Annotated in this window: 53 protein-coding genes (1 of these 53 cut by a window edge); 28 read left to right on the forward strand and 25 right to left on the reverse strand. The window is 72.0% G+C overall.

Features of this window, described 5'->3' with window-relative positions; all coding sequences use genetic code 11:
• Positions 1-140 precede the first annotated feature (140 nt).
• Together ACFYVL_RS02975 and ACFYVL_RS02980 are read right to left on the reverse strand one after the other, a co-directional pair.
• Positions 141-464, reverse strand: coding sequence for a DUF4190 domain-containing protein (locus tag ACFYVL_RS02975; RefSeq protein WP_389240992.1), 324 nt, complete (start codon positions 462-464; stop codon positions 141-143).
• 31 nt (positions 465-495) lie between these two features.
• A complete protein-coding gene (locus tag ACFYVL_RS02980) occupies positions 496-642 on the reverse strand; it encodes a hypothetical protein (protein WP_389240993.1) in 147 nt (48 codons plus the stop codon).
• A 122-nt stretch (positions 643-764) separates the two neighbouring features.
• On the opposite strand from ACFYVL_RS02980, the gene ACFYVL_RS02985 reads away from it, so the two are divergent.
• The gene (locus ACFYVL_RS02985; protein WP_389240994.1) at positions 765-1412 is read left to right on the forward strand and encodes a TetR family transcriptional regulator; all 648 of its coding nucleotides are present in this window, start codon (positions 765-767) and stop codon (positions 1410-1412) included.
• A gap of 143 nt (positions 1413-1555) precedes the next feature.
• On the opposite strand, the gene ACFYVL_RS02990 is transcribed toward ACFYVL_RS02985, so the two are convergent.
• On the reverse strand, positions 1556-2599 hold the full coding sequence (locus ACFYVL_RS02990) for a CPBP family intramembrane glutamic endopeptidase (RefSeq protein WP_389240995.1): 1044 nt from the start codon (positions 2597-2599) through the stop codon (positions 1556-1558).
• 222 nt (positions 2600-2821) lie between these two features.
• Between ACFYVL_RS02990 and ACFYVL_RS02995 the strand changes: the two genes are divergently transcribed.
• The 6 genes from ACFYVL_RS02995 (at position 2822) to ACFYVL_RS03020 (ending at position 11207) form a co-directional block, all read left to right on the forward strand.
• Positions 2822-3538: a response regulator gene (locus ACFYVL_RS02995; RefSeq protein ID WP_389240996.1), complete on the forward strand. Its 717-nt coding sequence runs from the start codon at positions 2822-2824 to the stop codon at positions 3536-3538.
• Positions 3539-3993: 455 nt separating this feature from the next.
• On the forward strand, positions 3994-5286 hold the full coding sequence (locus ACFYVL_RS03000; protein WP_389240997.1) for a sensor histidine kinase: 1293 nt from the start codon (positions 3994-3996) through the stop codon (positions 5284-5286).
• An 834-nt stretch (positions 5287-6120) separates the two neighbouring features.
• Positions 6121-7128: an ABC transporter ATP-binding protein gene (locus ACFYVL_RS03005; RefSeq protein ID WP_389240998.1), complete on the forward strand. Its 1008-nt coding sequence runs from the start codon at positions 6121-6123 to the stop codon at positions 7126-7128.
• Positions 7129-7130: 2 nt separating this feature from the next.
• Complete coding sequence (locus tag ACFYVL_RS03010) at positions 7131-8891, forward strand: ABC transporter permease (protein ID WP_389240999.1); 1761 nt, start codon at positions 7131-7133, stop codon at positions 8889-8891.
• A gap of 100 nt (positions 8892-8991) precedes the next feature.
• Entirely contained in the window at positions 8992-10275 is a 1284-nt protein-coding gene (locus ACFYVL_RS03015) for an MFS transporter (protein WP_389241000.1), read from the forward strand.
• A gap of 98 nt (positions 10276-10373) precedes the next feature.
• Positions 10374-11207, forward strand: coding sequence for an aldo/keto reductase (locus ACFYVL_RS03020; protein ID WP_389241001.1), 834 nt, complete (start codon positions 10374-10376; stop codon positions 11205-11207).
• 68 nt (positions 11208-11275) lie between these two features.
• Here ACFYVL_RS03020 and ACFYVL_RS03025 read toward each other — a convergent pair whose 3' ends face one another.
• From ACFYVL_RS03025 to ACFYVL_RS03035, 3 genes are all read right to left on the reverse strand, one after another.
• A complete protein-coding gene (locus ACFYVL_RS03025; protein ID WP_389241002.1) occupies positions 11276-11797 on the reverse strand; it encodes an NUDIX domain-containing protein in 522 nt (173 codons plus the stop codon).
• A 96-nt stretch (positions 11798-11893) separates the two neighbouring features.
• A complete protein-coding gene (locus tag ACFYVL_RS03030; RefSeq protein WP_389241003.1) occupies positions 11894-13219 on the reverse strand; it encodes an amidohydrolase in 1326 nt (441 codons plus the stop codon).
• Positions 13220-13352: 133 nt separating this feature from the next.
• A complete protein-coding gene (locus tag ACFYVL_RS03035; protein ID WP_389241305.1) occupies positions 13353-14042 on the reverse strand; it encodes a GntR family transcriptional regulator in 690 nt (229 codons plus the stop codon).
• A gap of 398 nt (positions 14043-14440) precedes the next feature.
• On the opposite strand from ACFYVL_RS03035, the gene ACFYVL_RS03040 reads away from it, so the two are divergent.
• Positions 14441-15979 (forward strand): MFS transporter, encoded by a 1539-nt coding sequence (locus tag ACFYVL_RS03040; RefSeq protein ID WP_389241004.1) that lies wholly within the window; start codon positions 14441-14443, stop codon positions 15977-15979.
• Positions 15980-16000: 21 nt separating this feature from the next.
• On the opposite strand, the gene ACFYVL_RS03045 is transcribed toward ACFYVL_RS03040, so the two are convergent.
• Positions 16001-16657 (reverse strand): CGNR zinc finger domain-containing protein, encoded by a 657-nt coding sequence (locus tag ACFYVL_RS03045; RefSeq protein ID WP_389241005.1) that lies wholly within the window; start codon positions 16655-16657, stop codon positions 16001-16003.
• Between the two features lie 133 nt (positions 16658-16790).
• Between ACFYVL_RS03045 and ACFYVL_RS03050 the strand changes: the two genes are divergently transcribed.
• Positions 16791-17438 (forward strand): HPP family protein, encoded by a 648-nt coding sequence (locus tag ACFYVL_RS03050; RefSeq protein WP_389241006.1) that lies wholly within the window; start codon positions 16791-16793, stop codon positions 17436-17438.
• Positions 17439-17555: 117 nt separating this feature from the next.
• Here ACFYVL_RS03050 and ACFYVL_RS03055 read toward each other — a convergent pair whose 3' ends face one another.
• The 3 genes from ACFYVL_RS03055 to ACFYVL_RS03065 form a co-directional block, all read right to left on the reverse strand.
• Entirely contained in the window at positions 17556-18752 is a 1197-nt protein-coding gene (locus tag ACFYVL_RS03055) for a methyltransferase (RefSeq protein WP_389241306.1), read from the reverse strand.
• Between the two features lie 315 nt (positions 18753-19067).
• Positions 19068-19631: a DUF4291 domain-containing protein gene (locus ACFYVL_RS03060; protein ID WP_389241007.1), complete on the reverse strand. Its 564-nt coding sequence runs from the start codon at positions 19629-19631 to the stop codon at positions 19068-19070.
• Between the two features lie 109 nt (positions 19632-19740).
• Positions 19741-20283, reverse strand: a complete 543-nt coding sequence (locus tag ACFYVL_RS03065) for a kinase (protein WP_389241008.1) — start codon at positions 20281-20283, stop codon at positions 19741-19743.
• Between the two features lie 105 nt (positions 20284-20388).
• Here ACFYVL_RS03065 and ACFYVL_RS03070 point away from each other — a divergent pair, with 105 nt between their 5' ends.
• Entirely contained in the window at positions 20389-20949 is a 561-nt protein-coding gene (locus ACFYVL_RS03070; protein WP_389241009.1) for a DinB family protein, read from the forward strand.
• 45 nt (positions 20950-20994) lie between these two features.
• Here ACFYVL_RS03070 and ACFYVL_RS03075 read toward each other — a convergent pair whose 3' ends face one another.
• Entirely contained in the window at positions 20995-21636 is a 642-nt protein-coding gene (locus ACFYVL_RS03075) for a histidine phosphatase family protein (RefSeq protein ID WP_389241010.1), read from the reverse strand.
• A 466-nt stretch (positions 21637-22102) separates the two neighbouring features.
• Between ACFYVL_RS03075 and ACFYVL_RS03080 the strand changes: the two genes are divergently transcribed.
• Positions 22103-23785 carry an ATP-binding cassette domain-containing protein gene (locus ACFYVL_RS03080; protein WP_389241011.1) on the forward strand — a complete coding sequence of 561 codons (1683 nt, stop codon included), beginning with the start codon at positions 22103-22105 and terminating at the stop codon, positions 23783-23785.
• 58 nt (positions 23786-23843) lie between these two features.
• Here the strand turns inward: ACFYVL_RS03080 and ACFYVL_RS03085 are convergent, their stop codons facing one another.
• The gene (locus tag ACFYVL_RS03085) at positions 23844-25205 is read right to left on the reverse strand and encodes an aminotransferase class V-fold PLP-dependent enzyme (RefSeq protein ID WP_389241307.1); all 1362 of its coding nucleotides are present in this window, start codon (positions 25203-25205) and stop codon (positions 23844-23846) included.
• Between the two features lie 355 nt (positions 25206-25560).
• Here ACFYVL_RS03085 and ACFYVL_RS03090 point away from each other — a divergent pair, with 355 nt between their 5' ends.
• The 5 genes from ACFYVL_RS03090 (at position 25561) to ACFYVL_RS03110 (ending at position 30507) form a co-directional block, all read left to right on the forward strand.
• Positions 25561-26568: a CehA/McbA family metallohydrolase gene (locus tag ACFYVL_RS03090; protein ID WP_389241012.1), complete on the forward strand. Its 1008-nt coding sequence runs from the start codon at positions 25561-25563 to the stop codon at positions 26566-26568.
• A 106-nt stretch (positions 26569-26674) separates the two neighbouring features.
• The gene (locus ACFYVL_RS03095) at positions 26675-26998 is read left to right on the forward strand and encodes an ArsR/SmtB family transcription factor (RefSeq protein ID WP_389241013.1); all 324 of its coding nucleotides are present in this window, start codon (positions 26675-26677) and stop codon (positions 26996-26998) included.
• The gene (locus ACFYVL_RS03100; protein ID WP_389241014.1) at positions 26995-27381 is read left to right on the forward strand and encodes a VOC family protein; all 387 of its coding nucleotides are present in this window, start codon (positions 26995-26997) and stop codon (positions 27379-27381) included. The genes ACFYVL_RS03095 and ACFYVL_RS03100 overlap by 4 nt, the downstream gene beginning before the upstream one ends.
• A gap of 186 nt (positions 27382-27567) precedes the next feature.
• A complete protein-coding gene (helR, locus tag ACFYVL_RS03105) occupies positions 27568-29739 on the forward strand; it encodes an RNA polymerase recycling motor ATPase HelR (RefSeq protein ID WP_389241015.1) in 2172 nt (723 codons plus the stop codon).
• A gap of 165 nt (positions 29740-29904) precedes the next feature.
• The gene (locus tag ACFYVL_RS03110) at positions 29905-30507 is read left to right on the forward strand and encodes a DinB family protein (RefSeq protein ID WP_389241016.1); all 603 of its coding nucleotides are present in this window, start codon (positions 29905-29907) and stop codon (positions 30505-30507) included.
• Here ACFYVL_RS03110 and ACFYVL_RS03115 read toward each other — a convergent pair.
• Positions 30456-31319 (reverse strand): alpha/beta fold hydrolase, encoded by an 864-nt coding sequence (locus ACFYVL_RS03115; protein WP_389241017.1) that lies wholly within the window; start codon positions 31317-31319, stop codon positions 30456-30458. The two genes, ACFYVL_RS03110 and ACFYVL_RS03115, sit on opposite strands and share 52 nt — an antisense overlap.
• A 76-nt stretch (positions 31320-31395) precedes the next feature.
• Here ACFYVL_RS03115 and ACFYVL_RS03120 point away from each other — a divergent pair, with 76 nt between their 5' ends.
• Positions 31396-32055 carry a TetR/AcrR family transcriptional regulator gene (locus ACFYVL_RS03120; protein WP_389241018.1) on the forward strand — a complete coding sequence of 220 codons (660 nt, stop codon included), beginning with the start codon at positions 31396-31398 and terminating at the stop codon, positions 32053-32055.
• Positions 32056-32135: 80 nt separating this feature from the next.
• Here the strand turns inward: ACFYVL_RS03120 and ACFYVL_RS03125 are convergent, their stop codons facing one another.
• The 6 genes from ACFYVL_RS03125 to ACFYVL_RS03150 form a co-directional block, all read right to left on the reverse strand.
• Complete coding sequence (locus ACFYVL_RS03125; RefSeq protein ID WP_389241019.1) at positions 32136-32516, reverse strand: DUF6009 family protein; 381 nt, start codon at positions 32514-32516, stop codon at positions 32136-32138.
• A gap of 157 nt (positions 32517-32673) precedes the next feature.
• Positions 32674-34326, reverse strand: a complete 1653-nt coding sequence (locus tag ACFYVL_RS03130) for a phage/plasmid primase, P4 family (protein ID WP_389241020.1) — start codon at positions 34324-34326, stop codon at positions 32674-32676.
• Complete coding sequence (locus ACFYVL_RS03135) at positions 34323-35396, reverse strand: bifunctional DNA primase/polymerase (RefSeq protein ID WP_389241021.1); 1074 nt, start codon at positions 35394-35396, stop codon at positions 34323-34325. Before ACFYVL_RS03135 ends, ACFYVL_RS03130 begins: the two co-directional genes overlap by 4 nt.
• Positions 35397-36234: 838 nt before the next feature.
• Positions 36235-36993, reverse strand: a complete 759-nt coding sequence (locus ACFYVL_RS03140; protein ID WP_389241022.1) for a hypothetical protein — start codon at positions 36991-36993, stop codon at positions 36235-36237.
• Positions 36994-37031: 38 nt separating this feature from the next.
• Positions 37032-37823, reverse strand: a complete 792-nt coding sequence (locus ACFYVL_RS03145; RefSeq protein WP_389241023.1) for an ATP-grasp domain-containing protein — start codon at positions 37821-37823, stop codon at positions 37032-37034.
• 274 nt (positions 37824-38097) lie between these two features.
• A complete protein-coding gene (locus ACFYVL_RS03150) occupies positions 38098-38460 on the reverse strand; it encodes a MerR family transcriptional regulator (RefSeq protein WP_389241024.1) in 363 nt (120 codons plus the stop codon).
• A gap of 782 nt (positions 38461-39242) precedes the next feature.
• On the opposite strand from ACFYVL_RS03150, the gene ACFYVL_RS03155 reads away from it, so the two are divergent.
• On the forward strand, positions 39243-39746 hold the full coding sequence (locus tag ACFYVL_RS03155) for an ATP-binding protein (protein ID WP_389241025.1): 504 nt from the start codon (positions 39243-39245) through the stop codon (positions 39744-39746).
• 69 nt (positions 39747-39815) lie between these two features.
• Positions 39816-40304 (forward strand): protein phosphatase, encoded by a 489-nt coding sequence (locus tag ACFYVL_RS03160; RefSeq protein WP_389241026.1) that lies wholly within the window; start codon positions 39816-39818, stop codon positions 40302-40304.
• Positions 40305-40438: 134 nt separating this feature from the next.
• On the opposite strand, the gene ACFYVL_RS03165 is transcribed toward ACFYVL_RS03160, so the two are convergent.
• Positions 40439-41383, reverse strand: a complete 945-nt coding sequence (locus ACFYVL_RS03165; protein ID WP_389241027.1) for a LysR family transcriptional regulator ArgP — start codon at positions 41381-41383, stop codon at positions 40439-40441.
• Positions 41384-41452: 69 nt separating this feature from the next.
• Between ACFYVL_RS03165 and ACFYVL_RS03170 the strand changes: the two genes are divergently transcribed.
• The 5 genes from ACFYVL_RS03170 (at position 41453) to ACFYVL_RS03190 (ending at position 46455) form a co-directional block, all read left to right on the forward strand.
• Positions 41453-42088, forward strand: coding sequence for a LysE/ArgO family amino acid transporter (locus tag ACFYVL_RS03170; protein WP_389241028.1), 636 nt, complete (start codon positions 41453-41455; stop codon positions 42086-42088).
• Positions 42089-42253: 165 nt separating this feature from the next.
• On the forward strand, positions 42254-43408 hold the full coding sequence (locus ACFYVL_RS03175) for a ParA family protein (RefSeq protein WP_389241029.1): 1155 nt from the start codon (positions 42254-42256) through the stop codon (positions 43406-43408).
• Positions 43405-44793, forward strand: coding sequence for a ParB/RepB/Spo0J family partition protein (locus ACFYVL_RS03180; protein WP_389241030.1), 1389 nt, complete (start codon positions 43405-43407; stop codon positions 44791-44793). The genes ACFYVL_RS03175 and ACFYVL_RS03180 overlap by 4 nt, the downstream gene beginning before the upstream one ends.
• A 128-nt stretch (positions 44794-44921) precedes the next feature.
• A complete protein-coding gene (locus ACFYVL_RS03185) occupies positions 44922-45755 on the forward strand; it encodes an ATP-grasp domain-containing protein (RefSeq protein ID WP_389241031.1) in 834 nt (277 codons plus the stop codon).
• Positions 45756-45765: 10 nt separating this feature from the next.
• A complete protein-coding gene (locus tag ACFYVL_RS03190; protein ID WP_389241032.1) occupies positions 45766-46455 on the forward strand; it encodes a phosphotransferase in 690 nt (229 codons plus the stop codon).
• A gap of 463 nt (positions 46456-46918) precedes the next feature.
• Here the strand turns inward: ACFYVL_RS03190 and ACFYVL_RS03195 are convergent, their stop codons facing one another.
• Entirely contained in the window at positions 46919-47893 is a 975-nt protein-coding gene (locus ACFYVL_RS03195) for an SDR family NAD(P)-dependent oxidoreductase (RefSeq protein ID WP_389241033.1), read from the reverse strand.
• Positions 47894-47946: 53 nt separating this feature from the next.
• On the opposite strand from ACFYVL_RS03195, the gene ACFYVL_RS03200 reads away from it, so the two are divergent.
• Complete coding sequence (locus ACFYVL_RS03200; RefSeq protein WP_389241034.1) at positions 47947-48381, forward strand: MerR family transcriptional regulator; 435 nt, start codon at positions 47947-47949, stop codon at positions 48379-48381.
• A 297-nt stretch (positions 48382-48678) separates the two neighbouring features.
• Here the strand turns inward: ACFYVL_RS03200 and ACFYVL_RS03205 are convergent, their stop codons facing one another.
• Entirely contained in the window at positions 48679-49044 is a 366-nt protein-coding gene (locus tag ACFYVL_RS03205; protein WP_389241035.1) for a hypothetical protein, read from the reverse strand.
• Between the two features lie 95 nt (positions 49045-49139).
• Between ACFYVL_RS03205 and ACFYVL_RS03210 the strand changes: the two genes are divergently transcribed.
• Both ACFYVL_RS03210 and ACFYVL_RS03215 read left to right on the forward strand, forming a co-directional pair.
• Entirely contained in the window at positions 49140-51155 is a 2016-nt protein-coding gene (locus ACFYVL_RS03210) for a HEAT repeat domain-containing protein (protein ID WP_389241036.1), read from the forward strand.
• Between the two features lie 158 nt (positions 51156-51313).
• Positions 51314-52447 carry an SMI1/KNR4 family protein gene (locus ACFYVL_RS03215; RefSeq protein ID WP_389241037.1) on the forward strand — a complete coding sequence of 378 codons (1134 nt, stop codon included), beginning with the start codon at positions 51314-51316 and terminating at the stop codon, positions 52445-52447.
• Between the two features lie 53 nt (positions 52448-52500).
• On the opposite strand, the gene ACFYVL_RS03220 is transcribed toward ACFYVL_RS03215, so the two are convergent.
• Positions 52501-53883 carry a phenylacetate--CoA ligase family protein gene (locus tag ACFYVL_RS03220; protein ID WP_389241038.1) on the reverse strand — a complete coding sequence of 461 codons (1383 nt, stop codon included), beginning with the start codon at positions 53881-53883 and terminating at the stop codon, positions 52501-52503.
• Positions 53884-54027: 144 nt separating this feature from the next.
• Positions 54028-54624: a TetR/AcrR family transcriptional regulator gene (locus ACFYVL_RS03225; protein WP_389241039.1), complete on the reverse strand. Its 597-nt coding sequence runs from the start codon at positions 54622-54624 to the stop codon at positions 54028-54030.
• Between the two features lie 885 nt (positions 54625-55509).
• On the opposite strand from ACFYVL_RS03225, the gene ACFYVL_RS03230 reads away from it, so the two are divergent.
• Positions 55510-55704, forward strand: coding sequence for a hypothetical protein (locus ACFYVL_RS03230; protein WP_389241040.1), 195 nt, complete (start codon positions 55510-55512; stop codon positions 55702-55704).
• A 68-nt stretch (positions 55705-55772) separates the two neighbouring features.
• On the opposite strand, the gene ACFYVL_RS03235 is transcribed toward ACFYVL_RS03230, so the two are convergent.
• Positions 55773-56038: the 3' portion of a winged helix-turn-helix domain-containing protein gene (locus tag ACFYVL_RS03235; protein WP_389241041.1), read on the reverse strand. 355 nt of this gene lie beyond the right edge of the window; only the last 266 of its 621 coding nucleotides appear in the window; its start codon lies off the right edge, out of view; it ends in the stop codon at positions 55773-55775.

Here is a 56038-nt window from a genome sequence, read left to right on the forward strand (position 1 = left end):
CGGGGGGGCGGGCGCCCCCCGGGGGGGGCGGGGGGGGGGGGGGGGGGGGGGGGGGGGGGGGGGGGGGGGGGGCCCCCCCCCCCCCGGCCCTTTTCCGGCTCGGCCGCCGAAGTCCCTCCGGCCGGCCGCTCGCGCGTCCTTCAGCCGCCGAAGCTCCAGGAGACCGTGTTGCTCAGGTCGACGACGGTCAGGAGCACCACCAGGTCGGCGACGCCGAGGCCCAGTCCGAGCCAGGCGCGGAAGCGGCGGGTGGTGCCCCGGCGCAGGGCGAGCACGGCCAGCACGAGGGCCGCCGGTCCCAGCAGGATGTTCATCACGAGCAGTCCGACCAGGCCGAGTACGAACGCGGCCACGGCCATGCCGTCGGCGTCGCGCACCGCCGCGGAGCCGCGGCCGGCGGGGCGGTCGGGCCCGGTGGCCGTGTCGCGGGCGGTCTCTGTCGGGGTGGGTGCGGTGAGCTGCACGGTCGTTTCCTCTCTCTGCGGTGGCGGCGTCTCAGCGGTGGCGGCGTTCCCGTACGGCGAAGATCAGCAGCCAGCAGCCGATGAAGGCGGCGGCGATCAGCGTGACGTGGACGGGTACGTGGGCGACCGGGCCGAGCAGGACGCCCAGGAGCAGCAGTACGGCGACGAGTGCGATCACGGCTGAACACCTCGCGAGGGAGTGGGAGTTGAAGGTTTCGGTGAACACTTGTAGTTACAGTTGTCCACTGAACCACATCCCCATGCTTTCCTTCTTCGGAGAACGACTGTTTACTGGATGACATGAGTCACACCGCACCGGCCGCACCGCCCCCCGGGGTCCGGCAGGCCCAGAAGTTGAAGACCCGTCAGGCCCTGATGGACGCGGCCCTCGGCCTGCTGGAGCACCAGAGTCTGAGCAGCCTCGGCCTGCGGGAGGTGACCCGGTCGGTCGGGCTCGCCCCGACCGCGTTCTACCGGCACTTCAAGGACACCGCCGAACTGGGTGTCGCCCTGGTGGAGGCGTCGCTCGGCGGTCTGCACGAGGCGATCCGCGCGAGCCTGGCGGCGCCCGACGCGGACGACAGCGAGGCGCGGATCGCGCTGACCGTCGAGCTGATCGCGGACCTGGTGCGGTCCGCCCCCGCCCATGTGCGGTTCGTCGCGCGCGAACGGCACGGCGGGGTGCGGCCGGTGCGCGAGGCGATCGGCGGCCAACTGAAGCTGTTCGCGGAGGAGGTGGCCGACTCGCTCGGCGCCCTGCCGGACTCCGCGGGCTGGTCGCGCGAGGACCTGGAGATGCTGGCCGGGGTCTATGTGGACCACATGGTGATGACCGCGTCCGCGTTCCTGGAGGCGGGCCCCGACGCGGAGGCGACCGCCGAACTGGCCCGCCGGCAGCTGCGCCTGGTCAGTCTCGGCAGCCGCCACTGGCTCGACGCACGGCGCTGAGGGCTCGGCGCACGGCGCAGGGGCTGGGCGCTCGGCGCTGGGGTCTCGGCGCAGGGGTCTCGGCGCACGGCGCAGGGGTCTCGGCGCACGGCGCAGGGAGGGGCCCCGGGTGGCCACCGGGTGGTCCCCGGATGGCCCCCCGGTCAGGCCGCCTTCGGCAGCGGCGGCAGTACCGAAGGCCCCTTTGGTGTCGTGCGGTCGATGCCCCTGCGGGTGGCCGTCCGGGCGATCAGCAGGCAGTAGGCCGGGGCGAAGAGGAGTTCCAGGACGAGCGCCTGCCAGGGGGCGTCGGCCGCCGTGCCGGTGTCGGCCAGTTCGCCGAGTACGGCGGCGACGGTGTACGTGAGGGCGTTGTTCGCGGTGTGCAGCGCGATGCTCGCCTCCAGTCCCCCGGTACGGACGGTCAGCCAGCCCCACCACATCGCGGAGTAGAGGAGCAGCGCGAACCCGGTCTTCTCGCCCAGCCCGTGGGCCAGGGCGAACAGCAGGGAGGCGACCACGATCCCGGGCCACGGCGTGCGCACCCAGGCGCCGAAGGCCTGCACGAGCCAGCCGCGGAAGACGTACTCCTCGGCCGCGGCCTGGAACGGCACCAGCGCCCACAGCACCAGGATGCTGAGCAGCAGCATCGGCCAGTCGTCGAACCCGGCCGCCCGGGGAGTGTCCGCGGCGCCGTCCGGGTCGTCGGCCAGGTACGACCACAGCATCAGCAGGCCCAGTTGAAGCGCCATCAGCGGGAACGCGACCAGGGCGCACCGGCCGAGCCAGCCCGCGCGCAGCCGTCCGGTGACGGAGGAGACCGTGCCCGGCGGGCGGTGGCCGAACCAGCGGACGGCGAGGAGCACGGCCGGGATCGCGACGGCGATGGAGAGCAGACCGGCCGCCTGGTCCGCCAGCGGGTCGGTGAACAGCTGCTCGCTGTCCGGGTCCGCGGACCCGATGCCGAACCCGAGCGCGACCACTTCGGACACGACGACGGCGACCACGGTGGCGCAGCCCACGAAGAGCAGCACCATCAGGACCTCGACGATCCGGCCGACCGGGTTCTGCCTGCCGTTCCTGGCCTGCTCGTCGTAGCGCGAGCCGGGCGGGGCGGCGGTCGGACCGGCGGCGGGACCGGCCCCGGGCGGGGGCGCCCAGGCGTGCGGGGGCGGCGGGGGCGGCCAGCCGGGAGGTGCGTCGGACATACGGGGTGCCTTCTCGTGGACTCGCAGGGGTGCGCGGTTGCGGGGAGGCGGGGAGTGCGGGCGGACGGGACACCGGTCCGGCCACGTGCGCCGCGGGGCGGCGGCACTGCCGCGCGGGCCGTCCGTCGTCCACGGCGGCATCCCCGCAGCCGTGCCCAGGCTATCCGCCGCCGGCCGACCGCCGTGGACCGTCGCCAGCGGGGGCTGCGAGAATGGCCGACTGTGACGATTCGTGTGCTGCTCGCCGACGACCAGGAGATGGTGCGCCGCGGTATGCGGCGGATCCTGGAGGCCCAGACGGACATCGAGGTGGTCGGCGAGGCCGTCGACGGGGTGGACGCGCTGGCGGCGGCCCGCCGGCTGCGGCCGGACGTCGCGCTCGTGGACGTACGGATGCCGCGGATGGACGGTCTGGAGGTCACCCGCACCTTGCAGGCGACCTCGGCCGAACTGCCCGTGAAGGTAGTCGTCGTCACCACCTTCGACCTCGACGAGTACGTCTATCCGGCGCTGCGGTACGGCGCGGTGGGCTTCCTCCTCAAGCGCTCGGGGCCCGCCCTGCTGGTGGAGGCGGTGCGCGCGGCGGTGGCGGGCGACAGCCTGATCAGCCCGTCGGTCACGGTACGGCTGCTGAAGCACGTCACCGGCGAACGGCGCACGGCCCCGCCCGCCACCGGGGCGCCCCGGCTGCCGAGTCCGTCCGCCGAACTCCCGCCCATGGTCGAGAAGCTGACCAAGCGGGAGATCGAGATCGCGGCGAAGGTCGCCGAGGGGCTGACCAACGTGGACATCGCGGACGCGATGTTCATCACGCCGGGCACGGTCAAGACCCATGTCGCGAGCGTCCAGCGCAAACTCGGCGTCCGCAACCGGGTCGGCATCGCCGTCCGCGCCTGGGAAATGGGCTACGCGACCGGAGCACTGGGCGGCCCGGCATGAGACTTCCCGGCACGGGACGGCGGAGTGCGGGACGGGTGGGTGCGGGGCGGCGGGGTGCGGCGTCGCCCGGGAGCGGAGGGCCCGGGAGCGGGCAGCTCGCCGACGAGCGGCTCGATGGCGGACGGCTCGATGGCGGACGGCTCGGGAACGGGCGGCCCGGTACCGGACAGCTCGACAACGGGCAACTGGATGGCGAGCGGCTCGGAAACGGATGGCCCGAGGCGGGTTCGGCAGGGGCGGGGCCTGGTGCCGGGGAGCCCACAGCGGGGCCAACCGGCGCGCGGCAGAAGGCACTCGGGCAGTCGGCACTCGGGCAGGCCGCGCTCGGGCAGGCCGCCGCGGACACGGCCGATGTGGCGTCCGGCAGTGCCGCGTCAGGCGATGACGTATCTGGCGATGACGTATCTGGCGGTACCGCGTTCGGCAAGCGTGTGGGTGCCGGGGCGGGGCGCGCGGTGGTTGGGCGCGGGCGGTGGGGCTCGTGGCGGGCGTGGTGCTGCGGGCTGAGCGCCGTACTGCTGCTGGGGCCCGCGATCCTGGGCCCGCCCCTGGGGCTGCTGCTGGCATTCAGTGCGCTGGCGGCCGTGTTCGCGGTGCTGGTGCCCCTGCCGGTGGGCCGGATCACCCTGCCGGTGGCGGCGTTCGCGGTCGCCGCGCTGTCCGTCGTCGCCGATGTCGGGTACCGCGGGGTACCCGGGATCACGCTGCTGTGGATGCCCTTCGAGTTCGCCGCGCTGCTGGTCCTCACCGGGCGGCTGACCCGTGGGACGTACCGCGGGGCCGTGCCGTTCGGGGTGGCGGCGGCGGTGACGGCGCTGGTGGCGCTCGCGCTTCCGCTGCGTTTCGCCCTGCGCAACCCGCAGTCGGCGGACGGCGGCCCGCTGCTGCTGGTGCTGGTCGCGTTGGTGCCGGTGGCGGGCGCGGTACTGACCGGCGGCAGGCTGCGCGCGGGGGACGTACGCCGCCGCCGGGCCGTGCTGCGGGCCCGGCGGGAGCAGCGGCTGCACATGGCCCGCCTCCTGCACGACTTCGTCGCCCACGAACTGACCGGCATGCTCCTCGAAGTGCAGGCGGCGCAGGCCACGCCCTACGAGCCCGAGGAGCACCGCGAGTTCCTCGGCAGACTGGAGGAGTCGGGGCTGCGGGCGCTGGACCAGATGGACCGCGCCCTGCACACCCTGCGCGCCCCGGACCCGGCGGAGTCCGCCGCGCCGGGCGAGGTCCCGGGCAACGTGCCGGACGTCGTACCGGGTACGGAACCGAACGGCGTACCGGGCGAACGACCCGACGGCTCAAGGCCCCACTCCTCGGAGGCACTCCCGGGGCCGGCCGCGCCGCAGCTGCTCGTCCACGGCCTCGCGGACCTGCCGGACCTCGTGGCCCGCTTCTCGTCGTCCGGCCGCGTCCCCACCGCCCTCGACCTGGACGGGGAACTGGTCGGCGTACTGCGGCGGGAGACGGACGAGACGGCGTACGGCATGGTCCTGGAGGCCCTGACCAATGTGCGCAGACACGCGCCCGGCGCGACCTCGGTGACGGTGTCCGCGCGGCGGGACGGCAAGGCGCGGCTGCGGATGGTCGTCACCGACGACGGAGGCGGCCCCGGCGACACGCTGCTCGCCCAACGACGGGGCGGCGGAACGGGGCTCGTGGGGATGCGCGAACGGTTCGCCGTACTGGGCGGAGAACTGACGGCGGGACGGCCCGAAACAGGTGGCTGGCAGGTCACCGGCACCCTGCCGATCTGACACACACCCCGCCGCTGGACAACGCACCGCCGCACGACCGCGACCGGCCCGCCGCGCACGCTTCTGCCACACCGGCCCGCCGCGCACATCCCTTCCACACCCAGTGCGCCGAAGCACAATCGCCGCCGACCCACCACGCACGGCCCTGCCCCGCACGGCTCGCCGCGCGGGGCCCTGCCACACACGGTGCTCGGGGATCACAACCGCCGGCGACCCACCAGCACGGCCCTCCCCCGCACAGCCAGCCCCACAGGGCCCCGCCACACGCAGCCCACCTGAACGCGGACGCCACCAATCCGCCGCACAGTGCGCCGAAGCACAATCGCCGCCGACCCACCACGCACGGCCCTGCCCCGCACAGCGCACCTCGCGGAGCCCTGCCACACACGGTGCTCGGGGATCACAATCACCGGCGACCCACCAGCACGTCCCTCCCCCGCACAGCCAACCCCACAGGGCCCCGCCACACGCAGCCCACCTGAACGCGGACGCCACCAATCCGCCGCACCGCGCACCCGCGTGCAATAGCCCGGAACACGATCACCACCGAGCCCGCCTCGCGCGGTTCCGCCAAGCACCGTCCCGCCCCGCGCAGTCCGCCGAAGAGCGGTCGCCGTCGGACCGCCCGCACGGTCCGCCACCGTGCGGGCGCCGGTCCGCCGCACAGCCCACCCCCGCACGCTGCCCGCGCACACCGCCCAACGCAGCGCAGCGCACCGCACCGCACCGCCCCAACCGATCTCTGCCAAACGGCAGATGTGCCCCCGTCACGCAGACGGAAATCTGGAGGTCGTCACCCACCCATACCCACCGACCCGCACCGGAGGCCCCCTCGTGCTGGAACTCATCGACATCACCAAGGTCTACCGCGGCGGCAAACGCGCCGTGGACCGCGTGACGCTGCGCATGGAGAGCGGCATGCTCGGTCTTCTCGGGCCGAACGGCGCCGGCAAGTCCTCGCTGATGCGGATCGCCTCGACGATCACCCGTCCGACCGAGGGCCGGGTCCTCTTCGACGGTACGGACGTGGTGGCCAGGCCCGACGTGCTGCGGCGCGCGCTCGGCTATCTCCCGCAGGACTTCGGGGTCTACCCGAACCTCAGCGCGCGCGAGTTCCTCGCGTACCTGGCCGCCGCCAAAGGGCTCTCCGCCCGCTCGGCGCGCAACCGGATCGACGAACTCCTCGAACTGGTCAACCTGACGGAGGCGGCCGGGCGCCCCCTCGGCAAGTACTCCGGCGGCATGCTGCGGCGGGTGGGCATCGCGCAGGCGCTGCTCGCCGATCCGCGGGTGATCGTCGTGGACGAGCCGACCGCGGGCCTCGACCCCGAGGAGCGCGTCCGCTTCCGCAATCTGCTGAGCGAACTGGCCGCGGACCGGGTGGTGATGCTCTCCACCCACATCGTCTCCGACGTCGAGTCCGTCGCCACCGACATCGCCGTGGTGGCAGGGGGCAGGCTGCTGCACCGGGGCTCCCCCGAGCAGTTGATCGCCGCCGCCGAAGGCCGGGTCTGGGAGGTCGTCGCGGACCCGGCCGACCTGCCGGTGCTGCAACGGAGCCACGTGGTCAGCCGGTTGGTGCGGACGAGCAGCGGCGTCCGCGTACGGCTGCTGGCCGACCGGGCGCCGTACGCGGACGCCCGGCAGGTGGCGCCGGACCTGGAGGACGCCTACCTGGCGACCGTCCACCACGGCGGCGCCCCGCCGACACCGCACCACGCCTCCAGTCCCGCGACACCGCACCACGCCCCCTCCCCCGCGCCACCGAACCATCCGCCTCACCCGCATCCCCATCCACACCCCCACGCGCACCCGCGCCCCCACCGTGCGGAAGGGCGATAGCCGTGCGGAATCTCCTTGCCCTCGCCGTCGGTGACTTCCGGGACCGGGTGCGCCGTCCCGCCTACTTCGTGATCCTCCTCGCGGCCGTCGGCCTCGGCTGGCTCGCCACCCCTGCTGGGGAGGCGGGCTGGGTGGTGGTGCAGGTGGGCGAGTACCGGGGCCGGTACAACAGCGCCTACACCGGCACGATCGTCGCGCTCGCCGGGGCCGTCTGGCTCTCCCTCGGCGGCTTCTACGTCGTCCGCAACGCCCTCTCCCGGGACGAGAGCACGGGGGTCGGCCGGCTCCTCGCCTCGACCCCGCTGTCCGCCCCCCGCTATCTCGCGTCGAAGTTCCTCAGCAGCGTCCTGGTCCTGGCCTCGATGCTCGGGGTGCTGGTGGTGACCGCCATGGTCATGCAGCTCGCCCGGGGCGAGGTGACGGCCGTCGACCCCGTCGCGCTGCTGACGCCGTTCGTGCTGGTCGCGCTGCCGCTGATGGTGTTCACCGCGGCCGCCGCCCTCCTCTTCGAAGCGATTCCGGTGCTGCGGGCGGGGTTCGGCAACGTCGTCTGGTTCTTCGTCTGGTCGGTGCTGGCGATCGGCGGGCAGTCGCCGGACGCCCCGCTCGGCGGCATCGGTGTGCACCCGGTGGTGCGGTCGCTCGGTACGGCGCTGGAGGCGCAGGGCATCGACCCGTCCCGGGTGGGCGAGTTCAGCCTGGGGCTGACCCTCATCGACGAGCCGCTGAAGACCTTCGCCTGGGACGGCTTCGCGCCGAGCGGCGGCTACCTGCTGACCCGGCTCGCCCTCGTACTGCTCGCAGTGCTGCTGGCGCTGCTGCCGCTCGCGTGGTTCCCGCGCTTCGATACGGCGCGGGGGCACGCCGCACGGGGACACGCCGCACGGGCTGCCGCGACCACACGGGGGCGCACCACACGGGCAGCCGCGACCGCACAGAGTGCCGCGACCGTACCCCCGGCCGTCGCGAGCGGCCCGCAGCCGCCCGCCGGGATCTTCCCCGGCGCGGTCGGCGAGGCGGTTCCCAGCGCGGTCGGCGAGACGGTTCCCAGCGCGGTCGGCGAGACGGTTCCCAGCGCGGTCGGAGAGGCGGTTCCCGCCGCGCACCCCGCGGTCTTCGGCGGCGCGCCCCGCTCCCCCGTCGAGCGGCGGAACCCGGCGCTGCGGCTGTTCGCCGGCGAGGTGCGGATCCTGGTCCAGGGGGTCGCCCTCTGGTGGTGGGCCGGTGCGGTCCTGCTGGCGGTGGTCTCCCAGCTGGTCACCCCGGCCACCGCGGTCGCCCGCGTGCTGCTCCCGATGGCCTGGCTGTGGCCGGTGCTGATCTGGTCCCGGCTGGGCACGCAGCGGTACGAGACCGGGGTCGACGCCCTGCTCGGCGCCTGCCCCTCGGCGCACCGGCGGATCCTCGCCGAGTGGGGTGCGGGGTTCCTGCTCACCGCGGTGGCCGGTGCCGGGCCAGCGCTGCGGATGGCGACCGGCGGGGACACGGCGGGGCTGCTGCACTGGTTCCTCGGAGCGCTGTTCGTTCCGTCGCTCGCGCTGGCCCTCGGCTCGCTGAGCCGTACGCACCGGCTGTTCCAGGCCGTGTACCTGCCCCTGTGGTACGCGGCGGTCAACGGCATCGCGCCCCTCGACTTCATGGGCGCCCTGCGCGGTCCGGACGGTCTGCCCGTGGGCATGGCGCCGGGGGTGGTGCTCGGCGCGGCGGTGGTCATGCTCGGCGTCGTCCTCACCACGAGCGGAATGCGCCGCGCGGCGAGGTAATAGGCCCACGCCCTTATGCCGCGCTTGCATTAGCCCGCGCATGCAATTATTGTTTTCGCTCGTAAGGCGCTACCGCAATGCATCCCGGAAGGGTGTCCCCATGCCCCTCGCACTCCTCGCCCTCGCCATCGGGGCCTTCGGAATCGGCACCACCGAGTTCGTGATCATGGGACTGCTCCCCGAAGTCGCCGCCGACTTCGGTGTCTCGGTCCCCACCGCAGGATTCCTGGTCACCGGGTACGCCCTCGGGGTCATGTTCGGCGCACCGCTGATGACCGTCCTGGGCACCAGGATCTCCCGCAAGAACATGCTGATGCTCCTGATGGGGCTGTTCATCGCGGGCAACGTCGTCTCGGCCCTCGCCCCCACCTTCTCGGTGATGGTGGTCGGCCGGGTGGTCGCCTCGCTCGCCCACGGCGCGTTCTTCGGCATCGGCTCGGTGGTCGCCGCCGAACTGGTCGCACCCGAGAAGAAGGCCGGCGCCATCTCGATGATGTTCACCGGACTGACCGTCGCCAACGTCGTCGGCGTACCGCTGGGCACCTTCGTCGGGCAGAGCGCGGGCTGGCGGGTCACCTTCTTCATCGTGGCGGCGCTCGGCGTCGTCGGCCTGGCGGGCATCGCCAAGCTGGTGCCCGACGTGCCCAAGGCCGAGGGCGTACGGCTGCGGCACGAAGTGGCCGCCTTCACGAACGTGCAGGTCCTGCTGGCCATGGCGATGACCGTGCTCGGCTTCGGCGGAGTCTTCGCCGCCATCACCTACATCGCCCCGATGATGACCGAGGTCACCGGCTACGCGCCGTCCTCCGTCACCTGGCTCCTGGTCCTGTTCGGCCTGGGCATGGTCGCCGGAAACCTGACCGGCGGAAAGTTCGCCGACCGCAAGCTCATGCCGATGCTCTTCACGGCGCTCGGCGGGCTGGCGGTGGTCCTGGCCCTGTTCACCGTCGGCGCGCAGAACAAGGTCACGGCAGCCGTCGCGGTCTTCCTCGTCGGAGCCCTCGGCTTCGCCACCGTCCCGCCGCTCCAGAAGCGGGTGCTGGACTACGCCCACGGGGCGCCCACCCTGGCCTCCGCGGTCAACATCGGCGCCTTCAACCTGGGCAACGCACTGGCCGCCTGGCTCGGCGGACTCGTCATCGCCGCCGGGTTCGGCTACACCTCGCCGAACTGGGTGGGCGCGGCCCTGGCCGCCGCGGCACTCGCCCTCGCCCTGGTCTCCGGATTCCTGGAGCGCCGGGAGCCCGCCCGCGCCGCGGAAACCGCCTCCCCGGTGATCGCCGCTTCGACCGGCAGTACGACGACCGGCGGTACGACGCCGCAGACCGGCGGCACCGGGCCGGACCGGACACCGGCCGCCCAGCCCCTGGCCGCCCGGCACTGACCGCCCGGCACTGACCGCCGCGGACGGCGCCCTCACCCCCGTAACCCCTCCGAACCCCTCCCCCTCCAGCCCTCGTGGCACTAAGGAAAAGCGCAACCATGACTTCCCTCCCCCAGGTCCCCACCGTCACCCTGAACAACGGCGTCACGATGCCTCAGCTCGGCTTCGGCGTCTTCCAGGTGCCGGACGACGAGACCACCGCCGCCGTCGCCGCCGCCCTCCGCGCCGGGTACCGCAGCATCGACACCGCCGCGATCTACGGCAACGAGCGGGGCGTCGGCCGGGCCGTCGCCGACTCGGGCATCGCCCGCGACGAGCTGTTCGTCACCACCAAGCTCTGGAACGCCGACCAGGGGTACGACACCACGCTGACCGCCTTCGACGCCTCGCTCGACAAGCTGGGCCTCGACCACGTCGACCTGTACCTGATCCACTGGCCCACCCCGGCCCGCGACCTGTACACCGACACCTGGCGCGCCCTGGAGAAGCTGCTCGCGGACGGCCGCACCCGCGCCATCGGCGTCTCCAACTTCCAGCCCGCCCACCTGGAGCGGCTGATCGACGCGTCCTCGGTCGTCCCGGCCGTCAACCAGGTGGAGCTGCACCCGGGCCTCCAGCAGCGGGAACTGCGCGAGTTCCACGCCCGGCACGGCATCGTCACCGAGGCCTGGAGCCCGCTGGCACAGGGCGCGGTGCTCAAGGACGAGGCGATCACCTCGGTGGCGGCGGCACACGGCAAGAGCCCGGCCCAGGTCGTGCTGCGCTGGCACCTGCAGACCGGCAACGTCGTCATCCCCAAGTCGGTCACCGAGTCCCGCATCCGCGAGAACCTCGACGTCTTCGACTTCGCCCTGAGCGAGCGGGAGATCGACGCCATCGGCGCCCTGGACCGAGGCATGCGCACCGGCCCGGACCCCGACACCCTCAACTGATCCGCCCCGGTCGGGGGCGGAGCCACCGCGGCCCCGCCCCGGCCGTCGTTCCGCGCGGGCGCCCCGGCCTACGGGCCGGCCGCCCCGCGCAGTCGCCCGCCCAGTCGCTCGGCCAGTCGCTCGACGAAGACGCGCTGGCCCGTAACGAGCAGTTCGGCGGCCCGCTCCGGCGTGCACCAGCAGAACCGGTCCATCTCCGGGAACTCCTGGTGCACGCCGGATCCGCGCGGCCACTCCATGACGAAGGTGCCCGGCACCGCGTCCGCCGGGTCGAGGTCCGCCTCCAGCGCCCACACGGTGACCGTCTTGCCGCTGTTCTGCCGGGCCTCGCCGAGCGGCAGCCACGTCCCGTCGGGGACGGGCAGCCCGAGTTCCTCCTCGAACTCGCGGCGGGCCGCCGCCGCGGGCTCCTCCTTTGGGCCGTACTCCCCCTTGGGGACCGACCAGGCGGCGGCCTCCTTCCGCGCCCAGAACGGGCCGCCCATGTGCCCGATGAGCACCTCGAAGTCCGCCGTGCCCGCCGGACCCCCGGCCCCGGCACCCGTGATCCGGAAGAGGAGCAGTCCGGCACTGCGCTTTCCCGTCGCCATGCGGTCAAGTCTGCGCCCCGCGGCACGGCCGCGCCCCGCCTCTCCCGTACGAGGAGGCGGGGCGCAGCCGTGCGGAGTCCCCCTGAGGGGGCGGGATCAGACCAGTTCGCCCGCGCGGGCGACGACGCGTCCCGCGTGCACGACCATGTCGCGCTGCGGCATGTCCACCACGACCTGCGGGGTGCACTCGGCGCGCAGGAGCATGAAGTCGGCCGGGTCGCCGGGCTTGAAGGAGGACCGGTCCAGGCCCATCACGTCGGCGCCGCCGTGCGAGCCGACCGTGAAGCAGTCGTCGAGCTCCGCGTCGAGGCGCACGTCGGTGATCCAGCCGAGGATGTGCGTGCGGTGCAGCATGTCGGCGTTGCCGAACGGGCTCCAGGAGTCGCGCACGCCGTCGGAGCCGAGGCCGACGCGGACGCCGTGCTCACGCAGCTTGGCGATCGGCAGGACGAGGGACTCGTTGGGCGCCACCGTGGTCAGCGCGATGTCCAGTGCGCCGAGGTCGGCGGCCATCGTCTCCAGGTCGCCCGCCGACATCTTCGGCAGGCAGAAGACGTGGCTGACGGTGACCTTGCCCTGCAGGGACAGGGCCCGGGTGCGCTCGATGATGCCGCGCAGGACCTTGACGCCCTTCTCGTCACGGTCGTGCAGGTGGATGTCGACGCCCACGCCGTAGCGGTCGGCCAGCCGGAAGACGAGGTCGAGCTGCTCGTCGAGGGCGTGGTCGAAGCTGATCGGGTCGATGCCGCCGATCATGTCGACGAGACCGCTGCGCGCGGCGTCCTCCAGGAGCTTGGCGGTGCCCGGGGTGCGGATCACACCGTGCTGCGGGAAGCCGACGATCTGCACGTCCAGCGCGTGCGCCAGCCGCTCGCGCGCCTCGGCGACGCCTTCGAGGCCCTTCAGGCCGTAGGCCGGGGCGACGTCGGCGTGGGCGCGCATGGCTCGGGTGCCGCGGGTGACGGCGTGCGCCATCAGCCCGTACGCCCGCTCCCCTACCGAGCGGCGCTCGCTGCGGAACACCTCGACGTCCTGGGCGCAGTAGTCCGCGATCCCGCCGGCCGGCTTGCGCGACAGCCAGTCGCCGCCCCAGGTGGTCTTGTCCGGGTGGATGTGCGCGTCGACGAGGGAGGGCAGCGCGATGCGCCCGCCGCCGTCGATGATCCGGGCGTTCCTGGGGGCGGGGCGGTCGCTGATCCGGCCGTCGATCACCGTCAGGTCGACGGACTTCTTCGCACCGTAGGGGCGTACGTCGCGGAAGACCGCGGTGGCGCCGCGGCGGCGCTCGTCGCCGCCCCGGCCGGCCGGGTCGTCCGCCGCTGCCGCGCGGGCGGTCGCCGCCGTACCGAGGGCGGCGCCGGTGCCCGCGAGGGACGCGGCACCCGCGAGAACACCACGCCGGGAGAGGGGAGGGGGAACCATGGGGGGACTCCTTACGGTCTGCGGACGGCTTGCGGTCCTGGGGGAGACTCCCGCTTTTGTATACCAACCACTGAGTGCGGACAAGATTCCGCCCGCACTTCACCGTATCTTCGCGCCCCGCGGGGCCACCCGGCTACTTCTTGGTATACAAATCATCGCCGAAGAGCGAGTGCAGGGCCACCGCGCGGCTGTCGCGCACGTGCAGGAAGGTCGCGGCTGCCGCCGCCTCCTCGTCGCCTGCCGCGATGTGGCGCAGCATCTCGGCGTGCTGGGCCCGCATGTGCGCGGGCTCCTCCCGCATCCCGAAGAGCAGCTGGAGCTGCCAGCTCAGCTGCTCCATGGTCCGTACGAGCAGCGGATTGCCGGCCAGCGCCACGACCTCCTCGTGGAACGCGGTGTGCGCGGCCACCTCGCGCTCCCCCTGCCCCACCGCCGCCGCCTGCTCGGCGCGGGCCAGCAGGGCGCGCAGCGCCTCGACGCCCCGCGGTTCGCCCGCCACGGACGCCACCCGGCGCGCCGCCAGCCGGGACGCCTGGACGGCGAGCGGCTCCCAGACCTCGTACAGGTACCGCACGTCGGCCCGCTCCAGACTGCGCACCCGGACCCCGCTGTGCGGCAGCAGTTCCAGGAGCCCCTCGGAGACCAGGGCGCGCAGCGCCTCGCGCACCGGCACCCGGGACATCCGCAGTTCCTCGGCGACCTCGCGCTCCACCAGGCGCGAGCCCATCGGGTAGCGCCGGTCGACGATCCGTTGCCGGACCGCCTCGCGCGCCCGCGCGCTCAGCGACTGCCGCGAGCCCCCGGCCGCCGACCGTCCCCGCACGCCCTCGTCCGTACCCGCGTCCGCCGCGCCGTCCGCCACCGGGATCCGCCTCCGCTCACCTCACCGCAGGCCGTCGTACGGGCCGCGCCCCGGCGAGAATACGCGCCCGGCCCGGCCCCGAGCCGCTGCCCGGGGACCCGTGCGCCCCGGTCCCGCCCCAGCCCCGAGCCGTGCCCGGGGGACGTCGGCACGCCTCGCGCACGCAATGAACAGGTCAAGGATCCCGTTGGTACGGCGTTCCTCGGAATAGTCGCCCCGGGAAACAGGTTCGGCCTACACGCAACCCGACCGAAGCACTACCGACGCACCACCGCGAGAAGCTGAACTACGCACAGCCGCACCGAAGTCCATCACGCACCGCCACCGTTCCCGAGACCCGCCCCCGGAGGCCCTCCGCAATGTCCCAGTCGACGACCAGCTCCACACGCCGAACAGGCGGCGTCGTCCCTGTCCTCGCCTTCACCGGCATCGTCGTCGCTGTCATGCAGACCCTGCTCGTGCCCGTCATCAAGGACCTGCCCGAGCTGCTCAACACCTCGCCGTCCAACGCCACTTGGGTGATGACGGCGACCCTGCTGGCCGGAGCCGTGGCCACCCCGATCATGGGCCGGCTCGGCGATCTCGGGGGCAAGCGGCGGATGCTGCTGACCAGCCTCGCGATCATGGTGGTGGGCTCGTTGGTCTGCGCCTTCACCGACCAGCTCCTCGTGATGATCGCGGGCCGGGTGCTGCAGGGCTTCGCGATGGGCGCCATTCCGCTCGGCATCGGCCTGATGCGCGACATGCTGCCCGCCGAGAAGCTCGGCTCCGCCATGGCCCTGATGTCCTCCTCCATAGGCGTCGGCGGCGGCCTCGCCCTGCCGCTGGCCGCGCTCGTCGCCCAGCACGCCGACTGGCACACCCTGTTCTTCGGCGCGGCCGGCCTCGGCGTCCTCGCCATCGCCCTGACGCTGGCCGTCGTACCGGAGTCGCCGCTGCGCGCCCCGGGCAGGTTCGACGTCGCGGGCGCCCTCGGCCTCACCCTCGGGCTGGTCCTGCTCCTGCTGCCCGTCACCAAGGGCAGCGACTGGGGCTGGGGCAGCGGCACCACGCTGGGACTGTTCGGCGCGGCGCTCGTCGTGCTGGCCGGCTGGGGCGTGATGGAACTGCGCGTCAAGGCCCCGCTGGTGGACCTGCGCACCACCGCCCGGCGCGAGGTGCTGCTCACCAACCTCGCGTCCATCATGGTCGGGGTCGCCTTCTACGCGATCTCGCTGGTCCTCCCCCAGCTGCTCCAGCTGCCCTCCGCCACCGGCTACGGTCTCGGCCAGTCGATGGTCGTCGCGGGGCTGTGCGTCGCACCGCTGGGCCTGACGATGATGTTCACCGCGCCCGTCTACGCCCGTCTCTCGGCACGGTTCGGCCCGAAGGTCACCCTGATCCTCGGCATGCTGATCATCGCGATCGGTTACGGCGCCGGGCTCGGGCTCATGAGCGCCGCCTGGCAGACGATCGTGATCTCGGTGGTCGTGGGCGCCGGCATAGGCCTGGCGTACTCGTCGCTGCCCGCGCTCATCATCGGCGCGGTCGACCCGTCCGAGACGGGTGCGGCCAACGGTCTGAACACCCTGATGCGCTCGATCGGCACCTCGGTGTCCTCGGCGGTCATCGGGATGGTGCTGGCCAACTCCGCGCAGCACGTGGGCGGCGTCGCGATTCCCACGATGGAGGGCTTCCGCACCGCCTTCCTCATCGCGACCGCAGCGGTCGCGGTGGGCGTACTGCTCGCCCTGGGCCTGCCGAAGCGCCGGACGGCCACCGCCGCGCAGCACGTACAGCTGCGGGCCAGCAGCGAGGAGGACGCGCGTCTGGCGCGGGCCGCCGCCGCCACGCGGCACGGCGCGGAGCCCTCCGTACCGCAGGAGGCGGCGCGCGCGGAGCGGGCGGCACGGGGCTGACCCCGGCCGCGGGGGGCGGGGTCAGTCCCCGCCCCTCGCGCGCCTGCTGTGCCGGGCCACCCGGGCCCGGTTGCCGCAGGCCGTCGTGCACCACTCGCGCCGTGCCGGGTTCTTCAGGAAGTACAGGACGCAGCCGGGCGCGGGGCAGGCGCGCACCTTGCCGGCGTCCGGGCCGCTGAACAGCCCGACGCCCCGCGCGGCCACCTCGCCGAGTGCCACCAGCAGCGGATCGGGCTCCGGCCAGCGCGGTACGGCCGTGAAGCCGGAGCCCGGGAGAAGCTCCTCCCACCGCGAGGCGAGCCGGGCCGCCGCGTTGACCACCTGGACGTCACTGGTCTCGGGCGGACGCGGCCGGGTCGCGGTCGCGGCACCGGCGAGACCGCGCAGCGCGTGCCGCAGTTCCAGGAAACGCGCGAGGTGGGCCTCGCCCGCGGGCACCGGGTCGTCGAGGAACCCGCCGAGCCCCTCGCTGAACGCGTCGCGGTGCAGGGCCAGCCACCGGTCCAGGTCACCGGCCCCGCCGAGGGCGTCGACGACACGGCCGCGCACACCGCCCCGGATGAAGGTGGTGTTGACGAGTTCGAGGGGCAGCGGCTCGCCGCGCAGCGGGAGTCGGTCCACCTCGGAGGTGACCGGCGGCGACGGTCGGGACGGCTGGTGTTCGGCGCGGGGGCCCATGCATGCATCTTGCCCGTTGGACCGGGGGTCGTGGAAGCTAATGCCTGTCTATATATTGAACCGTTAGCTCTCCCGCAGGAGCTTCAGCACCGGCCCCCGCCCCGACCGGTGGGACACCACGGAAGGAACCTTCGTGCCCGACACCTCCACCCTGCCGAGTTCCGCCCCCGTGGTGTCGCCACCGGACCGTGCCGTTCCCGACCGTGCCGCCACCGACCAGGCAGAGCAGGCAGAGCAGGCAGACCAGGACAACTCCGCGCCGCAGCGGACCCGTTGGCAGCGCTGCGCGGCCGTACTCGCCGGAAAGGCGCCGTCCCGCGCTCCGATACCCGCCGTTGCCGCCATGACCGCCTACGGGGTCGCGGTCATGCTCCTGCTCGTCTGCATCGGCGTACTGCTGCACGAGCCGCTGCTCATCCCCTCGCTGGCCGCCAGCGCCGCCCTCGTCTTCGGCGCCCCCGGCCTGCCGCTGGCCCAGCCCCGCAGCGTCGTCGGCGGCCAGCTGATCTCGACCACGATCGGTCTGGCCGCGGTCGCGGTGGGCGGCAGTTCGCTGTGGACGGCGGCGGTCGCGGGCGGTCTCACCATCGGCGCGATGGCGTGGGCCCGCACCCCGCACTCCCCCGCGACGGCCAGCGCCGTCATCGTGGTCCTCACCGACCCGGCCCCGCTGACCTTCCTCGCCCTGCTGACCCTGGGCACGCTGGTGATCGTGGCGGCGGGCGCACTCCTGGGCCGCGTCGACCGCGTGAGCCACAGTTACCCCGCCTACTGGTGGTAGACCGGCCCCGCCACCTTTCCTGACCCCGGCGCCCGGGACTTCCCTGACCCCGGCGCCCCGGACCTTCCTGACCCCGGCGCCCCGGCCCCGTGAAGAGGGCGCCGTCGGCACGCCCCATCAGGCCTCCGGGACCAGCCGCCAGAGCGACGTGGTCTCGGCGCCGCGGGCCGCGTGGAACGGGTCGGTGGCGTCCGCGGCGCGCGGGTGCCGCGGCACGGTGCCGGTGCGCTCCACGACGCGCAGCCCCGACTCCGCGATCGCGGTGAGCAGTTGCCCGCGCGTCCTCAGCCCGAGCAGTTCCGCCAGGTCCGACAGTACGAGCCAGCCCTCGCCGCCCGGCCGCAGGTGGGCGGTCAGTCCGGCGAGGAACCCGTGCAGCATGGCGCCGCCCGGGTCGTAGACACCCTGCTCGACGGCGCCCGCCGGACGGCCGGGCAGCCAGGGCGGATTGCACACGACGAGGTCCGCCCGGCCCTCGGGGAACAGGCACGGCCCCGTCACCTCGACGCACCCGTCCAGGGCCAGCCGCCGGACGTTGTCCTGTGCGCAGGCCAGGGCGCGCACGCTGCTGTCGGTGGCCACGACACGGCGGACGCCCCGCCTGGCCAGCACCGCCGCCAGCACCCCCGTACCCGTCCCCAGGTCGAACGCCGTACCTCCGGCCGGACCCCCCTGGACGGCCGCCCGGGGCAGCGGGGCATCCGCGACCAGGCCGACGTACTCGCCCCGCACGGGTGCGAACACCCCGTAGTGGGGGTGCACCCGGTCGCCGAGCGCCGGTACCTCCACACCTCGGGCACGCCACTGGTGCGCGCCGATCACCCCCAGCAGTTCCCTGAGAGAGACCACCACGGGACCCTCCTGCCGACCGTACGCCTCGCGGCACGCCCGCCGTACGTCGGGGGCCCGGCGCAGTGCCAGGGTGTAGTCCTCCTCCAGCAGCACCAGCAACTTGCCGAGAACGAGCGCCCGGTGGCCGCTCGCCCGCCGGTGCAGCCGGTAGGCCTCGCCCGGAGCGAGCCCGGAAGCCTCGGCGGCGGCCCCTGCGGAGGCCCGGGTTCCTGGTTTCGGGGCGGCTCCGGGCGCGGTGCGGTCGACGCGCCGGCCCATGGCCGTGAGCAGCTGCCGGGCGTTGTGGAAGTCGCCCCGCCAGAGCAGACCCGTCCCCTCGCAGGCCAGACGGTGGGCGTCGGCGGCCTTCGTACGGTCGTCGGCGACGACGACGCGGCGGGGCAACGGGCTGCCGTTCTCGGAATGCCAGCGGGCGGAACGGGTGATGCGGTCGTCCTGCGTCCAGTGGATCGTGGACACCATGTACTCCTCGTGATCGAACGTGCGGGACACGACGAGCACTTCGACGAGGAGCGGAGCGGGAGGGGAGGGCAGACCGGGCCGCCGCCCGGCCGCTGCGGGCGGCGGGGCGGACGGGTACGGCGGGGTGGCCGGTCGGCGGCTACCGCTCTCGCGTCGAAGCGCGGGAGCGGACGTCCCAGACAACCATGCCGAGCATGTCGATCAGCCCTTTCGGAACTTCCGGAATCCGGAGGCGAGGAAGCAGACTCGCACAGCCCCGGCCGGGCCGCCAAGTGCGTTTACGGATGCGGCCGTTGACGGGAGCCGCACGCCCCCTCAGCCGGCCCCCAGCCGGGCCGCCGGCTCGCGCGGCAGCGGATAGATCCGCTCCGCGGGCAGCAGCCGCCTGGCCTTCGCCGCCTGTCCGGCCTGCACCAGCGCCGCCGCCCTGCGGATCCGCGGCGTGAGGTCGGTGAGCCCGACGGTCCACTCGTCGGTGAAGGTACGGATCAGGCCGCGCCCGATGCCGACCTGAATGCTGTAGTGGTTCAGCGCGGCCCCGCGCGGCGACCGTTCCGGGTCCCACTGCACATGTACGGGCGCCTGCGCCACCTCCGCCGGGTCGGACGTGGTGAGCACCGCCAGGGACAGGGCCTCCTCCCAGCCCTCCCGCGTCATCCGCACCGCCAGTACGCGCTCCTGGCCCGGCTTGCGGGCCCAGTTGCTGCGGTGCATCAGCCACATCAGGGACGGCTTGATCCACGTCATCCGGTGGAACGAGAACGGCGCGACGAAGCGGCCCGCCCGCAGTGCCGCGTCGGCGATGGCCGGCGGGTACGCCTGGTACACCACGACGGTGCGGGCGTCGAAGTCGGCGCGGATCTCGTACGGGGCTGCCATGCGCCGCACCCTGCCACCGCGCCCGCACGGCCCGCGAGCCGTTTTCCCCGACGCCGGGCACCGGCCGCGCGTCCCCCGGAAGCCCCCGCGCATCCCATTCCCCCGCACCTCACTCCCCCGCGGAGCGCACCCCGCCCACCGCGCCGAGCCCGGACTCGTACAGGACCCGGTCGACCGTCTCCCGCAGGGAGCTGGCGGCCGGAACCACCGTCTCGGCGCCACCGGGCAGCAGGTCGCGGGGCCGGTACCACTCGCGCAGCACCTCGACGCCCACCTCGTCGGCGATCGGCTTGGTGGCGTGCCGGGCGACGGTCTCCTCGAACGGCACGTCCAGGTAGTACCAGTGGCTGCGGGCACGGTAGTCGGCGTGCAGCCCGGCGAGCATCCCGCCGTAGCGGTCGGCGTACAGGATGCCTTCGAGGACCGTGTGGAAGCCGTGTTCCAGGGCGTACCGGACGGTGAGGTCGATGAGGCCGATGTTCGCGCCGCCGGGTCTGTCGTGCTCGCGGAGCACCACCCGGCGCAGGTTGTCCTGGCCGACCAGGGCGATGCCCCGCCCGTACCGTTCGCGCAGCCCGGCGGCGACGGAACTCTTGCCGGAGGCGCTGTTGCCGCGCAGCACCACGAGCCGGGTCGGGGGAGCGGTTGTCACCCGAGGAGGCTATCGGGACCGGCGGCCGAGCAGGTGCGCCCGGCCGCCTCCGGGCCACCGCAAACTCCTTTGCCGACCCCTCGCCCGCTGTGCCAGGGTCGCCCGGTGACTTCTCCCCGATGCGACGTGCCGCGCTGGCAGTTCGAGCTGACCTGGTCGTTGTTCGAGTACCACTTGGAGCGTCTGGAGCCCGCCGACCTCCTGTGGGAGCCGGCCGCCCTGTGCTGGAACGTCCGCCGGGACGCTACGGGCGGCTGGGTCCCCGACTGGGCGGACGCTGAGCCCGATCCGGTGCCGGTCCCCACGGCCGGCTGGGTGAGCTGGCACCTGGGATGGTGGCTGAGCGTGGCCACCGACCACGTGCACGGCCGGACGCCCCGCGCCCGCGAGGAGATCGTCTGGCCGGGGACGCGGGACGGGGCGGTGGCCGACTGGCTGCGCGGCCTGCGTACGGACTGGCTGGCCGGACTGGACCGGCTCACCGACGCCGACCTCGACCGCACGGCGGCCTTCCCGTGGAACGACGACCCCGGGCGCACCGTCGCGCACACGGTCGCCTGGGTGAACGCGGAACTCATGAAGAACGTCGCGGAGATCGGCCAACTGCGCCTGCTGCGCGCGGCATCACCCGGCGGACCCGGCACGGAGGACCCGGCAGCTCCCTGAGCGCGGCCGGCGCCGAAGCCTCGGGCCCCGGAGCCCTGCGAGGTCCTAGAGCTCTTCGAGGTCTTCGAGGTGGCGGGTGTCGCCGAGACGTACGACCTGGCGGTTGTGGAAGAAGTCGTCCTCGTGCAGCGTGGTGATGCTGCCGGACGGCGCCCGGAAGCTGACGTAGTCCGCCGACTCGACCGGCATCCTGATCCACGCGGCCACCACGAACGTCAGGGACCCGCCGTGCGTCACCACGATCTGGTGCCAGCACGGGCGCCGCAGGATGTCGTCCGTGGCCGCGTAGAGACGCCGCGCCCACTCCGCCTTGGTCTCGCCGCCCGGCACCCCCTCGTCGTGCTCCATCCGCTCCCCTACGGCGGGCGGCGGCACGAACCGCCGGTCCAGCCACTCCTGCGGCCGTCCCCCCGCCTCGCCGTACGACTTCTCCCGCAGCCTGCGGTCCAGCACCGGCTCCGTGCCGAACAGCCCGGCCACCTCCTGCGCCGTGCGCCGGGTGCGCTCGAGGTCGGAGGAGAACAGCTCCACCTCCTCGCCCCGCGGAATCGCCGCCCGCAGCGCGCGGGCGACGGCCGCCGCCGCACGGACACCGGCGGGCGTCAGGTGCGAGTCGTGCCAGCCGCCGACGACCCCTTCGACGTGATGCGTCGCCTCGGGGTGGGTGACGACGTGGAGCGTGCGCATGGGTGCCTGCCTTTCCGGCCGGGTACGGAGGTACGGGATCGGACGTTACGCGGCCGGGCCCGCGCCCGGCGGGGTCACGTACGGCAGGGCCCGCGCCCGGCGGGGTCGCGTGCGGCCGGTCCCCCCTCCTCACCGTCTCGGTGGACGCCGTCAACCGCGCCCACGAAAGCCACCCCCATGGGACGGCGATCTCGAAGACCCGACCACCGCCGCCCTTCCGTCGGCGGCCCACCCCCGCGGAGCCCGCCGGTGAGCACTGGGCACTGCTCGGCCCGCACGGTGCGGGCAGGAGCACCCCCTGCTACTTCGCAGGTGCTGCCGCGTGCGGGGCGGGCGACGGCGGGCGGGCCCGCGGACAACTGCACGTCTTGCGGCGAGAGTTCGGCGATTTCGGGCATGGTAGAACAAAGCCGCCACACCCGAGGGAGTCCCGGACCTCCGGGAGCTCCGCGAGAAGGAGTCGCCAGTGACCACCACCTCAGCGGGCCTGCGGATCGACGCCGTCCGGATCTCCCAGGACGTAGCGGGCGCGGGACGCGTCCTGCGGGACATCTCGCTGGACCTGCCGCCCGGCCGGGTCACGATGATCGCGGGGAGCAGCGGCGCGGGCAAGACCGTACTGCTGCACACCCTCGCCGGGCTGCACCTCCCCTCCGCGGGAGACGTGCTGCACGACGGTTCGCGGCCGGGCCCCCCGGGCCGCGAGTTCGGCTTCGTGCCGCAGGAGGACATCGTCCACCAGGAGCTGCCGCTCGCCCGCACCCTCGGCTACACGGCCGGCCTGCGGATGGCCCCGGGCACCCCGGCGGCCGAGCTGACCGCCGCGGTGCACCGGGTCCTGGCGGAGCTGGGCCTCGCCCACCGGGCCGACACCCCGGTACGGGCGCTCAGCGGCGGCGAGCGCAAACGCGCGTGCATCGCGGCCGAGCTGCTCACCCGGCCCCGGGTGCTGTTCCTGGACGAGCCGACCTCCGGCCTAGACCCGGTCACCGGAGCCGAACTTCTCTCCACACTGCGGGAGTTGGCCGCCTCCGGCACCACGGTCGTGCTCACCACCCACACGCTCGCCGACCTCGCGCGCGCCGACCGGGTCGTCTTCCTGTCCCCCGACGGGGAGGTCGCCTACGCGGGCCCGCCGCAGGACCTGTGCCCCGCGTTCGGGGTGTCGGGCCCCGAGGAGGTGTACGGGGCGGTGGCGTCCGGCGCACGGGCGACGCCCGCCCCCGGACCCGGCGGCCCGGCACCCGGCGGGGCCGCCCCGGACCCCGCCCCCACGGCAGGCCCGCCCGCACCGGGGGTCGGCGCGGTCCGCCAGTGGGCGCTGCTCACCCGGCGCGGCACCGCGCTGCTGCTGCACAACCGGCTGTCGGTGGCGGTCCTGGCCGGTTCACCGCTGATGATCATCGCGATGTTCGCGGTCCTCTTCCGCGCGGGCGCCTTCACCCCCGCGACGGCGGACCCCGGATCCACCGCGATGATCATGTTCTGGATCGCCTTCGGCGCCTTCTTCTTCGGGCTGACCTACGGACTGCTCCAGATCTGCACCGAGTTGCCGGTACTGCGCCGCGAATGGCTGGCGGGCCTGCGGATCGGCCCGTACGTGGCGTCCAAGCTGACCACCGTGCTGCCGGTGCTGGCGGTCGCCGACGCGGCGCTGCTCGCCGTGCTGCGGGCGCTGGACCGGCTGCCGGCGGCGAGCTGGGGAACGTACCTCTCGCTCTTCGTCACGAGTGTGCTGGCCTCGGCGGCGGCGCTGGCGCTCGGGCTGCTGGCGTCGGCGGCGGTGACGGACCCGGGGCAGGCCACGCTGATGCTGCCGCTGCTGTGCTTCCCGCAGGTGCTGTTCTCGGGCGCGTTCGTCCCGGTGCCGCGCATGACGGTGGCGGGGGAGGCGCTCAGCCTGGCGATGACCAACAGGTGGGCGTTCGAGGCGCTGGGCAGCGGCATCGGCCTGGAGACCCTGTGGCGCACCGGCGGCTCGCCGCTCGGCCCGCCGCTGCTCCAGTCGTACGGCGACTCCTTCGCGCACCCGGCGAGCCGGGGGTGGCTGCTGCTCGCCGGGTTCGCGGTGGTGTTCCTGGCGCTGACGTGGTGGGTGCTGGTGCGCAAGTGCCGCCAGGGAATGGCGCGGGGGCGCGCCGGGAAGTGACCCCGGGCGCCCCCGCGCGCGTGTCCCCCGCTCCTCCGCGCCCGGCTGCCGCGCCCGGTCAGCAGCCCTCGCGCGGTGCCAGCCCGCTCGTGTCGGGGGTCCGGTCGCGGTAGGTCTCGGTGACGAAGGACAGGAAGACGTCGAGGTCCCGGGGCTGGGTGGCGATGCCCAGCGACAGCCGGATCGCCCCGGCCGACGGCAGCCCGAGGAGGTGCAGGTACTCCTCCAGCGAGGCGAGCCGGGCGCGGGCGGCGGAGCGCAGCCGGCGCTGCGGCAGCCGCAGGGCCGCCTCGCCCGCCCCGGGGTTGCAGAAGCAGCCCGTGCGCAGGGATATCCCGCGCCGGGCGCTGTCGTGGGCGACCCGGCGCTCGTCGACGATGTCGCCCGCCGCGTCGAGGACGTTGAGCGCGACGGTCGCGCCCCGCGGCGCCCCCGGCCGGTCGGGCCCGGGACCGTACACCCTGATCAGGGGTGAGCCGTCGCTGTGCCGCAGCTCGCCGAGGGCGCCCAGGAGCCGGGTGGTGAGGGCGGTGACGTGGCGGTGGACGCGGTCGAGGCCGAGCGAGTCGATCCAGGCGAGGCCCGCCGTCACGTCGGGCAGCGCGAGGAAGTTGACGGTGCCGTCCTCGAAGGCGGCCACGCCGTCGCTCAGCACGTGCCACTGCGCCCCCGCGCTGACCGCGTGCACGGTGCCGCCGGAGAACCACGGCCTGCGCAGCCGGGCCAGGGCCTCGCGGCGCACGACGAGGCTGCCGACGCCGGTCGGGTGGCCGAAGACCTTGTACCAGCTGACCACCGTGAAGTCGGGGTGGACCCGGCCTAGGTCCAGCGGATTGGTCGGTACGAAGGCGGCGGCGTCGAGCAGGACGTCGTACCCCCGCTCCCTGATCCGGCCGATCCACTCCAGCGGGTGCTGCACGCCGGTGAAGTTGCTCTGCGCCGGGTACGCGAAGAGCCCGCGGCCGGAGGCGGGCAGCGTGGCGCGCAGCCGTCGGACGTCGATCCGCAGGTCCGGCCCGGCCAGCGGCACGTACGCCGTCCTGGCGCCCTTCGCGCGGGCGTACTCGCGCAGCCCGTTCACCGAGTTGTGGTTGTCGAGCGACATCACCAGCCTGCTGCCCGGGGCGAACGGGTACGCCTCGCCAATCAGCCGCAGCGCCCCGGTGGCGTTCGGGGTGAAGACGACGGCGTACTCGTCGGGGTCGGCGTGGAAGTGGCGCAGCACGGCTGCCCTGGCCTCCTCGACGAGGTCGCCGGAGGCGCGCGAGGTGGGGTTCTCGGAGTGCGGGTTGCCGAAGCAGCCCTCGGTGATGCGGTCCGCCGAGGCGCGGACCAGCGAGCGCGGCGGGAGCCCGGCACCGGTGTGGTCGAGGTAGCTGTGCCCGCCCTCGGCGAGGTAGCCGAACTCGGTGGCGCGCAGATCGGCGAAATCGGCCGCGCGGGCGTCCGGGGAGCCGGGGGACTGGCCGGCGGCGGAGCCGGGCCGCGGTGCGTCGGCGAATCGGGGGGACTGGGTGAATGGGGCGGACTGGGCGTCGACGGTAGGGGGCGGCTGCCCGGTCGAGCGTGCGGTGCTGTCCACTGCTCCTCCTTCGCGCGGGCCGTGCGCGGCCCCTTCCATCATGGGGCGGTTCGGTGATCCGGGGGCGGTCGAACGGGAACTGCCGCCGGAACATCCGCCGGGCACTCGCCGAACCTCGCCCCGGCCCGGAACGCCCGCCGGGCACTCGCCGAACCTCGCCCCGGCCCGCCCGCGCCGGAACTACGCTGCCCGGATGACCTCCGCCGAGGAATCCTTAGCGCCCCACGGCCCCGCGCCGGGCGACCGGGGGCGCGCCTGGTACCGGGGCGACTGCCATGTGCACTCGACGGCGTCGAGCGGCGGCGAGCTGTCGCCGCGGCAGCTGGCGGCGGACGCCCGCGCGGCCGGACTGGACTTCCTCGCCGTCACCGAGCACAACACCGCCGGGACCCACGGCGCCTGGGCCGCGCACACCGCCGAGGGCCCGCTCGTCGTCCTGGGCCAGGAGGCCACCACCCGCACCGGTCACTGGCTGGCCCTGGGCATTCCCCCGGGCCACGTCGTCGACTGGGAGTACGGGGTCCGGGACGGCGTGATCGGCCGCCACCTGGACGAGGTCCACCGTGCGGGCGGACTCTGCGTGGCGGCCCACCCGCACGCCCCGTACCCCTCGGGCACCTTCATGTACCCGTTCGAGGGCTTCGACCTGGTGGAGGTGTGGAACGGGCCGTGGCGGTCGGACGTCCCCTGGCAGGCGGACAACGAGGCGGCGCTGGCGGAGTGGGGGCGCGGCCCGGCCGCGGACCTCCGGCGCGGGCGGTGGCGCCCGGCGATCGGCAGCAGCGACACCCATCTGCCCGGTCAGCTCGCCCTCCCGCACACCGTGGTGCTGGCCGACGGGCTGCGCACCGGTGCGCTGCTGGCCGCACTCCGCGCGGGCCGCAGCTGGATCGCCGGGTCGACCGGCACCGGGCTGTCCCTCACCGCCGCCGCGGGCCACCGCACCGCGGGGATCGGCGACCGGCTGGCGACCGGCGGCGCCACCGTGACGGTACGGGCCGAGGTGCGCGGCGTGCCCTCGGGCGTCCTGAGCCTGCACACCGAGCGGGGCCGGGCGCACACCGTGCCGCTGCCCGGGTCGGGGACGGGCACCGTGGAGTGGGAGACCGGCGCGGCGGACGCGGGGTTCGTCCGTGCGGAGGTCCGCGCCTCCGACGGCGGCATGGCGGCCCTCAGCAACCCGATCGTCCTGTCCGCCTGAGCCGTCCGCCTGCGCTGTCCCCGCGAGCCGCCCCGGCGCACCCTCCGCGCGGACACGCGCCCCCTCGACTTGATAGGCAAGTCGCCACTTGCCTATGGTGGTGAGCATGGCGGAGGACATATTCAAGGCGCTGGCCGACCCCACCCGTCGGCACATCCTCGACGAGCTGGTGGAACGGGACGGCCAGACCCTCTTCGAGATCTGCACCCGGCTGGTCACCAGACACGGCCTGGGACTGTCCCGCCAGGCGGTCAGCCAGCACCTGGCCGTACTGGAGGCCGCGGACCTGGTCCGCACCCGGCGCCGGGGCCGCTACAAGTTCCACGACCTGAACACCGGCCCCCTCGAAGCCGTCGCCACCCGCTGGCTCAGGCCGGCACAGCGCACCGCCCCCGCACCCGCACCCGAAAAGACGGAGGAAACCCCATGAGGATCCACATGACCAGCGTCTTCGTCGACGACCAGGCCAAGGCGCTGAGCTTCTACACGGACGTCCTGGGATTCGTGAAGAAGGACGACGTCCCCGTCGGCGAGGACCGGTGGCTGACCGTGGTCTCCCCGGAGGCCCCCGACGGAACGGCACTGCTTCTGGAACCCGCCGGGCACCCCGCGGTGGCGACCTACAAGAACGCGCTGGCCGAGGACGGCATCCCGGCCGCCTCCTTCGCCGTGGACGACGTTCCCGCGGAATGCGAGCGGCTGCGCGCGCTCGGCGTGGAATTCACCCAGGAACCGGTGGAGACGGCCGAGTACGCCACCGCCGTACTGGACGACACCTGCGGCAACCTGATCCAGATCATCCACATGAAATAGCCGTCGGCGCAGGCCGGAGCAGGGGCGGCAAGGGCAAAAAAGAAAGGCAAGGGGAGAAACCTTTCCCTTGCCACTCTTAACTTATAGCGCACAGGGGGGCTTGCGGCAAGGCCCCGGTGATACCGCACAATCTCGTTCCTGAGCCAGAAATTGCGGAATGAGGAGATTCACCAGGTGCGTCAGCCTTTGTCGGATTCGAATGCAGTGATCACCCGGGCCTTCGACCTGCCCGGCCACTCCCCCAAGGCCGACCCGGCGCTGATCGCCGCCGACGAGAAGCACTTCGCGGACCTCGCGGAGAGCCTGGAGAAGTCGGTCGCCGAGCTGTCCGACCGCCTGGACACCCTGCGCAGGGCACCCGGCGGCGCGGGCCGCGAGGCGATGGACCGGGACACCGAGATCCACCGCCTGACCTCCCGGCTGCGCACCCTGAGCCGCTTCGGGATGGACCTGTGCCTCGGCCGGATCGTCGCCGACGACGGCTCGGGGCCGGTGTACGTCGGGCGGCTCGGCCTCACCGACGACGAGGGCCGGCGGCTGCTGATCGACTGGCGCTCCCCGGCCGCCGAACCGTTCTTCGCCGCCACGCACGCCCACCCGATGGGCCTGGCGAGCCGCCGCAGGTACCGCTGGACCCGGGGCCGGATCGGCGACTACTGGGACGAGGTGTTCACCGAGGACGGCTTCGAGGGGAACGCCGCGCTCGACGACCAGTCCGCGTTCATCGCCAGCCTCGGCGGCGACCGCTCCGACCGGATGCGCGACGTCCTCGGCACCATCCAGGCCGACCAGGACGCCATCATCCGCGCCGGTTCGCGCGGCGCCCTCGTCGTCGACGGCGGACCCGGCACCGGCAAGACGGTCGTCGCGCTGCACCGCTCCGCCCACCTGCTGTACTCCGACCCCCGGCTCGGCCACCGCCGCGGCGGCGTACTGTTCGTCGGCCCGCACCGCCCCTACCTGGCGTACGTCTCCGACGTACTGCCCAGCCTCGGCGAGGAAGGCGTGCAGACCTGCGTCCTGCGGGACCTGGTCGCCGAGGGCGCCACCGCGACGGCGGAGAGCGACCCGGAGGTGGCACGGCTCAAGTCGTCCGCGGACATGGTGCGGGCGATCGAGAAGGCCGTCGCGCTCTACGAGGAACCGCCCACCGCGGGCATGACCGTGTCGACCCACTGGGACGAGGTCCCGCTCACCGCCGCCGACTGGGCGCAGGCCTTCGACGCACCGGAGCCCGGCACCCCGCACAACGAGGCCCGCGAACAGATCTGGGCGGAACTCGCCACGATCCTCCTCGACAAGCACGACCAGCGGGACGAGGACCAGGAGATCCCGCCGGAGCTGTTCCTGCGCTCGCTGCGGACGGACAAGGAACTGGTCACCACCCTGAACCGGGCATGGCCGCTGCTGGAGGCCGCCGACCTCGTCGGTGACCTGTGGTCGGTGCCCGCCTACCTGCGCATGTGCGCCCCCTGGCTCACCAAGGACGAGGTGCGCACGCTCCAGCGCAAGCACGCCCCGCACGCCTGGACGGTGTCCGACCTGCCGCTGCTCGACGCGGCCCGGCAGCGCCTGGGCGACCCGGAGACGGCCGTGCGCAGGCGCCGGCAGGAGGCGGCGCTCGCGGCGGAACGCGCACGCATGGCCGACGTCATCGACAACATCCTCGCCGCCGACGACGACGGCGAGGGCGCGGTGACCATGCTGCACGGCCGCGACCTGCGGGACAGCCTGGTCGACGAGTCGGCGGTGGCCACCGCCGACCCCGACCTGCTGGCCGGGCCGTTCGCGCACATCGTGGTCGACGAGGCCCAGGAGCTGACGGACGCGGAGTGGCAGATGCTGCTGCTGCGCTGCCCGTCCCGGAGCTTCACCGTCGTCGGGGACCGCGCCCAGGCCAGGCACGGGTTCACCGAGTCGTGGCAGGAGCGGCTGGAGCGGGTGGGCCTGGACCGGATCACCATGGCCGCGCTGAGCGTCAACTACCGGACGCCGCAGGAGATCATGACGGAGGCCGAGCCGGTGGTCCGGGCCGCACTGCCCGACGCCAACGTGCCGACCTCCGTCCGCAGCAGCGGCATCCCCGTCGTCCACGGCTCGCGCGCGGACCTCCACGCGGTCCTCGACGGCTGGCTCGCCGAGCACCCCGAGGGGATCGCGTGCGTCATCGGCGACCCCACGTTCCGGGCGACGCCCCGCGTCCGCTCGCTGACCCCCCAGCTGTCGAAGGGCCTGGAGTTCGACCTGGTCGTACTCGTCGACCCGGAGGACTTCGGCACGGGCGTCGAGGGCGCGGTCGACCGCTACGTCGCGATGACCCGGGCGACCCAGCGGCTCGTCGTCCTCACCGGTTCCTGAACCGGACCGGCCGCCGGAACCAGGACCGGGGACCGGCGGCCGTACAGGGGGCTCCCAGGAGGAGAAACGGGATCCCCCCTCCCCCCTTATAGGACACAAACTGTCCTAAACGCTCCGTAGTGTGCTTCTTGTCCGAAGGAACGGAAACACCGGAAGGCGGAGACCATGACCTCCCAGGAGATGGCCCCCCAGGACCTGCCCACGACACCGGCCGCGACCGGTGAACGCGCCGACTGGCTGGAGACGCTGGCCAAGCACCGGCACTTCCTGCGCTTCACCACCCGTGACCTCACCGACGAGCAGGCCGCTCTGCGCACCACCGCGAGCGCCCTGTGCCTGGGCGGGCTGATCAAGCACGTCACGGCGGTCGAGCGGGGCTGGGCGGCGTTCATCCGCCACGGCGCGGCGGCGATGGAACAGTCCTGGGGCACCGAAGAGGCCGGTCAGGACGACCGGGACGAGCAGACCGGAAAGGGCGGGCAGAGCGACCGGGGCGCGTGGGACGACGGGTTCCGGATGCTGCCCGGCGAGACGCTGGCCGGGGTGCTGGCCGACTACGAGAAGGCCGCCGCGGATACGGACGAACTGGTCGCCACCCTGGCCGACCTGGGCGCCGCGCAGCCGTTGCCCACGGCACCGTGGTTCGAGCCCGGCGCCCAGTGGTCGGCCCGCCGGGTGCTGATGCACATCGTCACCGAGACCGCCCAGCACTCCGGTCACGCCGACATCATCCGCGAGTCGCTGGACGGCGCGCAGAGCATGGCCTGACCGGAAGAGGCCCGGCCCGCCACGCCCGGCTGGTGGGGCACGGCCGATGCCGTGAGGCCCGCCCCGGACACCTCACCGGTCCGCTCCGCGACCACCGCCGCGTCCAGGACCGCCCGCGCGAGCAGCGGCGGATCACCCAGCGGGGAGAGGTGTCCGTGGCCCGGCCAGACGGTCAGCCTGCCGTCGCGGCAGGCGGCCAGGAAGGTCCGTTCGTCGCTGCGCAGGAGGTCGCGGGAGCCGTTGGCCAGCCAGACCGGGCCGGGGTAGGCGACGAGCGCGGCGGGCGCGTCCAGACCGGCGAGGGCGTCCATGACGTCGGCCCAGACCTCGCTGGAGAGACCGCCCGCGCCCATCGCCGCCGCCGCGGGCGCGGGGAGCGTGCGACGGAAGGCCCGGCGGCTGAGCCGGTCGGCCGCCTCCGGGTACCGGGCGGCCAGTGCGGCCTGCCGCCGGTAGAGCGCCCCGACCGCCCCGCGCACCAGCGCCGTACAGCCGATGGCCAGGACTCCGGCGGTCCGCTCCGGGTGCCGGGCGGCGGTGGCGACGGCGACATACCCGCCGAGGGAGAGCCCGGCCAGCAGGGCCCGCCCGCCGAGTTCGTCGACGGCTCCCGCGGCGGCGTCCACGGCGCCCTCCAGGGTGAACCGCTCACCGCGCCGTGCGCCGTGTCCCGGCAGGTCGGGGGCGCCGACCGGCCGGTGTGCGCCGACGATGTCCATGACCGGCTCCCACATGGTGCGGCTGACGCGGGTGCCGTGCAGGAAGACGACGGGCAGGGGCGAGGAGGGCACGGAGTCCCGAGGCTGTGTCATGCCGGGACCGTAACACCAAATGCAACGCAACGTTGTGTTTCTTTTTGGGCTCGTACGGGGGCTACCCTTGCCCACCATGAGCGACGAAACCTCCCCCGGAGAACGCGCCTCCGCCCCGGCCGCGGAGACCTCCGCCACCCGCCGGATCTCCGGCCCCCGCAAGTCCCGCGAGATCTTCGAGGCCACGCTCGCCCTCCTCCAGGACAAGGGGTACGAGGGCCTCACCGTCGAGGGTGTCGCGGAACTCTCCGGCGTCAACAAGACGACCCTCTACCGCTGGTGGCCGTCCAAGGGGGCCCTGCTCGGGGCGGCACTGCTGCACGGCGCGCCGCTCGCCCTGGACTTCCCCGACACCGGCACCCTCCAAGGCGACCTGGAGGCACTGCTGGACGGGATCGTCACGCTGCTCACCGCGCCGCCCGCCTCGGCCATCGCCGTCGCGTCGTTCGGCGCGGCCACCCACTCCCCGGAACTCGCGGTGCACACACGCGAGTTCTTCGCCGACCGGCTGGCCGGCGAACAGCCGATCTTCACCCGCGCGGTGGACCGCGGGGAACTGCCCCCGGACGCCGACCCGATGCTCTTGGTCGACCTGCTGGCGGGCGCGGCCTGGCTGCGGGTCGTCTTCCGCCAGCAGCCGGTGGAGGACGACTTCACCGCCCGCGCCGTCCGCACGGTCCTGCGGGGCGCCGCGGACACCGCGCCCGTACGGCGCGGTCAGCCGGACGGGACCTGACCGGGCGGGGCGCGGCGCACGGAATCAGGGTCGCGGACAGCGGGGCGGGCGCGGCCCGCCCCCTTCGGCTCGTGGGCCGTTCAGGGCATCGCTATGGCGGCGGCCGAGCCCAGCTGGGAGCGCGGGGTCTTCTCGCCGACCTTCTGCGGGTCGATGGTGCGCGGGTCGACCGCCTCGCCGGGGGCGCCCTCGGCGTAGTAGCCGGACGGGGCGGTGTCGCGGTCGTGCGGCAGCAGGAAGAAGACGCGGCGCTTGTGCAGGCCGCTGTCCGGGTCGGCCTCGGCGTGCTCGTCGAGCTCGGTGTAGCCGACCAGACGGCCGTCCCTGGCGTAGCGGGGCTTGCCCCGGCGGCGCGGGGTCTTGTCCAGGGCCTGACGCACGTAGTCGAGGTCGTCAGGGCTCTCCAGCCACACCACCGCATTCTCGTGGGCGAGATCGCTCTCGTTCAGTAGCGAGCTCATGGCTGAAGCCCCTCCTCGTTGTTTCCGGCCACGCTCAGGCCTTGGAATTCTGCCCTCTGGCCGGGTCCTGTTGTCGGGCCCCGTCGGTGCGCCTGCCCGGAGGCTTGGTACCCATCGTAAGGCTGCCCCGTGTTGCGGCACAGTGCACGCATGGGCGTCATGTGATTGCCGGACCGTTCGAAGCGACCAGAACTGCCGGATCGTCCTCGTCGGAGAGCAGGCCCAGACCCGGGTAGTACTTCTTTCCGCTCGACTTCATCATGTCGTTCGGCGACGCGAGACCGAGCTCCTGACGGATGCGGCTGGCGAAGGAACGCGAGGTCGCGGGCCTGATTCCCTCGCTGGCGTTGCACCAGGTGCCGTACGCGGCGTACAGCACGCCCTGCTCGACGCGGAGGTCGGAGGGGCGGTCGTGGGCGTTCGCGGAGGGCGGGCTCTTGACACAGCATTCCTTGAGGAAGCGGCCGATGTGGTCCTCCGTGGATTCGTACGCTTCGGTGGCCATTCGTACGGAATCCGGACCGGTGAGCGGATCCCGAGTCTCCAGATAGTTCATCGCGCCTTCGATGAGCCAGTGGAGGATTCCGGGGCCTTCGTCCCGTACGAGCTCGAAGGCCAGGTTGTCGATCTTGTGCTTGTTCGGGACCACCCGTTCGAAGGGGATCAGGCGGATGCGGCGCCAGAAGGCGTGCCCGCCGGTGCCGACCTCGGGGCGGTGGTTGCCCAGCAGCCAGAGCTTGTGGGTGGGCGCGAACGAGAAGTAGTCCTGGCGCATCCGGCGGGCCTTGATCCGGTCGCCGCCGGTCAGCAGCTTGACCCGGGACTCGTCGAACTTGTCGTTGGGCTTGAGCTCGGAGCACACCATGATGCGCCGGCCGTGCAGTTCGGTCAGCTCGGTGGAGTGCTCGGAGAACTTGCCCTTCTCCATCAGGAAGCCCGGCGGGGCCGCGTCGGCGTAGTCGCCCAGGATCTGGATCATCACGTCCAGCAGAACGGATTTTCCGTTGGCGCCCGCGCCGAAGAGGAACGGCAGGACCTGCGCGCCGACGTCGCCGGTGATCGAGTAGCCCAGCAGCAGGTGCAGGAACCCGATCGTCTCCAGGCCCTTCTCGTCGTCCCCGAAGGTGTCCCGCAGGAACTTGTGCCAGCGCGGCGTCGGCATGTTCTCGGGCGCCACGCTGGTGGCCCGGGAGTGCCGGTCGGTGATCGGGCTGGGCTTGCGCATGTCGCCGGTGTGCAGGTCGACGACGCCCTCGGGGGTGCACAGCGCGTACGCGTCGCCGTCCAGCACGTCCGGGTCCAGGGTCAGCGCCGGGGACGCCTTGGCCTGGGTGAGCAGCGCCTTCATGCCGGGGGTCGACATGGTGCGCTTGCGGTGGGCGTACAGCTCGCGGTCGCTGAAGAAGCCGCGCGGGTCCTGCGCGGGCATCTGCTCGGCCATGTCGCCGGCGGCCCACAGGGCGGCCTTCTCGCCGCCGGTGCGCTTCCACCGGTACTGGTCCCAGGAGTACCAGCCCAGTCCCTCCACGTGGCGGAACTGGTCCCCGTAGAGCTGCGCGAACAGCTTGGCGTTGCCCCGGTCGGTGAGCATGCTCGGGAGCATGCCGAGGTCGTCGTTGTAGGGCTCGTGCACGGCCGGCGCACCGGGCGCGGCCGTCTGGGCGGACGGCTGTCCGGGCCCGGTGACCTGCTGGGCGGGAAGTGCCGTGCCGGTGCCCGCAGTGTCCGGATCCGGTTCGGGGACCGGGAATTCGAGCATCTGCTGAGCGGCGGCAGTGGCGTCGAAGCTCGTGCTCTCGGCGCTGCTCATGGGCGTCCTTGGGGGTGAAGCGGTCGGGTGGCACCTGCGGCAAGGGCGGATTCGATGATCGTGGTGCTGCGCTGCGACTGGTGCGGACGGGCCGCCTGCGCGGACTGTGCCAGGAGTTCGCGCACGAACGAGTCGGCGAGGTGGCCGCCGGCCACCAGACCTCCCGCGGTGTACGCGGCCCTGTTGAGTTTCTCGGTGAAGCTCGCGCCCTCCTGCACGGCCGCACAGGCCGCGACCTCGGCCAGCAGAGGCTCCAGGAGGCGTTCTGCGGCCCTGGGAGCACGTCGGGGGCGCAGGCGGGGGGCGGGCACCCCGAAGGGCGCTGACGGGGCTCCTGTGGCTTTCTGGGCGTCGGTGGTGCCCGTGGGGTCCCCGCCGGTGTGTCCAGTGCGGGCCAGTTCGGCGGCCAGCCAGTCGGGCAGCGGGGCGGGCAGCCTGGTCTCCCCCACCGGGACGTAACTGCCCTGGGGGGTGCGGTTGGTGGGCGCGACGATGTACCCGTTGTCGGCCCGGACGTCGACCTGCCAGGCGAGGGCGACCTTGGGGCTCGACCCGGTGGAGGAGCGGTAGCGGGTCGTGGGGCGGGTGTTGCGGTACCAGATGTGCAGACCTCCCGAGGGGGTGCGGACGCGGAGGGTCGTGGTGTCCGCGGCCGGGTCGGGCTGCTTGCGGTAGGCGGCCAGCAGGGCGAGCGTGTCGAACCCCGAGCCGAGACCGGTCAGGTCCACCCGGGGGTGGATCGGGATTCCCGGCAGCAGCCGGGCCCGGTCGGGGACCTCGGCGCTGTGCGCGTCGACGTCGAGGACGACGAGGTCCGCGGGGCCGCAGGCGACGCCCACGCCCATCGCGGGGTGGGTGCCCCACCAGTCGTCGATCCGGGCCGTGTCGGTGGTCGCGGCCCGGAAGCCGTGGCACCAGCGTCCCGCCCGGATGCAGGCGCAGTCCTGGGCGCAGCGCACGGCTTCGCGGCACACGGTGCAGTTGGCGGCGGGCGTCTTCCGGCCGGGCGCCAGGGGGTGGACCGGCCAGCCGTTGCCCGCGCACCAGCGTGCGACGGCGTGCGCCTTCACGGTCCCTGAAGGGACTGGGCTACTGGTCTCACCGTGGCGCGGCACGCGGTCGTCCTTGTCGGGGTCAGAGGTCGTGCGTTCTGGTGCGTTCAGTCCCTGTTGGTAAAAGCGCTGGTCAGCGACCTTTGGACGCCCGCATGAGGGACTGAAGGGACTGAACTTTCCTATGAGGTCCTGAGCCTAGCGCAAGGGTCGGCAATCTCTGCGGGGAACTGCCGTTGTATCAGTTCTTCAGTCCCTTGAGTCCCTTTGGGCCGTCGGCGGGCGTGCGGCCCTCCTCACGGCGGCCTCCCGAGCGCGTCGGCCCTTGTCCTGCCCGGGGCAACGGTGGCCCGGGGCGTCAGATTTCGTACAGGTGCCCGAGAGTCGGGCGATTCTTCGTATTTCTGGACCGAGGGACGGAACGGCCGGGGACCGTGCGGTTCAGTCCCTCGCCTTCAGTCCCTCGGTAAACCCGCAGGTCAACGGGTTGCGGGCGGCTGGGACGGGGACTGAAAGGGACTGAAGGGACTGAAATTCCTAGTTATCAGCGCTTCAGGCTTATACCTGTCTACTACACGCGTCCGCATACACACGCGCACACAATTGGGATGGATACTGCAAAGTTGAGTCCCTTCAGTCCCTCAGTCCCTTGATCAGAACCACCCTCACTGCTCTGACCTGCAGTTTTGTCGAGGGACTGAACGGAGGGACCGAAACGCTCAGTCCAGTCCCTCCGTCCCGGGCCGGCCTCGGAGCCGCCCGAAAAAAGGCACGCGTGACCGGATCTCGCGCACTTGTTCTGCTGGGTCCCTTCAGTCCCTCCCGGTCCCCGCAGGCACGCGTGTTCGCCCTCGGGTCAGCCGAGCAGGGACCCGGGATCCACCGGATGGACCTCCAGACCCGGTGCGGCGAGCAGCGCGGCGACACAGGCCGCCGAGCCGCCGACGTAGGTGCTCTTCAGGTCCGTGTCCCCGCCGACGCACCAGGCGCGGTCCTCGGGCCACCACCGGTCCGGCAGCTCCACGAAGGCGGACCCGTACCCTCCCCAGCCGGGCGCGGCGGGCGAGGTGACCTCCGCGAGGGTCCCGGAGAGCAGCACGTGCTCCCGGTGCGGGGTGGCGAAGACCGGTACCGCCGCGTCCCACTCGTAGGTCCCGTAGCCGTCCCACAGGCCGTACCAGCAGCGTTCCGGGGTTCTGGTGTGTCCGGCGAGCACGGCGGCCAGCAGCGCGGCCACAGGGGCCGGGGCTGGTCCCTCCCAGGGCATCTCGTCCCAGACCCCGGCCTGTCCGGCCTGCTCCTGGGGACCGTAGGGCGCGGGCGCACCGAGCAGTTCGTACCACCAGGTTAGGCCGTCGACATGCTGCTGCTCCGGGCGGGAGCGGGCCACCTCGTCCCAGCGGACGGGCCGGCCGTCGAGCCCCGCGGGGTGGAGCACCCGTGCGTACGCGGGAAAACCCGGTGTGCACAGCCCGGCCACCGTCCCGAAGAGGCTGCTGTCGGGGAACGCGTCGACGAGCCACCGTGCGGGCGCGAGATCCCGCTCCACCCGCAGCTTCCCGTAGCGCGCCGGTGCGGGTTCACGGTCCACGGGTTCCAGATGTGCGAAGTCCATGTCTCCAGGATCACGCCCGGGACCGCACGCAAATGCCGCTAGCCGTCCTGTCGGCAGTACGGCAGATCGCGCGGCGCCACCCGGTCCGCCGGTCCGCCCGCCCGCAGCACCACGTCCAGGACTTGTTCCGGATCGGCTGCGTAGCAGCTGCTGAACCACGCCATGTTCGCCTCCACCACCGCCCACTCCCCCGTCGCCAGCAGCCCGACGTCCAGCACCACCGCACTCGGCAGCGTCCCCGCGCACGCGGCGAGCACATCGCCCGCGAAGGCCAGCACCGCGTCGTGGTGGCGGTGGGCGGAGGTCAGCGGCTCGGAGTCCAGCAGCCCGTACGTCGCGTACTGCGAACCGGTGCGGACCGCCCCGTCCAGGACGTACAGCCGGAACTCGGCCGCCCACATCACCACCTCGCTGATCTGCACCGAAAGCCCCGGCGGAAGCCGCGGTCCCGAGGGCAGCCGCCCGCCGTCCGCGTAGACCGCGGCCGGAAAGCTCTTGTCGGTGGGCGGCTTCACGAACAGCGGCCCCGGCAGTTCCCGCGCGGCCCCCAGCGTCGACAGGGTCAGCCGCCGCCGGGTGAACTCGTGGGGCAGCGCGGCCAGCCAGCCGCCGTCGGGCGCCAGCAGAGCGACCGGAAGCCCGTCACCCGCCTCGGCGGCGTACTTCGGCCCGCCGTAGTAGTGCACCCCCTCCCGGCCCCGCAGATCGACCGTGCCGGGCAGCGCGGGGAGCACCTCCACCTCCATGCCGCGCCGTCGCGCCGCATCCGCGAGCAGACCGCGGGTCGGGCTGTACTGGGGCGCCACTACAAGGAAGTTCCGGTCCGTCACGAGCGCCGACGATGCCACCGCGGGGCTGCCCGGTCCATAGCTTTCAGTCCTGGCTGAAAGATCAAGGCAGCGCCGGGTCAGGGACCGAAGAGGGACGGAGGGACCGAAGGACCGGGAAACTCAAGTACGTTCGGAATCGGCGCGGCACCGGACCTACCGTGCGCGGCACCTCCCCAAGCGGCGCTGACCAGCCCTTTGCGGTGTGCGCCACGTGCGAACGGGCCCCTGCGCGCAGTTCCGGTGAGTGTCCGCGGCGCTTCGGTCCCTCGGCGGGTCACCCTCCGGCCGGTCCCTCGGGAGCGGGCCTGCTCAGTTCCTCGTTGCGTCGCAACGCCTCTTCGAGCTGGTCCTCCAGCACGACGATGCGGCACGCCGCACCGACCGGAGTCCCCTGGTCCACCAGCTCCCGGGCCCGCGCGGCGATGCGCAACTGGTAGCGCGAGTACCGCCGGTGGCCGCCCTCCGAACGCAGCGGCGTGATCAGCCGCGCTTCTCCTATGGCCCGCAGGAAGGCGGGAGTCGCCCCGATCATCTCGGCGGCCCGCCCCATCGTGTAGGCGGGATAGTCGTCGTCGTCGAAACGGTCCTTGTTCTGGGGTGGGGCGGGGGGCGGGGACTGCTGGTCGTCCACTGTCACTGGCACCTCACTGCCTTCGCGGCCTGCTCTTCACGTGTCAAGGAATCTGTCCTGAAGCAACGCGTAGAGGGGCCCCAGTGCCGTACGGCACCAGGGCCCCAAGGAAATCAACACCATCTCCACCGGCTTATTGCTGCGCCGGTTCTGAGTTTCCGCAGTCCGTCCCTGGCGGACCCGACTGCGGGGATCGCGGATGAGTGACCGTGTGACCACCTTCCGTTCCGGGGCCTGCGGTACCCGGGCCGGCTCCGCCCGCCCGGGCGATCCTGATGGCGCGAACCTCTTTCTCTCGGGTGCAACCTCTCGGTACTGCGAGTACCGCGTACTGCTGTGATGCGTACTGCTCGTCGTGCCGGTCGTCCTGCGAACTGCTCGCGGTCCCTGGGACGCGCACGGCCCGGCAACCAACCACGGGACCCTCGAACTGCCCGGCCCCGCCGTTCCACTGCCGTGCCACAACCTGCTTCGAACCGGCACGCGCGGCGATCAGTCCCTGCCGCGCCTCACTCGACTTCGTGGTTACACCAGGGAATGTAGTCCTGGCACACTCCAATGTCTACCCTCGCCACAACAGATTTTCTCCATGCAGCGAAACCGGAAATCTACAGGCTGCCCAGCCGGAGACCGTTCAATCCCTGAGTGCTCCCGGGTTGCGCCATGGCCGTCACTCGTACGAGCTGAATTTCGCATCCGCAATGTGCTGAGGGCGTCTGAACGCCGATGCATCGGGCATACGCCTGCCTCAGGGCGGTACAACCGATCACGGATTGGGGCGTACGCGCATGAACAGCAAGCAGCTGACCACGTACATGACCGAACAGCCGACCGCACCGACACCACTGACGGACCCCGCGTCCCGGGCACACGCAGGGCCGTACCCCGGGACGATCCGAGGCCGGGGCGCGGCGGGAGTACTTCGCGCCCGCAAGGCGGCACGTGCCTTCGCCGACCACCTCTCCCCCGCCCCGGGCCCCGACGCGGCCGACTCTCTGGTCCTCGTCGTGTCCGAACTCGTCACCAACGCGGTACGGCACGGCGGCGGCCGGTACACCCTCGCGCTGTCCGCGTCCCCGGACACCCTCACCGTCGCCGTCGCCGACCGCAGTTCGGTGCGCCCCAGTCCCCGCGCCCCCGATACGACCGGTGGCACGGGCGGCTTCGGCTGGCACCTGGTCGAACTCCTCGCCGACGAGGTGACGGTCATGCCGGGCAGGGTGGGCGGCCCGAGCACGGGCCGCCGCAGCGCGCTGCGCGGCAAGACGGTGCGGGCGGTCCTGCCGCGCTAGGGGTTTTGTCCCCGACGGGACTTGGCGGGATCCGGCCCGCCCGCGCCCGGTGACGTCTACCGTGAGCGCATGACCGCGCCCGAGGAACCCCAGAAGGCCGCCCAGGAAGCATCGGAGCCGAAGACCCCCGGGGAGCCCTGGGAGCCCACCGCGGCCGGAGTGCTCCGGCTGCCCTCGGGGCGCCTGGTCCGGGGCCGTGGACTGAGCCGCCCGCTGCCCGAGGGGCAGTTGCCCACGTACGCCGTGTACCTGCTCGGCAAGCAGCCGCCCGAGGTCCCCTGGGAGGCCCGGTGGCTGCGCTGGCCGGACTTCCGGCTGCCCGCCGACGACGAGCAGGCCCGCGCACTGCTGACCGAGGCGTGGGAACGTACGGCCACCGCACGCGTCGAGCTCGCCTGCGCCGGTGGCCGCGGGAGGACGGGCACCGCCCTGGCCTGCCTCGCCGTACTGGACGGCGTGCCGCCGGAGGACGCGGTGGCCTTCGTACGGGAGAACTACAGCCGCCACGCGGTGGAGACACCGGGGCAGAAGCGGTACGTGCGGCGGTTCCGGGCCTGAGGGGCGGGAGCTGGGCGGGCCGGGTGCTCGGCCTCCAGGCCCGGGTGAGCCCGGCCTCGCGGTCCGGGTGAAGGGACGCGGGGCCCGTGTCCGGCGTGGGGCGGTCGCCTCGGCGTGAATCAGCTGGGCGTGAATCAGCCCGAAGGAATCAGTTGCGCCGCCGCCGTCGCGACCACCGCGCCCGCGACGGCGGCCAGCGCGGGCGAGTCCAGCTTCCACTGCTGCCAGAACAGCGGGACGTCCACGGTCCGGTCGGTCGCGAGCAGCGACAGCGCCCCGGCGCGCAGCAGCGGCACCGCCTGCGACTCCGGTACGAGGCCCCAGCCGAGCCCGGCGACGATCGCGTCGCAGAATCCCTCGGAGGTGGGCACGTAGTGCCGGACGGGACCGGCGCCCGGTGGTGTCCCGCCCTCGGAGTCCGCCGCCAGCGCCCGTACGAAACCGTCCTGGATCTCGTCCCTGCGGTCGAAGACCATTACCGGCGCCTCCCGCAGCCGCTCCACCAACCTTCCCTCCCCCAGGTACCTTGTCTCGAACTCCGGGTTCGCCACTGGCAGGTACCGGGCCTTGCCCAGCGCCCGTACCGTGCAGCCGGCAACCGGATCGGGCGACGAGGTAACCGCAGCCATCACCTGCCCCTCGCGCAACAGTGCCGTGGTGTGCGCCTCGTCCTCGCGGTACAGCTCGAAGCAGATCGGCGGGTCCTGGGGTACCCGGGTCAGGGCGGGCAGGAACCAGGTGGCGAGGGAATCGGCGTTCACGGCGATGGCCAGCCGCGCCGGAACCGGACCCCTCGCTTCGTCCGAGCTCTCCTCGCCGGGGAGACCCAGCTCGGCCCTGGCATCCCGCTCCAGCAGGGCGAGCTGACGGGCGAAACGCGCCACGACCTGCCCCGATTCCGTCGGCCGCACCGGTTTCGTACGCATCAGCAGCACCCGGCCGGTGCGCTTCTCCAGGGCCTTGATGCGCTGGCTGACGGCGGACGGGGTGACGTGCAGAGCGGCTGCGGCGGCGTCGAAAGTGCCCTCGTCGACGACGGCGAGCAACGTGGATACCTGGTCCAGGGGAAGTTCTTCCATCACGAACGCTAAGGGTACGTAAGAATCTTTAGCTGTACTGAAGACGCGACCGTCCTTAGCGTCGAGGGCATGACACACAGCACCTCAGGCATCGTCGCGGCCGTACTCGCCGGCTTCGGCACCGGACTCTCCCTCATCGTCGCCATCGGCGCACAGAACGCCTTCGTCCTGCGCCAGGGAGCGCACCGGCACGCGGTGCTCGCGGTGGTCGCCATCTGCGCACTGTCCGACGCGCTGCTCATCGGACTCGGGGTGGCGGGAGTGGGCGCGGTGGTCACCGCCTGGCCCGCCGCGCTGACGGCGGTCGGCCTCGCGGGCGGCGGCTTCCTGATCTGCTACGGACTGCTGGCCGCCCGGCGGGTGCTGCGCCCCTCCCCCGACGCGGCCCTCACCACCGGCGGCGGCGCGGCGACCGGCTCCGCCCGCGCCGCCGTACTGACCTGCCTGGCGATGACCTGGCTCAACCCGCACGTCTACCTCGACACGGTGCTGCTCCTCGGGTCGGTGGCCACCGATCACGGCTCGCTGCGCTGGGCGTTCGGCGCGGGTGCGGTCCTGGCGAGCCTCACGTGGTTTGCCACCCTCGGCTACGGGGCCCGGCTGCTGAGCGGACTGCTGGCACGGCCGGGCGCGTGGCGGGTGCTTGATGGAGTGGTCGCGGCAACGATGGTGACCATGGGCGGGATGCTGGTGCTCGGGGCGTAGGCATCCGCCGGACCCGGGACCCGGGACTCTGGCTGGGGTGCTGGGGGCGTGGGGGCGTGAGCGGCTCCTCACGCCCCGTCAATTTGCCCCGCTCTCACCCGACACGCGGCACTTGGCTTTCCCCAATGTCACCAAAACACCCACGGAGGTGAGTAAGGTAACCGCATGACCGTCCCATACGCCCCGGACGACCGGGAAAAGGTAGTAGCAAAACTCCCCGCCTCGCTGCGCCAGGAACTCAAAGTCAGAGCCGCCGAGTTGGGCGTCGACATCAAGGACGCCGTCACCGAGGGCGTCCAGGCGTGGCGCTCGGACACCTCCGAGCAGCCCCTGGTCGACACCACCGGCGGCAGCTCCTTCTCGACGTACCTTCCCGCCGGGTTGTACGGGGAGTTCAAGGACGACTGCAAGCAGCGCGGCCTCCCCTTCAACCAGGGCCTCGCGCAGGCGATCCGGCTCTGGCTCGGCGCCCACCCCTCCCCCCGCAGGGCCGCCCGCCGCAGCGGCGCCCGCCGCATCATCTTCGGCAACCAGAAGGGCGGCGTCGGCAAGACCGCCACGTCCTCCGGGGTCGCCCAGGCCCTCGCCGAGGCCGGAAACCGGGTCCTGCTCATTGACTTCGACCCGCAGGGCCACCTCACCAAGCAGCTCGGCTACCAGCTCTTCGACATCGAGGAGCCGAGCTTGGCCAAGCACATGCTCGGCGAGGCCAAGGGAGAACTGCGCGAACTCCTCGTCTCAATAGAGGAGAACGGCTTCGCGGGCCGGCTGTTCCTGATGCCCGCGTGCAAGGACGCGTTCCTGCTCGACGCGAAGCTGGCGACCAGCCGCTTCGTCCGGGTCAAGGAGACGGCCCTGGAGAAGGCGATGGAGCCGCTGGAGAAGGACTTCGACTACATCGTGGTCGACTGCCCGCCGAGCCTCGGCTACTCCATGGACACCGCGCTCTACTACTGCCGCACCCGTGAGGAGGACGAGCCGGAGACCTCCGGCGTCTTCGTGCCGGTCCTCGCCGAGGACTCCTCCGCCGACGCGTACGACATGCTCTACGACCAGATCCAGGACCTGACGGCGGACATGGAGGTCGAGATCACCATGCTCGGCTTCATCGTCAACATGTACGACAGCCGCAAGGGCTACATCGCCACCTCCTCGCTGGACAGCTGGAAGGCGATCGGCGACCCGCCGGTCATCGGCATCATGCCCGAGCGCAAGGAACAGCGTGAGGCGGTCCGCCTCAAGCAGCCGCTGCTCACCTACGCCCCGGACTGCGAGCAGTCCGAGATCATGCGCACCATCGCACGGAGGATCACCTCATGAGCGTCGCCGACCGGCTCGGAACCGGCTCCTCCTTCGGCGGCGTACCGCGCGGCCGAAGCGCCCGAGGACGGGCCAAGGCCCTCGTCCAGGGCGACGTACCGGCCTACGAGCTCTCCCGCATCCGCCTCGAAGAAGTCGCCCCGACCCCCCTCAACCCCCGTCGCAACTTCGGCTCGGACGAGGAACTCACCCGCTTCGGCGAGGAACTCCGCAACACCCAGCTCGCCGCCTGCGTAGCCATCTCGCGCGCCGCCTACCTCAAGGTGTGGCCGCAGCACGAAGCACAGATCGGCAACGCCCAGTACGTCCTCATCAACGGCGAGCGGCGCTACCGCAGTGCCTCCCACGTCGGCCTGGAGTCCCTGGACTTCGTCGTACGGGACGATCTCGCGGCCTCCCGCGAGGCGTTCATAGACCATCTGCTGAAGGAGAACCTGGAGCGGGAGGACTTCGACGTCGTCGAGCGCGCCAGAGGCGTGCAGCAGCTGGTGCTGGTGTGCAGCGAGGAGTCCGCGACCGGTGCACGGGCACGGGCGGCCAAACGCCTCGGCCGCGACCGTTCCTGGGTCACCAACCAGCTCTCCCTCCTCGAACTCCCCGAAGGCCTCCAGCTGATGCTCAGCGCGGGCACGCTCGCCGAGCGGGACGGACGGATGCTGGCCCGCCGGCTCAAGGACCAGCCGGGCCTGGACACCGTGGAACTCCTGGAATACCTCAAGGAGCAGCGGGAGCGGGAAGCCCGGACCCGCGAAGAGACCAAGGCACTCGCCCAGCAGGCAAAGCAGAAGCTGGCCGAGGAAGTACCGCAGCAGCACAACGCCGAACCGGCAGCGCCCGAAGAAGCCCACGAGGACACGGGTTCGTTGTCCGCGGACAACAACACGGCGCCTGGAACGGGTGCTGCTGCTGCCCCTGACCTGAGCAGCACCCCGGGCAACAGCCAGGACAGCGACCCGGAACAGCCGCAGCCCACCCCCCAAGTGCCGCAAGCCGCAGCACCCGCACCGGTACGGGAAACACCCCCGGCGCCGCGAGCCGCAGAGCCCGAACCAGCACCGGCCCCGGCGCCTGCCGCAGCTCCCCCGGCCGCTGCTCCGGCCGAAACCCCCGCGCCCTCCCCCGCCCCGGCACCCTCGCGTATCCCTGCGGTCTCACCCGTCGCAACCACCGTGCCGGGGCTGGTCGCCGCCGAGGAACAGCCGGACGACGAAGAGGAGTTGTTGTCCGCGGACAACAACTCGGGTGTACGCACTACCCATGACATCGCCCGTGGGCTCGTACACCAACTCGGCGCCACCCCCAAAGACCAGGCCCGCGCCCTCGCAGCCGGCCTGAACCACGACGAACTGGTCGCGCTGATCGCGGAATTGCGCACCCACATGTAAGCGAGGGCAACGAGGAGCACACCCCGCACAGCGGACCCGCTCCCGCCGCCGACCCCGAAGGGGCGCACCCCGGCAACCGCCGTAGGTGCGCCCCTTCGGCGTTCCCACAACCACCGGATACTTGCCCGATGAATACACAGACCGCGGCGACCCACGAACACCCCACCACCCTCGTTCTGCCACCCCGGCTCACCGCCTCCGCCCAAACCATGCGCGCCACCGCACAGGCGCGAGGCCTGGTGACAGTGCAACTTCCCACCTTCGACATCCCCGCCGAGTTGCGAGCCGGCCATCTTCATGCTGGGCCCGATTTCGCGGACCGAGTAGCCCCACCCCTGGGCATCGGACTCCTGCAAGCACCCGAGGACTGGCTGGCCCGACTCCCCCACACCTGGACCGGCCGTCACATCGCGGCCATGCCGATCCGCGAAGCCTACGAACTCCGCAGACCCGCCTTCATCAAGTCACCCAACGACAAACAGATCCGCGCCATGGTCTACAGCGACGGATCCCGCCTCCCGGGCCCGGACGAAGTCGACGCGGAAACGACGGTGGTCTTGGTCAGCGACGTGGTGGAGTTCTCCGCCGAATACCGGCTGTACCTGCTCGACGGAACGGTCCACACCGGCAGCCGGTACGCAGAACACGGCAGGCTGAGCCTCGGCCCGCTGAGCGCGGAAGCCACGTCCTTCGGGACGGACCTGCTGGCGGAGTGCGGGCAGGCACTGCCCTCGGCGATCGTGGTGGACGTGGGGAAGATCGACGGCCGCTGGGCGGTGATCGAGGCCAACGCCGCCTGGGCCAGCGGCATGTACACCTCCGACCCGCAACGAGCCCTGGACGTCCTCCTCCGAGCCGCCGCACCCGCCCACACCTGCACCGCCAGGGACCGCCCCTTCCTCCGCTCCCCTGGCACGCAGGTGCACGGACAACCCATGGACCCCTCCCACGGCCGCACGTAGATTCACCGCCATGGAACGAGGTCAGTTGTTGGGATCAGGGCGCAGCGCAGAGGTGTTCGCGCTCGACGGGGCATGGGTGCTGAGACGCCTGCACAGCGAAGGCGACGCAACCCACGAAGCAACCGTGATGGGGCACCTCTCGGCCCACGGTTACCCGGTACCTGCGATCAAGTCGGTCGACGCATCAGCAGGACTGGTGATGCAGCGGCTGTACGGAAAGACGATGCTGCGAGCCTGGGCGGACGGCGAGATCTCGGTACCGGACGCGGCAGCGACACTCGCGAAGCTCCTGCACCAACTGCACGCCGTGCCCGCCCGGTCCGCCGCCCACCCGGAAGACCGCATCCTGCACCTCGACCTCCACCCGGACAACGTGATGCTCACGCCCCACGGACCGATGGTGATCGACTGGTGCACAACGGCGGAGGGCCCGCCCGGACTGGACTGGGCCATGTCGGCCCTCCTCCTCGCCGAAGCGGCGACCGACCCGGCACACGCGGAAACAGGAGTCGCGGCAGGAGCCCGGTCAATGCTGACCGAACTGCTAGGGCACCTCCACAACGCCCGGGAACTCGTTGCCGAACAGCCCAACCTCCTCGCCCGCGCCACAGCGAGACGCGCAGCCGACCCCCACCTCTCCCCCGCAGAACGCGCCCGCCTCCAGGACGCGGCAGCCCTCGTGAACACCCTGGCGAGCTGAAAACCAGCCCAATGTGTTGTCCGCGGACAACGTGCGAGGTGTTGTCCGCGGACAACACTCAGAGGACAGCGCCCCCACCATCACCCGCTCTCCCTGAGTAACCCGGCGCATCTGGGGCCACGGATCTGTTGTCCGCGGACAACACCAGCACGACAAGGCATCCAGCCCTCGCCCACTGTGCCGGCCGCTTCACTGCCACCTCGCGCAGGAAATCTGTTGTCCGCGGACAGCACCAAGAGATGCCCGCTGGGCGTCCGGCCGCCTGGCGAGGAAGGCAGAGGGCGGAGAACCTGCGTGGATTTGTTGTCCGCGGACAACAACTTCGCGTGTACGGGGTGGCGGCGTCAGGCCGACATCGGGGCGGGTGCAGATCGGCCGAAGCGTTGTCCGCGGACAACACGGGGGAGCAACACGGGGGAGTCGGAGCGGTTCCGGCGCCTGGTGGGTAGTGCCCGCTGAGGGGTCAGAATTCGCTGAGGCCGGTCAGCTCGCTGGAGAGCTCCCAGAGACGAGCCGCTGACGCGGGGTCGGTGGCCCAGGGCTTGACGCCGCCTAGGAGCATGTCGTCAGTGGTGGCCGGCTCGGCGATGTCGCAGTCCTGGCAGTAGGCGCCGCCGTGTTCATCGAGGAGCGGCGAGGTGGCCGCCCAGAGAGTTGTTGCCGCGCCCTGCTGGGAAGTCTTGAACCCGGCGGCGGGACGGCCGTCATCGGTGACCCAGCCGTGAGCCTGCCACTCCTCGCGCGGGATGTGGCGCTGCAGAGGGGTGAGGATGCTGCCGGGGTGGACGGCGAAGGCACGTACGTTGCTGTCCGCGCCGAGCAGGTCGAGATGCCGGGCGAAGAGTGCGTTGGCGGTCTTCGACTGGGCGTAGGCCAACCACCTGTCGTAGCCGGTACGGAAGTGGAGGTCGTCCCACCGGATATCGGAGAGGAAGTGTCCGGAGGAGGCCACCGATACGACACGGGCACCTGCTTCGGCCAGAGCCGGGCGGAGCCGGTGAATGAGCGCGAAGTGGCCGAGGTGGTTGAGAGCGAAGTGAGCCTCCCAGCCGGAGGGGCCCACGCGTGTTTCCGGGCAGGCCATGATGCCCGCGTTGTTGATGACCAGATCGAGGGTGCGGCCCGAATCCAGGAAGTCCTCGGCGAATGCTCGGACGCTCTCCAGGTCCGCCAGGTCGAGAGGGCGAACCTCGGTCCGGGGGACACTGAGGAGTGCGGCCTCGGCGGTCTCGGGTCGGCGTGCCGGAACCACGACGCGGGCCCCGGCGTTGGAGAGCGCGCGTGTGGTTTCCAGACCGAGCCCCGAGTATCCGCCGGTGACCAGAGCGGTCCTGCCCGTCAGATCGATTCCGGAGAGAACCTCGTCGGCCGTGCTGAGCGCTCCGAATCCGGAGCCGATCTTCTGTTGCCGGGAGAGCCCGGTCTGTTTGTTGATCATGCGAATGACGTTAAAACCTAGAGTGCAAGCGAGGTCAAGCTATTGTCACCTTCATGATCAAAGATGCGAAGGCGGCGAACGACGGCGGGTGGCCGATCGGCAAGGTCGCCGAGATGACGGGTCTGGGTATCCACGCTCTCCGGTTCTTCGAGCGTGAAGGCCTGCTCCTGCGGGAGATCCCGCGCTCAGGCGGTGGCCAACGTATTTACGAGCAGGCGGATGTCGACTGGCTCATCCTGTGCTGTCGTCTCCGGGAATCAGGCATGCCGATCGCGACCATCCAACGGTTCGCCGAACTCGTCCGCTCAGGTCCGGGCAATGAACCCGACCGCCTCGCTCTGCTTCAGGAGCATGAGCGGAACGTGCTCGCCAAGATCGCGGATCTGACGGCGAACCTTGAGGTCATCCAGAACAAGGTGGCCGTCTACGCGCAGCACGTACGTGAAGGGACGGCCGCTGGAGTCTGGGCACCGACGTCCAGCCAGTGAGGAATGTGTTGTCCGCGGACAACACATGCGGAGCGCGCGGTGCTGGCCCGGTGCGGCTCGGAGGTTCGGTTCGGGGCCTTGAGCCGAGCGCTGAGCGACGATTCGTTGTCCGCGGACAACACCAGAGGTCCGGACTGCCCGGACAGCAGCTTGGGGAATGTCGGCGGAAGTGTTGTCCGCGGACAACACCGAAGAGCCCGTCAGAGAGGTCCGGGGCCCGCAGGGAACCGGGGTGGAGTGCTGGATCTGTTGTCCGCGGACAACAGATCCGACTCTCTTGGGCGATAGAGCGCGCACTCAGCGGGCGTCGGAGGGGGCGAGATGCTTGATCTTCTCGAAGGGGTAGCCGCCGACCACGACCACGACGAAGCCGTATGCGGCAAAGGCCAGCAGGCCCCAGGTGGAGATGTCTGCTGTGCCGTCGCTCGCGATGATCATGCCGAGGGGAGCCAGCGGGGCGAGGCTGAGGATCGCTGCTCCGGTGCACCAGTGGGCGATCAGGGTGTTGGCCTGTCGCCGGAGTTCAGGGTCTGTGCGGACCTGGGCGGGAACCGAGTAGCCGATGTTGCGGTCGCACGCCTGGCCTCGGCGGCCCACCCGGGCGGCGAGAGTGCTGACGACTGCGGACACGGTGAAACAGGCGAAGAGGAGGAGGTAGGCCATGGGCGGTTCTTTCGTGGGCCGGTGTTGTCCGCGGACAACACATCAGGGGGACGGTGAGGGCGCGGAGTAACCGGCGTCGGGCAGGATGAGCTGTCGTGACGGGCATAACGGAGGGGTCGGGCAGGGGACGAGCCGCGCTGGAGGAGGTGCTTCAGCGGGCCGGCCTGGAGGTGGTGGGGGAGTGGCGGACGGAGAACGTGGTGCCGCCTTGGGTTGCTTGGCGGCCCATGGCTGCGGCTTCGACCGAGCCTACGGTGGCCGTGCCGGAGAGCCGCCCCGACCAGGTCGAGGAGCTCAACGCGCAGTGGTACCGGCTAGCTGTGGAGCACGGGATCCTTGGCGAAGGGGGAGCGGGCGTCTTCCTCATCAATGTGCCGGGGAGTTGGAACGGGCCGGGGGCGGGGGAGTGGACCCGGGTGCGTCTCGCTTCGGCGGGGTGGGATCTCGCCGGTGTGCTGGGGGAGCGGGCCGGACGGCCGGAGTTCGTCACGCTGTCTCTGGACGGCGAGGTGCTGTTGGGGGCCACGGCCGAGGAGTACGAGACCTGGCTCGTCCTCGTTGACGGGATCCCCGCCCGTCAGGAGGCGGCCGCGGTGGCCGCGGCCAAGGAGAGCCCGGAGGAACAGGAGGCTGCGTGGGAAGCCTTGTTCCGGGGGCCGAAGCCCATCCAGCGGCTACGCGATGCGTGGGCGCGAGGATTGGCGTTCAACAGCGCAGTTCCCGTGCATGTGTTGACCGAACTTACCGGGCTCACCACCCATCACTTCTGGCGCCCGCTGCCGGCACCGGTTGTCGATGCGATGCTCGCCCACCCCGACCGTAAGGTGCGGTACGCCTTCGCGGAGGTTCAGCCGAACATCACCGCCGAGCACTGGGAGCGTCTGATCCTCGGTGAAGGCGTGACAGCACAGGAGCGGTGGATCAGCACCTTTATCGCGGCCGATCGGGGCATGGCACTGACCGAGGCAGCGTACGAGAGTCTCTGCGCCGATCCCGACGACAAGGTCAGGGCGGAGGCGGTGCGACTGCGTGGGCTGCCCGGAAGCCTCTTGGCCGTGCTGTGCGGCGATCCCGTGCCTGGAGTGCGTGCGCAAGCCTGTCGGCGGGCCTGGTCCGATCTCACGGAGCCAGAGCGACGGAAGTTGCTTGCCGATGCTGCCGCTGAGCCGCGCAGGCAGGCGCTCCTGATGCATCACCGGGAGCATCCGTTGTCGCGCGTCGTGTTCGATGCGCAGGATCTGGGTGTGACTGCTGTGGAGACGTGCCGTCTGGAGGGTGACTTCGCCGCGCAGCTCGCGACGCATCAGGATCCTGAGCTGCGGCGCGCTCTGGCGCGCAATCCGTATCTCTCCGCGGACCTGGTTGGACTGCTGGCCGTCGACGCGGACGCCGAGGTGAGAGGGGAGGTGGCGGTCAGGCCGGGGCTGACAGAGGAGCAGCGAGCGGCCGTCCGTATCGAGTTCGATCCGGGTATCCAACGTCATGCGCTGGAGTGGGTGACCGCCCTGCACGACGACGTGGATGCCATGCGCAGGCTGGCAGGGTCCTCGCATCCGCTGATTCGGCGAAGTGTGGCGCGAGCCCGTCACTTGCCGCCTGACGTCGTGTCACTTCTGGCGCGGGACGAGGACCGGGTTGTGCAGCTCTTCCTCGCCGAGTCCTGTGAGGATGCGCCCGCCGACATGCTGCTGTCGGTGTGGCAGTGGTGGACGGGCAGCCTGAGCTTCCCGGACCGGCCGCGCGCCCACCCGAAATTTCCCCGGCATCGCCTCCTGCGGTACGCGGACGACCCGAATCCACGGATGCGCCAACTCGCTCTGGATGACCCGAAGTCGACCCCGGAGCTGGTGGACCGGTTCAGCAGGGACCCCGACAGGGAGGTGCGGTGCCGGGCGGCGTCCGATCCGCGGCTCACGGTGGTTGCGGCGGTCCGACTGCTCGAAGATCCGGAGGAGTCCGTACGCTTCGCGGCGGTCGGCCATCCTCGGCTGCCCGCGCGGGTGTTGGTGCGATTGCTGCGGGACGCGGCGCATGCCCAGCGGGCTGCGCGCAATCCCGGGCTGCCAGTTGAGGTGATGCGCCGGATGGTGCGGCGCATGGTGGAACGCTGAGGCTTGGGTAGCGACGCTTGAGCAGCGGTGCCGGGGCGGACAAGGGGGGTGGGACTGGGGGAGTCTGTTGTCCGTGGACAACACGTCGCGGGCGTCGGGGGAGTGGTGGGGCATCGGGTCGGCGGTGATGTCAGTGGGGTGTGTCAGGCTCCCTTCCCATGACTTCGGAACCCCGTGCTGTCGACAGCGCCGCCGCCTTCGCGGAACTCTTCACCCTGACCGGCACTGATGCTGTGCCCGTCGACTGGGAAACCGTTGAGTCCTGGCTCGGGCTGCGGCTGCCCGGTGACTACAAGGCGATTGCCTCCGCGTACGGGCCGCTGGACATCGGGTCGCACCTCTGGCTGCACATACCGTGTGCGGGGGAGAGCCGGTTCGAGTACGCGTCCTGGGTGAAGCAGGAGCAGGAAAGAGCGCCGGACGGCTGGTTGCCCTGGGGTGAGACGCGTACCAGCGATGTTCTCTACTGGGACACGACGGTCTCCGAAGATCCCGATGCCTGGCCCGTTGTCGGACGCGACCAGGACGTGGCGAACCAGGGTGGCGACCCCTGGCAGCGCACCACCCAGCAGCTTCTGCCGTTCCTGGCCGGCCTCGTGAGCCAGGGCATGCCTGCCACGGCCAGCCGCACCGCGTTCCTCACCGACCTGGTTCCGGGGCCCTGGCAGCCCCCGCCGCCCCGGCCGGAGCCCACCCCGCAGCAGCGGGCAGCACTTACCGAGGGCAGCGGACTTGCCGCACTGACCGCTCTCGTTCCGCCTCCGGCGAGGCCGGAGCTGGGGGAGGAGAGCTGGGAGTGGTTGTACGAACGGCTCGGGACGCGTCTTCCCACGGAGTACGTGGAGCTGATGCAGCGGTACGGCGGTGGGTGCTGGGCGGGCTGGCTCAACCTCGACACCCCGCTGACCTCGGACCGGCTGGGGTTGGCCGAGCACATCGGCTGGGCGTGCGACGCCTACCGTTCGCTGCGGGACGGCCACCCGGAGTACCACCCCCTGGCCGCGTGGCCGGAGCCGGGCGGGATCCTGCCGTTCGGCAGCACCCTCGACGGCGACTCCCTGTGCTGGCTGACCGAGGGCGAGAACCCCGACGACTGGCCGCTGATCGTCTACCCCCGCCACGCGGACCAGGGGCCGCCACTGCCGCTGCCCCTGGCCGACACCCTGCTCGAATGGCTTCGGGGCCGCTTCGCCCACGAGGGCCTGCCCAGCCTCGGCAAGGTCAAGGACCCCTTCGATTGGGCACGGTTCGAATCCTGGGTCGATGAAGAAGGCGATGTGGGCGAGGCTTAGCCGGTGGTGGTGCGGCCATCGGCCACCGGCCGTACGGGGGGGGGAGGGGTTGGTCAGGGGAGTGGGATGACTGTGCGGAACTTGCCGCCGGGGGCCTGTTGCGGGGGCTCTGGGGCACGTTCCAGGGTGAGGTGGCCGAGTTTGTTGTCCGCGGACAACAACTCCAACTCCCGTTGTACGGCCTGCCAGACCGTGTCCGGGTCGGCGCCCTCGGACACGCGCAGCCGTACGCGCAGAGCGGTGGGGGCGGTCTGCTCGATCTGGAAGAGTTCCACTCCGGGCGTGCGGTCGAACAGGGTACTGAGGGCGAGCGGGCTCAGCCGAACCTCGTCGCCGGTCTCGGTGGGGAACGTCAGGATGTCGCCCGCGCGTCCCTGCACGCGGATCGCGGGGAGTGTGCTGCCGCAGGGGCAGGGGTAGGGCCGTTGGAGCACGCTGTCGCCGAGGTCGTACCGGAGGAAGGGCTGTACGCGGTTGGCGAGGTTGGTGACGAGGACACTGTGCGAGTACTCGCCCGGTGGGGTCGGCCGGAGGTCCGCGTCGACCGGTTCCACCACCGCCCAGTCGCTGTTCACGTGGTACCAGCCCTCGGCGCAGCTGTAGCTCAGGTAGGTGCACTCGGTGGCGCCGTACACCGTGCGGACGGTGGTGCCGAAGGCGGCGGCGATGCGGTCGGTGTCCGCCGTCGTCATCGTCTCGCCGGCGGGCTGGATCAGGGTCGGTTCGATGTGGAGTCGGCCGGCCTCGCGTTCGGCGGTGAGCAGCATGACGGTGCTGGTGTAGCCGATGACGACCGACGGGCGGAACGCGTTGAGCTGGGCGACCAGTTCCGGCATCGGGGTGTGTACGGAGAAGGCCCGCAGGATCTTGCTTCGCCAGCCGCCCTGGCGCATCGCGCGGCGGTAGCCGGAGTAGCCCGCGTAGTGGCCTTCGGTGGCGACCAGTTGCGCGAACCGGCCGCCGTGGGCGACGGTCCGCAGGATGCCGGTGGGCCCCAGCCAGGTGGCGAGCGCCTGGGAGGTGTGTGCGGCGCCGACGTCCATGTACCGGTCGTCGAGCACGAACAGGCCGCGTCGGCCGCTGGTTCCGGAGGTGGTGGCCACCATGTACTTGCCGAGGAAGGGCTGGCCGATCATGTCCGGGTCGTCGACGAAGGCGTGGATCCGGTCGTATGTGACGTCGCGGTCGGTCGCCCAGTCGTCGAAGCGGGCCATCAGCTGGGTCTTGTCGGTGGCCGGGAGCAGGGTCACGTCGTCGACCCGCCGGGGGAGATGGCGGTAGAGCTCGCGGTAGTACGGGGAGTGGGTGCGGGCTCGGGCCACGGCATCGGCTAACCGGGCGCGCTGCCGGGCGGCGAGGCCGTCGGGGCCTTCCTTGCGGGCCTGTCGGATGTCGCGCCCCAGCCAGGGCATGGGGGAGGAGTGTTCCTGAGGCATGGCGGTTCGGGGCTCCTTCGTGGGGGTGGGGGAGAGGAGGTGTGCCGGGGAGGGCCGGATTGGGGTGCGGCCGGGCGTGTGGCGGGTTGAGCTGTGGCCCTCGGGCATGCCCGGAGGTTGCGGAGGAGGTGTGGGCAGGTCGGGCTAGGGGGCGTGGGTCAGGCCGGTCAGTTGCAGGATGGCGAGGAAGTGGGCCCTGATGTCGGCCGCGCTCGTGGTGTCGGGGTGGCTGGCCAGGTGTTGCAGTGCGGCGCCGCTGAGTACCTGTTGGAGGAGCGCGGGGTCGGTTCCGGGGGGCAGCTGGCCGGAGGCGCGGGCTCGTTCGAGGGTGCTGTGGACCGCGCGGCCTCGGTGGCTGCCGTGGGCGCGGTCGTACGCGTGCAGCAGTTCGGGGAGGTCGTCGACCGTTCCGTACAGTCGGCGGATCAGTCGTCGGGTTCGGGGGCGGCTGAGGTGGTCCGCCCAGTCGGTGACCATGGCGTCGACGTCCGGCCAGTCGAACGAGGGTGAGGCGGTGTCCCGGAACTCCCACTCGACCGCGCGCACCAGAAGCTCCGTCAGATTCGGAAAGCGGCGGTACACGGTTGCCCGGGTGACTTCGGCTCGGCGTGCGATCTGCTCGATGCTCGTCGAGCCGATACCGCGCTCGATGAGGAGATCGAGGGCCGAGCCGAGAATCGCTTCGTCGGCTTCGCGGCTGCGGGGGCGGCCGGGGGCGCGAGCGCCGTGATCGGTTGTCATGGGTAAATACGATACAGCTCTGTACTGTATTCAATCCAGAGGGGGGAAGGGGAGAGGGTTTGCGGGGGAGGAAGGGGGTGAATCGGCTATTTTTCGCGAGTGGAGCTAAAAATCGGCCTCCATAAAGCCCCTTCTGGCGGCCAAACTCCGAGGTCCCGGTGTGATGGGGTCCCGGGTGGGGCGGGAGGCCCTCAGGCGGCCTCCTGTGGGTTTTCGGGGTCTCTGGCGGGGCTTGTTGGGCCGCTTCTGGCCGTCCATGCGCGTGTGTGCGCTGGGGTGGCGTCGAAGTGATGTCGGGGTGGTGTCGATGTGGTGCCACGATGCGTCAGGTGGTGCCGTGTGGTGCCAGGTGAGGGCGAGGAGGAGGGGGGAGGGGTTGGGTGTCTGCGTTTGCCGTGCGCGGGTGACGGTTGGCTTCGGTCGTCCGGAATCCGTAATCCGTAATCCGGAATGTCGCCTCGGGTCCGGGCGGGTTGGTGGCCCGGCTGGTGCCCACATTGAGTGTCAGGGGAGGGGGCTTGGCTTGCTCGTGGAGTTGGGGGCTGTCCGGTCGCGTGGGCGGTTCCCGCCGCGAACGGTGGCTGCGGGTGTGTCCTGGTGGCGAGGTGGGTGTTTTGGAATTCCTTGTGTGTTCGGTCACTTGGTGAGTCGACAGAGACGCGGCAAGGCGATTTCGAGCCAGGCTGTGGGTCTCGTGTCGGTCCCCGTGCCGGTCCTCGTGCGGGTCCCTCGTGCACGTGAGGGGGCGGTTAGGGTCGGCGGATGATGCGCTTGAAAGTTGAGATATCCGTCCCGGAAAGCCATGCGGAAGCCGTGATCGAGGCATTGCACGCGGCGGGCGCCGGGCGGGTGGGGGAGTATGCGCGCTGCTCCAGTGTCTGGAAAGTGACCGGGAGTTGGCAGCCGCTGGACGGCTCGCAGCCGTACGACGGTGAGGTGGGCGTCGTACAGCGTGCCGAGGAATGCCGGATCGAGTCCGTCTGTGACGCGGAGCAGGCCGAGGCCGTACGGAAAGCGGTACGCGACGCCCATCCGTACGAGGAGGCGGTCATTCACTTCCTGCCGCTGTACGAGCCGTAGGGCCGAGTGGGGCCAGTGGGGGGTGCTCCAGGCGCTTGTGAGGGAGGTGGCGTGGGGGAGCGGTGTGGTCAGTCGTTCAGGAGGGGGAACAGGCGGGTGATGGCGGCCACGGCGACCGTGTCCGCCGGGCGTGCCGTCGGGTCCTGTTCCCGGTCGCGGTAACCGGCCAGCACGGTGCGGATCGACGCGGCGACCTCCGTCAGCTCCGCCGGCGTCAGATGCAGTACGGCGCTGAAGGACTCGTCCTTCTGCCACGCGGCCGGGGCGCGGTCCCGGTGGGCCAGCCACTGCTGGTAGCTCTCGTCCTCCAGGCCACGGGCGAGCGTGTTGAACT

Source organism: Streptomyces sp. NPDC004111 (genome assembly GCF_042874215.1).
Lineage (GTDB): Bacteria > Actinomycetota > Actinomycetes > Streptomycetales > Streptomycetaceae > Streptomyces.

Coding starts and splice junctions, on each gene's coding strand:
- ACFYVL_RS03055 (WP_389241306.1), bottom strand. CDS start 18,752: ATGGTGTCCACGATCCACTGGACGCAGGACGACCGCATCACCCGTTCC.
- ACFYVL_RS03190 (WP_389241032.1), top strand. CDS start 45,766: ATGGAACGAGGTCAGTTGTTGGGATCAGGGCGCAGCGCAGAGGTGTTC.
- ACFYVL_RS03165 (WP_389241027.1), bottom strand. CDS start 41,383: ATGGAAGAACTTCCCCTGGACCAGGTATCCACGTTGCTCGCCGTCGTC.
- ACFYVL_RS03225 (WP_389241039.1), bottom strand. CDS start 54,624: ATGACAACCGATCACGGCGCTCGCGCCCCCGGCCGCCCCCGCAGCCGC.
- ACFYVL_RS03090 (WP_389241012.1), top strand. CDS start 25,561: ATGACCTCCGCCGAGGAATCCTTAGCGCCCCACGGCCCCGCGCCGGGC.
- ACFYVL_RS03025 (WP_389241002.1), bottom strand. CDS start 11,797: ATGGCGACGGGAAAGCGCAGTGCCGGACTGCTCCTCTTCCGGATCACG.
- ACFYVL_RS03125 (WP_389241019.1), bottom strand. CDS start 32,516: ATGAGCTCGCTACTGAACGAGAGCGATCTCGCCCACGAGAATGCGGTG.
- ACFYVL_RS03180 (WP_389241030.1), top strand. CDS start 43,405: ATGAGCGTCGCCGACCGGCTCGGAACCGGCTCCTCCTTCGGCGGCGTA.
- ACFYVL_RS03045 (WP_389241005.1), bottom strand. CDS start 16,657: ATGGGCCCCCGCGCCGAACACCAGCCGTCCCGACCGTCGCCGCCGGTC.
- ACFYVL_RS02990 (WP_389240995.1), bottom strand. CDS start 2,599: ATGTCCGACGCACCTCCCGGCTGGCCGCCCCCGCCGCCCCCGCACGCC.
- ACFYVL_RS03095 (WP_389241013.1), top strand. CDS start 26,675: ATGGCGGAGGACATATTCAAGGCGCTGGCCGACCCCACCCGTCGGCAC.
- ACFYVL_RS03175 (WP_389241029.1), top strand. CDS start 42,254: ATGACCGTCCCATACGCCCCGGACGACCGGGAAAAGGTAGTAGCAAAA.
- ACFYVL_RS03205 (WP_389241035.1), bottom strand. CDS start 49,044: ATGGCCTACCTCCTCCTCTTCGCCTGTTTCACCGTGTCCGCAGTCGTC.
- ACFYVL_RS03160 (WP_389241026.1), top strand. CDS start 39,816: ATGACCGCGCCCGAGGAACCCCAGAAGGCCGCCCAGGAAGCATCGGAG.
- ACFYVL_RS03155 (WP_389241025.1), top strand. CDS start 39,243: ATGAACAGCAAGCAGCTGACCACGTACATGACCGAACAGCCGACCGCA.
- ACFYVL_RS03170 (WP_389241028.1), top strand. CDS start 41,453: ATGACACACAGCACCTCAGGCATCGTCGCGGCCGTACTCGCCGGCTTC.
- ACFYVL_RS03030 (WP_389241003.1), bottom strand. CDS start 13,219: ATGGTTCCCCCTCCCCTCTCCCGGCGTGGTGTTCTCGCGGGTGCCGCG.
- ACFYVL_RS03130 (WP_389241020.1), bottom strand. CDS start 34,326: ATGAGCAGCGCCGAGAGCACGAGCTTCGACGCCACTGCCGCCGCTCAG.
- ACFYVL_RS02985 (WP_389240994.1), top strand. CDS start 765: ATGAGTCACACCGCACCGGCCGCACCGCCCCCCGGGGTCCGGCAGGCC.
- ACFYVL_RS03110 (WP_389241016.1), top strand. CDS start 29,905: ATGACCTCCCAGGAGATGGCCCCCCAGGACCTGCCCACGACACCGGCC.
- ACFYVL_RS03185 (WP_389241031.1), top strand. CDS start 44,922: ATGAATACACAGACCGCGGCGACCCACGAACACCCCACCACCCTCGTT.
- ACFYVL_RS03195 (WP_389241033.1), bottom strand. CDS start 47,893: ATGATCAACAAACAGACCGGGCTCTCCCGGCAACAGAAGATCGGCTCC.
- ACFYVL_RS03015 (WP_389241000.1), top strand. CDS start 8,992: ATGCCCCTCGCACTCCTCGCCCTCGCCATCGGGGCCTTCGGAATCGGC.
- ACFYVL_RS03100 (WP_389241014.1), top strand. CDS start 26,995: ATGAGGATCCACATGACCAGCGTCTTCGTCGACGACCAGGCCAAGGCG.
- ACFYVL_RS03120 (WP_389241018.1), top strand. CDS start 31,396: ATGAGCGACGAAACCTCCCCCGGAGAACGCGCCTCCGCCCCGGCCGCG.
- ACFYVL_RS03200 (WP_389241034.1), top strand. CDS start 47,947: ATGATCAAAGATGCGAAGGCGGCGAACGACGGCGGGTGGCCGATCGGC.
- ACFYVL_RS03140 (WP_389241022.1), bottom strand. CDS start 36,993: ATGGACTTCGCACATCTGGAACCCGTGGACCGTGAACCCGCACCGGCG.
- ACFYVL_RS03060 (WP_389241007.1), bottom strand. CDS start 19,631: ATGGCAGCCCCGTACGAGATCCGCGCCGACTTCGACGCCCGCACCGTC.
- ACFYVL_RS03020 (WP_389241001.1), top strand. CDS start 10,374: ATGACTTCCCTCCCCCAGGTCCCCACCGTCACCCTGAACAACGGCGTC.
- ACFYVL_RS03220 (WP_389241038.1), bottom strand. CDS start 53,883: ATGCCTCAGGAACACTCCTCCCCCATGCCCTGGCTGGGGCGCGACATC.
- ACFYVL_RS03215 (WP_389241037.1), top strand. CDS start 51,314: ATGACTTCGGAACCCCGTGCTGTCGACAGCGCCGCCGCCTTCGCGGAA.
- ACFYVL_RS03075 (WP_389241010.1), bottom strand. CDS start 21,636: ATGCGCACGCTCCACGTCGTCACCCACCCCGAGGCGACGCATCACGTC.
- ACFYVL_RS03115 (WP_389241017.1), bottom strand. CDS start 31,319: ATGACACAGCCTCGGGACTCCGTGCCCTCCTCGCCCCTGCCCGTCGTC.
- ACFYVL_RS03040 (WP_389241004.1), top strand. CDS start 14,441: ATGTCCCAGTCGACGACCAGCTCCACACGCCGAACAGGCGGCGTCGTC.